Below are 57,671 nucleotides of genomic sequence, written 5' to 3' on the forward strand. Positions count from 1 at the left end.
GTCTTGGTGGCAGATTGAGTCCTGTCGAATACTTCTAACGCTTTAAGTCGTTGCGCATTCGTGTATCGAATATTAGTCATGCGGAAAATCTCTCCAAGATTTCGTCCGCATCCCCCATAGTGTCATCATCGGGATGGTCTCTACGCAACCGCCCGGAAATCTGCTCAGGAGAATTCTTTTCTTTCAGCATCTCCCACACACGGCTGCCTAATTCTGGGTTGGCCTCAACCTTGCGCTTTTTCGGGCGAAACCTAGACAACACAGACTTACGCTGCGCATGGGTGGGTAGATACACACCGAATTCGTCTCGATTGCGTTTGAGTTCCTTGCTAATCGTGCCAGGTGAGCGGCCTAGTCGCCGGGCTATCTCGCGGACACCATAATTCTGGCGAAGCAAATCAAAAATAAGCTCGCGTTCTTCTACACACAAGTAACGCAATGAAATACGCTGGTCGATCCTTTCTTGAGGAATAACCTGAACCGGCACAGCTACCCGACCGTCGACATGAGAAATAACCTGCATAAGCCTGTTATACAGTGCAACGTCGGGACCATCGGGAACAAACGGGACACGCGCGCCACGCAGCTTTATCACACCCTTATCAATATCCAAAGCATCACGCGGATTGATACCACACGCCAGGGCTGCATCTTTGCGTCCTAAAGCATTCGCGCGTAGTTGCAGGTATTCACACCGACGAGATGTAGCTGCTGCTCTACGCCCGTGTGAGTTTCGCTGCCATAAGCCCAGCTCGATACCAATGCGATAGACCACGCTTGGCCCGACAGATAGTATTCGCACGATTTCCATCGGGGCCAGGCCATCCAGCCACAACCGAGTGATTTCTTCTTCCGTACCTGGGCTTACCGGATTTTTACTCCTCATCGGCAGTTGAAGCTGATGTGCAAGCCGGTAAGCCACAGACAACGGCATGTCAACCACACCAGCAGCAGCACGAACCGAATCACCGGCCCGAACAAGAGCACAAAAGCGAGCAGTAACAGCAGAATCCGGATCCCACTTCGCTCCCACACAATCACCTAACCCATGTCAGGTGTTTCCACGACCCCTAGAATCCAAGCTAACTGCAACAACCTTGCGGTGTTAACGCGCGGCGTGCTCTGGTGGCAGAGGCTGCTTTTGCGCGTAGAGGAGCTGCTTTAGTGTGCAGGAATGGCGTCGCTAAACAACAAGGTCTCGATGCGGCCATGCACCAGTGTCGCCGGGCACGACTTATCTGGTCCTGCCGTGGAGACCAGGCGTGCAACGGCGTCTTCTTTATTCCTCCCGGCGGCCAAAAACCAAATCCGGTCGGCGTGAGCAACCGCCGACAGTCCCAGACTCAGGCGCTCAGCCGGTGGTTTCGGCGAGTCTGTCACCGCAATAACGTCTGCTTCGTTATCAAGGCCAGCATGGTTCGGAAACAGGGAATTGATGTGGCCGTCGTCGCCCAAGCCGAGCAGATGGATATCGAAGCCGGCAGGTGCGACCTTGTTGATTACCGCGGAGTACTCGTCAGCGCGTTCGTTCAGGTCTGTGCCGCCGCTTAGTCCATAGCCGTGGATGCGTTCTGCAGGGATGTCGAGCTTATCGAGCAGCGCGCCGCGCGCTTGCCCCTCGTTCGATTCCGCGTCGGCAAGCGAAAGATTGCGCTCGTCACCGAAGAATATTTCGATACGTTGCCAGTCCACATCGGCCGCGTCATCTGTGCTCGCAAGCGCTTCCAATACCGCGATACCTGAAGAACCGCCGGTGAACACGACGCGCGCAATGCCGTCGTCATGTGCGCCGCCCTCTCCACTTTGGATCTCACTGATGAGTGCAACGAACCGCTGCGCGACCTTGTCCGCTAAATCTCGCTTATCCGTTGCTGGGAAAATAGTGGTCATGAACGACATTCCTTTCGCATCTACTGCGGTAGTCGACTGCTATAGTTGTTCGCTTGCCCGCAAGGAGCGTGCATAAATTTCATCGGCATCAAGGTGGCGGAGCTCTTCTGACAATCGTTCGGCCCAGCTACGTACGTTCAAAGCCACCAGGCTCCGGGCAGCACCCGGAATTTCGACGCTGACAGTATGATTATCCGCACGTGCGATGCGCACCTGTTCGCCGTCGTCCATGAACAAGATCAGCTCCGCAACGGCAAACTGCTCTGCGAGCACAGAGATGTCGGCGCGAGCGTTTGTGTGCGCAGAATCATCAACCTGGCTGGAGACTTCCACGCCCAAAGCATCGGCAAGCCAGCCCGCAGCGATAGCATGTTCGGGGCCGCCGTCGCCGGTAATACTGACCTTGACGACGCGGTGGTCTGGGTAACGATCGAGTGCAGAGGCCACGATGCCACGCCACGCGGTGATCGCAGACCAGGCGGTATCGGAATCACCCGGGGCATAGTTGTGAGCAAGCGCGGATAATTCCGCGGCAGAGGTGATGCGGCGCTGGGCGATCTGCCCGATCGGGTCAGTAGCAGGCTGGTCAGGATGCACGTTCGGCCACCACGCCACGATCGGCGTATCTGGCAACAATAATGGCGTGACGATAGCCGAAGGGTGGTGGGCCATGGCCCCATTGAGCGTCATCACGACGATCTCGGAGGCTCCGGCTTCGCCACCAACGCGCAATTCTGCATCCAGGTACGTCTCGTCGGACGAGTCTGCGGTCAACAAAATCAAGACGCGAGCTGGGTGCTCGTGCGAGGCATCACGGCTGGCACGCAGAATAGCTTCCACGTCATCGCTGACGGAGGCCACGATGATCAGCGTCAGCACACGGCCTGTAGTGAGGGTGTAGTGCTCTTGCGCAAGATTGAGTTCGCGGGCGATATCGGTGGTTGTCGTATCCGTGAGGTAATGAATCATAGTTGTTAATTAGTCCTTGCTCGGTGGGTACACGGACGGTTCTGTGGAGACACGGATACCTTGCTTACGGCCGTCGCCAGGTGTGGCCACGGCGAGCCAACATCTCATCGCTGCTGGCCGGGCCCCAACTGCCTGCTGGGTAGTCATCAGGTTGATCCGCGTGTTGCCAATATTCGAGCATCGGATCCAGAATCGCCCAGCTTAGCTCGACTTCCTTATTTGTCGGGAACAAGCTGGATTCGTCCAACAAGGCATCCAGAATCAGGCGTTCGTAGGCCGCTGGGGATTCTTCGGTGAATGCTTCTGCGTAGGAAAAGTCCATGTTGACATCGCGAACTTCCATACCCGATCCTGGGACCTTGGAACCGAAGCGCATCAGCACGCCTTCGTCAGGCTGCACGCGAATGACGACGGTGTTTTGTCCTTGCTGGGCACCATAATTCGCAAACGGTTGATGCGGGGCATGCTTGAACACCAACGCGATTTCGGTGACCCTTCGTCCTAAGCGTTTGCCGGTGCGGAGGTAGAACGGCACGCCAGCCCACCGCCGCGAATTAATCTGCAGGGTGCACGCAGCATAGGTTTCAGTGGTCGATTCGGGATCGAATCCATCCTCTTCGCGTAGGCCACAGACCTTTTGTGAGCCTTGCCATCCGGCTGAATATTGCCCGCGAGCAGTGTTGTCTGCGATGGGAGTTGCAAGGGAAGTAGCCTGCAGGATCTTGATTTTCTCCGCGCGTAACGCCTGCGGGGTAAACGAGATGGGTTCTTCCATTGCTACGAGTGCTAACAGCTGTAGCAAATGGTTTTGCATGACATCACGTGCTGCGCCAATGCCGTCGTAATAGCCGGCGCGACCGCCGAGACCGATGTCTTCGGCCATCGTGATTTGCACGTGGTCAATGTGCTGGGCATTCCACAGCGGCTCAAAAATCGAATTAGCAAACCGCAGCGCAAAGATATTCTGCACAGTTTCTTTGCCGAGGTAATGATCGATGCGGTAGACCGAGTCTTCCGGAAATACCTGGTTGACGATCTCGTTGAGCTCGCGGGCGGATTGTTCATCGTGGCCAAATGGCTTTTCGATGATCACACGACGCCATGCACCCGGGCGTCCGCTGACCATGTTGGTGCGCTCCAACTGGTGGCATACTTCGGAGAAAAAACTCGGAGGAATCGATAGATAATACGCCCAGTTGCCGGCGGTGCCGCGTTGTTCATCAACTTCTGTTATGCGTTCTGCGAGCCGGTCGAATCCGGTATCGTCGAAGCCCCCGACGACGAATTCCATGCCCGAAGCAAGTTGGCGCCACACGTTTTCGCGAAATGGCGTGCGTGCCCCGTCCTGGACGGCTGCTTTTACGTAGTTCACGAAGTCGTCGTTAGTCCATTCACGACGGCCAAAACCAACGAGAATGAACGCTGATGACAGCAAGCCGCGGTTTGCTAGATCATAAATAGCAGGTAGCAGCTTTTTGTATGCCAAATCGCCGGTGACGCCAAAAATCACCATGCCCGAAGGCCCGGCGATCCTCGGCAGTCGGGAATCGTGCGGATTACGCAAAGGGTTATGCCAAGGAGTCGACGTCACAGGCGGAAGATCCTTTCTCTGCCCAGGAATCAGGGCATGGGTCGTGCTTAGTGTTTTGGCGCTAGTCGCGCTGCAACCGCTGCGAAACGGATTCCAGCAGATCTTCCCACGCGTTCACAAACTTCTCGATGCCCTCGAGCTCAAGTTTCGCGTAGACCTCTGCGAAATCAATTCCGATCGATTCCAACTGGCCGAAGACTGTTCCGGCGCTATCGCCTGCGCCAGTCAACGTGTCGCCCTTGATAGTACCGCTATCCACTACCGCGTTGAGTGTGGCTTCCGGCATAGTGTTGACGGTGTCTGGTCCGGCCAGCTCGGTGACGTACATGTCAGCAGGATAGGCTGGGTTTTTCACCCCAGTCGATGCCCACAGTGGCCGCTGTTTGTGCGCACCTGGGATCGCAAAATCACTGAACTCGTCGACGAAGAGCGCATAAGCACGGCGCGCGTTCGCGATGCCGGCGCGCCCGCGAAGCTCGAGTGCCTCGTCAGAGCCGATTTCTTCCAGCTGGTTATCGATCTCGGTATCGATGCGCGAGACGAAGAACGAAGCCACCGAGTGGATCTTGGACAAATCAAGTCCATTGTCCTGGGCTTGCTTAATGCCGTCCTTGTAGGCGCGGATGACTTCCCGGTAACGCTCGACGGAAAAGATTAAGGTCACGTTGACGGAAATGCCTTCTGCCAATGCGGCGGTGATCGCCGGGAGACCTTCCGGGGTCGCCGGAATCTTGATCATGGCATTGTCGCGGTCGACTTTCTTCCACAGCTCTCGAGCTTGGGCCAGAGTTTTCTCGGTGTCAGCCGAATAGCGTGGGTCAACTTCGATAGAGACTCGGCCGTCGGCGCCACCGGTGCGCTGGTAGACCGAAGACAAGACATCGCAGGCAGCTTGCACATCGGCGATGGCCAGTTCATAGACCGCGTCGTCGGCAGCTGCCTTCTTTTCTGCAAGCGCAGCGATGTCATCGTCGTAGGAGTGTCCCTTGCTCATCGCGGCTGAGAAGATCGACGGATTCGTCGTCACGCCAAGAACTGATTTGGTCTCGATCAATTCTGTGAGGTTGCCGGATTCGATGCGCTCGCGAGAAAGATCATCGAGCCAAGTTGCGGTACCGATTGCCGCAAGTTCTGCCAGGGGGCTATCAGCATCTGCAGTATCGACAGCTTGTGCCGGGGTCACTGCAGCGGTGTTGTGTGCGTTCGCTGCACTTGTACCTGCCGATTCTGCTTCGGCATTCCAACCGGGAACCTCGTTTGCCTTCGGTGCTTGGTCCAATGCCAATTTTGCTTCGGCGACGACGTTATCGACGCTAAAGCCAAACTTCTCGAATAGTTCTTCTGCCGGGGCAGATGCTCCATAGTGTTCGAGGGAGACCTGGCGGCCGTATGGGGCGGTGTATTTGTGCCACGGCATTGCCAAACCAGCCTCGATCGATACGCGAGCGGATACCTCGCGCGGCAATACGGCTTCGCGGTAAGCCTCGTCTTGCGCTTCAAACCATTCCAAACATGGTGCAGAGACCACGCGAGTGGGAATACCGTCTTCTTCCAAACGCTGTGCGGCAGCAACTGCAAGGTGTACTTCCGAACCCGTAGCGATGAGAATTAGTTGCGGCGAGGCAGAGGCTTCGACCAACACGTAGGCGCCCTTGGCGACGCCTGCAGCCGCCTTTTCGGCTGTGCCTTCCAAGACCGGAACATTTTGCCGGGTCAGTGCCAACCCTTTTGGTCCCTTGTCGTGGCGCATTGCAGCAACCCACGCCTGGATGGTCTCGTTCGCGTCGGCAGGACGAATGACCGAAAGATTAGGGATGGCGCGCAGGGCCGCTAGCGTTTCGACAGGCTGGTGGGTTGGGCCGTCTTCGCCCAGACCGATCGAATCGTGCGTCCAGACGTAATAAGTGTCGGTGCCCATCAATGCACCCAGGCGAACCGCGGGGTACATGTATTCCGAGAAAATCAGGAAGGTGCCGCCGTAGACACGGGTGTGCCCGTGCAAAGCGATTCCGTTCATGATCGCGGCCATGCCGTGCTCGCGAATACCAAAGTGCAGATTACGGCCATGAAGCGGATCGGCCTGCCACATATCCGTCGAAATTGACTGCGGGCCGAACGATGGTGCGCCCTTGATGACGGTGTTGTTCGAGCCTGCCAAATCGGCAGATCCACCCCACAGCTCCGGCAGTTGCGCTGCCAAAACCTGCAACGCTTCTGCTGAAGCCTTTCGTGTTGCAATGCCTTTTTCGTCTGGCTGCCACACTGGCATGTCTTCGCCGAAGTTCTCCGGCAGTTCGTAGGCCGCCATGCGATCGAATAGCTGCTTGCGCTCTGGATTTTTCTCTGCCCAAGCGGTAAACGACTTGTTCCATTCTTCCTGGGCTTTCGTGCCGCGTTCTACCAGTTCGCGGGTGTGCTCCAGCACCTTGTCGTCGACATGAAAGTGCTTGTCCGGGTCGAAACCGAGGAAGGTTTTCGTTGCACGAATTTCGTCTTCGCCCAGTGCAGCACCGTGCGAGGCTCCAGTGTTCATGGCATTGGGTGCTGGGTACGCGATGACAGTTTGCACGCGAATAAACGTCGGGCGTGAAGTGTCTTGCTTTGCCAGCTTCACGGCTTGTTCCAGGGCGCTGACATCTTCACCAGAGCCGACCTCAAGCACCTGCCAACCGTAGGCTTCGTAGCGCTTGGCGACGGATTCCGAGAACGCAATATCGGTGTCGTCTTCGATGGAGATGTTGTTGTCATCCCAGAAAACGATGAGATTGCCCAATTGCTGTGTGCCCGCCAGCGAGCAAGCCTCTGCGGTGACGCCTTCTTGCACGTCGCCGTCGGAACAAATTGTGTAGACGTAGTGATCGAACGGCGATTCACCAGCGGGTGCATCGGGATCGAAAAGGCCGCGTTCTTTGCGGGCAGCCATCGCCATACCGACCGATGAGGCGAGGCCTTGCCCCAATGGGCCCGTGGTGATCTCTACACCCGCGGTGTGCCCATATTCAGGGTGGCCGGGGGTTAAGGAATCCCAGGTCCGCAGCTTTTTCAGATCGTCCAATTCCAGACCGAAACCGCCGAGGAACAACTGAATATATTGGGTAAGGGAGGAGTGTCCGACGGATAATACGAAACGGTCGCGTCCTACCCACTGGGGGTCAGCAGGGTTGTGGTTGAGCACCCGCTGGTAGAGCGTGTACGCCAATGGTGCGAGAGACATAGCGGTGCCGGGGTGCCCAGAACCGCAGTTTTGCACGGCGTCGGCAGCAAGCAGGCGCACCGTGTCCACAGCGCGGGTATCAGTCTCGCTCCAGTCGCTGGGGTAACGACGAATGGTCTTCGCTTTGAGTTTGGGGGACAGTGACACAGCTAGTTCCTCGCATCAATCTGTTTGCAACGGTGATATCAATGGTGTGCCCCATAGTTTAAAGGTAGGCCCTAACTTTTGCGTACTTGCATGCGATTAGGAACCGCACTGGGGGCAGCGTGTAGGATATGGTGGTTCGAGACAGTGAGTTCTTATCCGCCGAAAGTTGGTGGGAACTTTCCGCCCTTTGTAAACGACTATCTCTTATGCCGCCGAAATCCCAGCCGAGGCCCACAGGCGGCATGTAACCAGAGAACGATATGGCACGTTGTTGGAGGATTTTTCCTTGGGGAAGATCAAGGCATATTTCGCATTAACCAAGCCGCGGATAATTGAACTGCTCTTGGTGGCTGCGCTTCCCGCTATGCTGCAGGCAGAGCGCGGTGCGGAGGCGATAGCTGGTAACTTTGGCTTGATCATCCTTACCCTTTTGGGCGGTTGGATGGGCGCTTCTGCTGCGCACACCTTCAATATGGTCGCCGACTATGAGCTTGACCAGAAAATGAAACGCACTCGCGGCCGACCGTTGGTTAACGATGCGGTCTCGAAACGCGAGGCCGCAGTCTTCGGCGCAGTATTACTGATAATTTCGGTGCTGTGGCTGGGCGTTCTGGCCAATTCCTGGCTTGCTGCGTTATTCGTGATTCTGACAAACGTGCACTACATCTTGGTTTATACCAAGTTCTTGAAGCGTCGGACCTCGCAAAATATTGTGTGGGGTGGGCTCGCTGGCTGTATGCCAGTCATGGTCGGCTGGGCTGTGATCACCGATAACGCGCCTGCCGACGAACCGTCGCAATGGTGGCAAGCTATCGCGCTGTTTTTGATCATCTTCTTCTGGACGCCACCGCACACCTGGGCGCTCGCGATGAAGTACAAAGACGACTACAAACGCGCAGGTATTCCGATGCTGCCAGTCGTCGCCAAAGAATCAGAAGTCACGCGGCAGATTTTGCTGTATTCAGTTGCGATGGTAATCACCTCGTTTGTGCTGATTCCGGCTGCTTCCTGGATTTATCTGGTGGGTGCTGTCAGCACCGCAGCCGTGTTCTTGTTCATGGCTAATCGCCTGCACCAGGGCGTGAAAAAAGGCGCCAAGGTACAACCCATGGCGCTGTTTATCTGGTCAAATAATTACCTAGCGATTCTTTTCTTGACCTTGTCCGTCGACGCACTCGTCGGTTGGACACCGTTTATAGGCTAGCGACAATCGCGGGCCACTAACGGCGCCCCCGGACACCGCTTCCACACCGGGCGCGCAAAAGACGGTGCAGCAGCGGTGTGGCCCGTTGCTGAAGTCTCCTGGGACTTATTGATGTTCGTCCTCCTGTACCCACAAAACGATGGAACCGGTGGTTTTGCGGTCTTGTAGATCCCGATGAGCTTGTGCGGCTTGTGCCAGTGGATACGAATTACTAATCCGGAATTGCAGATCGCCGTCAACCACAGCTTGCACAACGGCTTGAGCGCGCATCTGGAATTCTCCCTCACGGCTGGTCCAACCGGCGACAGATGGGCGGGTGAGAAAGATAGAGCCTTTTTGGTTGAGAATCTGCGGATCAATCGGATCAACCGGCCCGGAGGCTGCGCCAAACAAACACACGACGCCACGTTCACGCACCATGTCGAGCGATTGTTCGAAAGTATCTTTGCCCACGCCGTCATAGACGACATCGACACCGTGACCGTCGGTCAGCTCGCGCACTTGCTGTACCAAATCTGGCCCGTAGCGCAGCACATGGCTTGCGCCGGCGTCGTATGAAAGCTGCTCTTTTTCGTCACTAGAGACCACGGTGTAAACCTTGGCTCCGGCGGCGGCTGCCAGCTGTGTCGCGACTAAGCCCACGCCGCCTGCGCCTGCGGTAATCAGGCAAGTATCGTCGGCGGAAAGCTCGTAAACCCCGTGAGTTAAATAATGTGCGGTAATGCCTTGCAACAGCATGGATGCCGCGGTGGGCAGGTCAAAGTCGTTCGGCACAGCGACCAGCTTTTCCCGGTCGACACACACTTGCTCAGCATACGAACCAAAGGCGGTATTCCACGCCACCATCGTGCCCTCTGCAATCTTGCCCGCCGGATCCTGACGGACGCGACCAACGCCTTCAAAACCAGGGGTAAACGGAACCTCAGCGGAATAAATGCCCTCGCGGTAGTAGGTGTCGATGTAGTTGACCCCTGCGACGAGGACATCCACGAGAACCTGGTCAGCATTCGGCTTTGGCGCGGTGACCTCGGCTAGCTGCAGGACGTCCGGTCCACCGGTTTGCTTAATCTGTATTGCCTTCATAACTTACGAGGGTACAGGGCAAAACCACTCGATGAGTCTAGATTCCGCATTTCGGTGTTGGACTAGGTTGGACTAGGTTGGACTAGCCCGATTGAGCAGCCGGGGTGTGATCCGGTAAAGACTTGCCGAACATGACCGGTACACCTGGCAACCGCGGGCGCGCATATCCGCGGGCCCAGAGCGCTGCGGTGAAGGCGACGACGACAGAGCTCATCGCGATATGGAACGGCACCGTCCAGCGCGGTACGCCGAGGTAAAACTGGGCGACGCCAATTGCCCACTGCACGATAATGGCACCCACTAGCACCCAGGCGGTATATTTCGCCCGTCGCGGTGCCTTTTGCTTGTAGAGCTGCCACACCACCAACAGCGTCAACAGCAAGTAGGCATACATGCACACCGCGTGCACGATGGCGAGAACTTCTGTATCGAGCTCGAGACGTCCTTCCATTCCGGCGTCTGCATCGCCCGAGTGTGGGCCAGATCCGGTGACCATAGTGCCGGTGATCAGAACGATTGCCAAGGCTATGGCTGCTAATGCTGCGAAGCGGCGAGTGTTCGCCCCGAAGAATTGGCGCGGGGCTTGCTCATCGTCTTCCACTATCCGGGTGTACAACAGTGCGGCAATCCAGACCAGAATCATTGAGGGCAAGAAATGTATGGCCACTGACCACCACTGCAGCTCCAAGTGCACGGAAATCCCGCCGATCACTGCTTGGACGACGATGCCGAAAATCGATAATGCACCGTAGACGATGAGCTCGCGACGTCGGCCGGCCATGATTACCGCAACCAACACTGCGATCGCAGCTGCAACTACAACGAAGGTGAGCAAGCGATTACCGAATTCAATAAGTTGGTGGACCCACGGTTGTGCACCCGCGACGGGAACGAGGGAGCCTTCTTGACAATTCGGCCAAGTATCGCAGCCGAGCCCAGAACCTGTGACGCGGACGATGGAACCGGAAACCGTGATGCCCGCCTGCGCGAGAAGCAACAGCAGTGCCCAAAGCCGCTGCCAGCGTAAGCTGGGCGTCATTTGTTGGCGATGAATCTGCGGCGAATTCGCTTCTGTGGGCGAAGAATCTGCTTCTGCGAGGTTGTTAGTGGGGTGCTGGTTGACGGTACTCACAACGCTCATCCTACTCGGTAAGCAGCCGGGTAAATAGAACCGACTTAATCGAATCGGAATTTTTTGACCGCGAGCCCGGTGGCAACAACGCCCCATGCGCACGTGATAAGCAACTCGACGAGCGGAAAAGCACCAGCCAGGCTCTCGGTCAACGCAGACGCTACCGCTACAGATGGCACTATCGTCCAGATTCCGTTATCGCCGAGACCTTGTGAATAAAGCACCCACCCGACAATGCCCAGCAAGACTAGCCAGCAGAAATTACTCAAACCCAAGACCTTTTCGGCTGCTAAGGTTCCGCCGAGGAAGAGCCCGAAAGCGGTAAAGCAGCCAGCGGCGAGCAACAGGACTAATACGGCGACGAGAGCTGCCCCGAAATTAGCGCTGAACCCCAGGAGTGCAGCGACTATGGAGAGCACGACTGCCTGGAGAAAGGTCACGATGACGATGGCGCATATCTTTCCGACGATAATGGCGCGGCGGGGTACGCCGGATGCGCCTAAACGTTTCAGTGCGCCATAACGGCGGTCAAAAGCCACAGCGATGGCTTGACCAGTAAAACCCGAGCCCATGGCGGCAACTGTGAGGACCATCGGGAATATTTCGTCGATTCCGCGATCCTCGCCAAGCACGGGCACTAGGGATGCGCCGATTAGGATTGCCAACGGAACGACGATATTCAGTAGTAATTGCTCGCCGTGGCGCAGGATTAAGGCAGTTTCCATGCGCGTTTGAGCGAGCGCGATGCGCGCAAACGATGCGGGTTCGGGGCGAGGACTAAAAGTATTGACGGGAAAACTATGCACGGTGATCAACGTTATCGGTAACTGAGAGGAACACATCTTCCAGGTTGCGGGCAGTGATGTTTAGTTCACGCAACAAGGTATTACGTTCAGCGAGAATAGTAGTCAATCGGGCGATAAGCTCCGGGGTGGGTGGAGCGTGTAGCCGGTAGCGGTTGCTGCCGAGTGTGCTCAGGCTCCAATCGTCGGGTAGCGCGCCCGCGGAGAGCTCTTTATCTGTGACAAAAGTCAAACTCTCCCCGCCTGATTCTTCCAGCAGCGCCTGCGTAGTGCCCTCGAGTTGCAGCTGGCCACGGTCGATAATGTAGATGTAGTCAGAAAGTCGCTCGGCTTCGTCCAGCAAGTGCGTGGTTAGTACCACGGTGACGCGATCCCTGCGCAGTGCGGAAATGAGGTCCCAGGTCAAACGGCGTGCCTGTGCATCCATGCCGGCGGTGGGCTCATCGAGAAATACCAGCTCCGGGCGGGGTAGCAAGGCCAGGGCTAGTGAGAGACGTTGTTGCTGCCCACCCGATAATCGTCGATACGTCGTGGTGCGGTGCTCTTGTAGGCCGATCACCTCGAGTAGCCATTCTGGGTCGTGTGGGTTCTTGCAGTACTTCGCTGCTAAATTCAGCTGCTCGATTACCGAGGCTCCAGAATAACCACCGCCACCTTGTAACATCATGCCGATGTGTTGGCGGACTCTATCGGGTTCGACAGACGGATCCATGCCGAGCACGGATACTTTGCCTGCGCTGGGTTTGGTGAATCCTTCACACATTTCGATGGTGGTGGTTTTTCCCGCGCCGTTAGGCCCGAGTAATGAAACGATACGCCCTCGCGGAACAGTCAAGCTTAAGGATTTGACTGCGGTGTTGTCGCCGAAGTTCTTGCTGACAGAGTCGAGGACTAAGGCGGGAGAATTCTGCCCGGATTGCTCGTCTACGCCATCAAAAGTTGTATGCACGCCACTTATTGTAGGGCAGAGCCGCGATTTCGCCGCAGTAGGTAGTAGAACAGCGCGGCGCAACCGGAAAGCACCAGGCCAGTAACCAAAGCCTGCAGATAAATACTCGTGACGACGCCAGGCGGAAGCGCCATCCCGCGCGGAAGCGTTAAAAAGCTGACGATGACGCAATAGACGGTGACCAGTAAACGGAAGACCGCGCGATTGGCCCAGGCGGCGAGTGGAACAATTGCCCACAGCAAGTACCAGGGGTGCACGACAGGGAAGAAAATCACCAAGACCAACATCGCCATGCCGAGTCCGCCAACCGGGTGTATCGCACCGCGGAAAGTTGCAAACAGCATGCGCAGGAGAAAGATCCCGGAAACGAGCACACCAAGACTGCGGGTGAGCACCAGAATGGACTCAGTGTGATCGCCAAGTCCCAACAAGGCGCCAATGAAACCACTGCTGACGCCGAGAGCCGTGGTCAATGACAGCCAGCTACGGATGGTGGCAGCGCCGCCTTGTGCGCCGATCCAGCCGAGATCAATGCCCGTGACGACGGTGACGACGACGATGCTGGCAATCAATACCACGAGATAAAACCCAGCAGCAGTAACCACCGCAATCCAGTGGCGCATTCCTTTATCGGCCAACCATTTCGCCAACAGCATCCCGGCAAAACCGAGTGCAACAAAGCCTGTTACCTTGACCATTCCTGCGCAGGCAATCAAAAACCCACTCGCTACCAACAAGGCCCAGCGCTTGTAGCGGCTCGTGGACTCAATCCCACGAAAAGTCAGTTCCATACCGACTAATAAGAAGCCCAACAGGATCGCCTCGTTGTGGATTCCTCCCAACAGATGCAGCATCACCACCGGATTGAGTACGCCGAGCCATAGTGCGGTCTCCGGTGCCACTCGGCAACGCCGCGCCAGCTTTGCTAATGCCCAGGCCATAGCGGTGATACCCAGCAATGAGACAACACGGTGGGCGAGCACGCCAAAAATAATCCCATCGCCAGTGAGGTGGCTAATCACACCGGCAATGCCCAGACCAACTGGACCATAAGGCGATGGCGATTGGGCCCAGATGAAGGGCACAGAGCGGGCCAGTGGATCATCGGCGCCAAGCAGTTCCACCGGCCCGGCCTCGTAGGGGCTTAAGCCTTGGGCGACGATCGAGCCATTGGCGAGATAAGAATAGATGTCTTGGGTAAACAGCGGGGCAGTAAATACTAGTGGCAGTGACCACGCAGCTAAGGTCTTCTTCAAGTCTGTGGTGGTGACAGTTTTCTGCAGGTCTGCGCCAAAACTCAAGGTGACACCGACGGAGCGGGCCATGGCGACCCATGCTAGCGCGAGAAGCGCAATCCCCACCATCACCAGAGCCGAAGAAGTTTGTAGCATCCGCGCCATCACTGAACCCAACGGAAAATCGGAATATGGGTTGTTGACGACGGGCAAAGCCCCAGCACCCAGGCCGCCGAGTCCGATCAACAGTGTTGCCACGGTGCCAAGCCAGCGCAGGAACCGAAACCTCCGCTGTTGCGCATCGGTGGGGGAAACTTGCGGAGGCAGTGGTGCGGTGTCGTCGTGTAGCTGCGCAGAGCGTGAGCCGGCAGTGCCGATCCGCGGTAGTACCGCACGGATCGGTGGCCAAGGGTTCAACGTGCGCAAATTCACGAAAACATATTTTAGTCATAATTCACGCCAAGGGCGCGCACTCGGGTAAGCGCTATCGCGTGTGCAAAACGGATCCGCTAACAGACCCCGCCGTGTGTCAAAGCCGCGTTGTAGACAAGATTGAAAAGTGTGAGCTTATATTGCCAGTTGGGCCGCAAACTTAGATCCAATTTGAGCCAGTTGGACACCGCGCCAGATTTAAGGAACACTAGTGTTGTCGAATGATGACAAGCCGATAGAGCGTAAAGGAGGTGCAAGGTGGTGGCCCGGTCACACAAGGTTTCCGGAAACGGAAGTTGCTCTAACACAGCTTCCGCGCAGGATTCTTCTGTGAGCAACGGAATTTCTGCGAAAGAAACACGCACCACGGATGGCGATACGCGTCGCCAAGTAATGCACTTATTGCTCACGCTGGGGCCGGTGACGGCCAGCAGGCTCGGTGATCATCTCGGCTTATCAGCCGCAGGTGTGCGCAGGCACCTGGACATTTTGGTGGAAGATGGTCTCACCGAAACCGTGCAGCGGCGCCCGCTTGGGCAGTCGCGCGGGCGTCCGGCGAAGCATTTCCGCCTTACTGATCGGGGACGTGCCAATTTTGGACACTCTTACGATTCCTTGGCATCTGATGCCCTCGATGCCCTGCGAGAGGCAGGAGGATCGGATGCAGTTCGCGAGTTTGCACGCCAGCGTGTTCGCCGAATTCTCGATAGAATTACACCGGCGTCATCTCTTGACGACGTCGACGAAGACGCTGTTGAAAAAACTGCCGAGCAACTTGCGGAAGCACTTAATGAACATGGTTACGTGTCGACGGTTCGCCCGTCGGAATCAGGCATCCAGGTGTGTCAGCACCATTGCCCGATCGCCCACGTTGCAGCAGAACACCCCGAGTTGTGCGAAGCCGAGCATGAGGTCATTACTTCGCTTCTTAGCCACCACGTGCAGCCTTTGGCTACCATCGCGGAAGGCCACGGGATCTGCACAACAAATATTCCCTTGACGCAATCACCCACCATGATGAAAGGAGCTGGTCATGACTCAGGCACAACCTAAGCCAGAGACTCCGCAGATGACCGATGATGAGATTATCGATTCGATCGGGGCATACGAATACGGCTGGCACGACACCGACGTTGCAGGCGCATCCGCCGAACGTGGAATTAGTGAAGACGTCGTACGCGATATTTCGCGCCGCAAGAACGAGCCAGAGTGGATGCTCGAAGCTCGCCTGAAGGCTTACCGCATCTTCGATAAGAAGCCGATGCCTACGTGGGGCGCAGATCTCTCAGACATCGATTTCGACCAGATTAAGTACTACGTCTCGTCCACCGAAGGTCAGGCGGCTTCGTGGGAAGATCTCCCAGAAGACATTAAAGCCACCTACGACAAGCTTGGTATTCCAGAAGCCGAAAAGCAGCGCCTGGTTGCCGGTGTTGCCGCACAGTACGAATCCGAAGTTGTGTACCACCAGATTCGTGAAGACTTGCAGGAAAAGGGTGTCATCTTCGTCGACACCGACACTGGTCTGCGCGAATACGAAGACCTCTTCAAAGAATACTTCGGCTCCGTGATTCCAGCCGGTGACAACAAGTTCTCCGCGTTGAATACCTCTGTATGGTCCGGCGGCTCCTTTATCTACGTGCCGAAGGGCGTCCACGTCGATATTCCGCTGCAGGCATATTTCCGCATTAACACGGAAAACATGGGCCAATTCGAGCGCACTCTCATCATCGTCGACGAAGGCGCGTACGTGCACTACGTTGAGGGCTGCACCGCGCCGATCTATAAGTCGGATTCGCTGCACTCCGCCGTCGTGGAAATCGTCGTCAAGAAAAACGCTCGTTGCCGCTACACCACGATCCAGAACTGGTCGCAGAACGTTTACAACCTCGTGACCAAGCGCGCGAAGGCCGAAGAAGGCGCCACTATGGAATGGGTCGATGGCAACATCGGCTCGAAGGTCACCATGAAATACCCAGCCGTCTGGATGACTGGCGAAGGCGCCAAGGGCGAAGTTCTGTCCGTGGCTTTTGCCGGCGAGAATCAGTTCCAGGACACCGGCGCCAAGATGGTGCACATGGCTCCACGGACTTCCTCCAACGTGGTATCGAAGTCCGTCGCCCGCGCAGGTGGCCGTGCTTCCTACCGCGGACTCGTGCAGATCAACAAGAATGCGAAGCACTCCACGTCGAATATTGAGTGCGACGCCTTGCTGGTCGATTCCATCTCGCGTACCGATACTTATCCATATAACGACATCCGCAACGAGTACGTCACTCTCGGCCACGAGGCGACGGTCTCGCAGGTCTCCGAAGAGCAGCTGTTCTACCTGATGTCGCGCGGTATCGCTGAAGAAGAAGCGATGGCGATGATTGTGCGCGGCTTCGTTGAGCCGATTGCTAAAGAGCTGCCGATGGAATACGCACTCGAATTGAACCGCTTGATCGAACTACAAATGGAAGGATCCGTGGGCTAAATTGGTTAACTCCAACGAATTCAACACCACGAAAGCAGCCACGAAGGGCGACCAATTCACGTCGTTCAACGTCGATGATTTCACGGTGCCCAGTGGACGCGATGAGGTCTGGCGCTATATCTCTCTGCGCAGCCTTCGCGGCCTGCACGACGGTACTTTCGCCGAGGTCGTCGAACAGAACATCAGCGTAAGCGAACAAGATGGCGTCAAGAGCGAAAAAGTTGCTCCCGACGATTCCCGTCTGGGACGTGCGGGTGCACCGGCAGACCGTGTCGCAGCGCAAGCATGGACTTCGATGCCCGCTGGTCAGGTCATCACCATTGACGGCGATAAGCAGTACGACGATGCCGTGGTCATCACGATCACCGGTGCAGGCGACGATGTAACGTCTTTCGGTGCTACGTCGGTAGAGATCGGCAACCATGCTGAGGTCACCGTCGTATTGAACTACCAAGGCACAGGCACGCACGCAGACAACGTGGAATTTGTCATCGGTGACGGCGCCCACGTCAACGTGGTGGTTGATGCCGATTGGGACGATGACGCAGTGCACCTGTCACACCAGGTTGCATCGCTGGGACGTGACGCAACCCTGCGCCACAACGCAGCCATCTTTGGTGGCGAGATCGTTCGCATGGTGCCTCGCGTCGGTTTCCGTGCGCCAGGTGGCGATGCGGAATTGCTGGGCGTGTACTACGCATCCGAAGGTCAGTACTTCGAAAACCGTCTGTTGATGGATCACTCGCAGCCATCGTGCCGTTCCAACGTCATGTACAAGGGCGCGATTCAGGGAGCACCGGGCTCTTCCAAGCCAGACGCTCGCTCGTGCTGGGTTGGCGATATTCTGATTCGCTCAAACGCAGAAAACACTGACACCTACGAGGTCAACCGCAACCTGTTGCTGACCGACGGTGCCCGCGCAGATGCGATTCCGAACTTGGAAATCGAAACCGGCGAGATCGCTGGAGCTGGCCACGCCGCAACCGTCGGCCGGTTCGACGACGAGCAGGTTTACTACCTGATGTCGCGCGGTATCCCAGAAGGAGAGGCACGTCGTTTGATCATCCGTGGCTTCTTCTTGGAGATCATCAACCGCATTCCAGTGCAGAATTTGCGCGAAGACTTGGCAAAGCGAGTCGACGACGAACTCGCAAGCATCTCGGCATAACACGAAATCGAAATCGCTAGGGCAGCGGCTCCAGCCGCCCCTACACGCACGACCTATAACCACGGAAAGAGTGAGCTATGTCTACCTTGGAAATTAAGAATCTGCACGCTCAGGTGCTGCCGTCGGATGAGACCGCAGAGCCAAAGCCAATCCTGAAAGGCGTCAACCTGACCATCAAGTCGGGCGAGACTCACGCCATCATGGGACCAAACGGCTCCGGCAAGTCGACCTTGGCTTACGCCCTGTCGGGTCACCCTCGTTACGAAATCACCGACGGTGAAGTGCTTCTCGACGGCGAAAACATCCTGGAGATGGAAGTTGACGAGCGCGCGCAGGCCGGTCTGTTCCTCGCCATGCAGTACCCAACCGAAGTTCCTGGCGTTTCCTCCTCGAACTTTATGCGCTCGGCAGTATCCGCCGTTCGCGGCGAAGCACCAAAGCTGCGTGAATGGGTCAAGGAAGTCAACGAAGCCCGTGAGGCGCTGTCCATCGATAAGTCCTTCGGTGAGCGCTCGGTTAACGAAGGCTTCTCCGGTGGTGAGAAGAAGCGCCACGAAGTACTGCAGCTGGGACTGCTGAAACCAAAATTCGCCATCATGGACGAAACCGACTCCGGCCTTGACGTTGACGCGTTGCGTATCGTTTCCGACGGAATTAACCGTTATCAGGAAGAAACCAACGGCGGAATCATGATGATCACCCACTACAAGCGCATCTTGAACTACGTCAACCCTGACTTCGTTCACGTGTTTGCTAAGGGACGTATCGTCGAAACTGGCGGTGCTGAATTGGCCGACACCCTCGAGTCCAGCGGTTACGACCAGTTCATGTAAACGCGACCACTAATGGTCCAGCCGGTAGGGGCATGCATTCGAGGCATGACTGATCTTGCAACGTTTGCACAGATACGAAGAAACTAGGTTTAACTTTCGATGTCTACTTTGGATACCGATGCAATTCGGGCCCAATTTCCGATTCTGTCGCGCACGGTCCGCGGCGATAAGCCGCTGATCTATTTGGATTCAGGTGCGACGTCGCAGCGACCAGCGGCAGTGTGGGAAGCAGAAAAAGAATTCGTGTTGAATTCTTTCGCACCCGTGCACCGAGGTGCTTACCAATTGGCAGAGGAAGCCACCGACGCTTACGAAGATGCCCGCGAAGCGATCGCGCGCTTTGTCGGCGTCGCGGGTGAGGACATCGCATTCACCAAGAATGCCACCGAAGCACTGAACCTAGTTGCTTTCACCTTGGCCGACCCGCGCGCAGGGGATCTGCACGTGGGGGAGGGCGATACCGTCGTGGTCAGCGAGCTCGAACACCACGCGAACCTGGTCCCATGGCAGGAGCTGTGCGAAAAGACTGGAGCCACGCTGAAGTGGTACACGACGACCGACGACGGGCGCATCGACCTAGATTCCTTAGAGCTTGACGAAACGGTGAAGGTCGTCGCCGTGAGCCACCAGTCGAATGTCACTGGTGCCGTGGTCGACGTCGAAGAGGTTGTGCAACGCGCACGTGCCGTCGGCGCTGTGGTGGTTTTGGATGCTTGCCAATCGGTCCCACACATGCCGGTAGATTTCCGCGCCCTCGATGTTGATTTCGCGGCATTTTCCGGACATAAGATGTGCGGGCCATCCGGGGTTGGCGTGCTCTACGGCAAGCCGGAGTTGCTGGCAAAGCTGCCACCGTTTCTGACCGGTGGATCGATGATTGAAGTCGTCAAAATGGAATCCACCACCTTCGCGGAACCGCCACAGCGCTTCGAAGCCGGCACGCAAATGACCAGCCAGGTCGTCGGCCTGGGTGCGGCCGTGAAGTTCTTGGAAGAAATCGGAATGGACAACATTCACGCATACGAACAAGAACTGACGAAGTACTGCCTAGAAAAATTGTCCGCGATCGACGGCGTACAGATTGCTGGGCCACTGGATACCGAAAATCGTGGCGGAGCCGTATCTTTCGTCGTCGACGGGGTGCACCCGCACGATTTGGGGCAGGTCCTGGACGATCAAGGCGTGTGCGTGCGCGTCGGGCACCACTGCGCGTGGCCGGCGCACCGCAGTATCGGAATGCAATCAACTGCCCGGGCAAGCTTCTACCTGTATAACACAACCGAAGAAATCGATGCGCTTGCCGACGGCATCGTTCACGCCCAAGAATTTTTTGGAGTCTGATCTAGATGAATCTCGAATCGATGTATCAGGAAGTGATTCTAGATCACTATAAAAACCCACAACACAGCGGGCTTCGTGATCCCTATCAAGCCGAAGTTCACCACGTCAACCCCTCCTGTGGTGATGAATTGACGCTGCGCGTACAGCTCTCAGCTGACGGCCAGACCGTCGATGACATCTCTTACGACGCCGTGGGCTGTTCGATCTCGCAGGCCTCAACCTCCGTGATGGCCGAAGAACTCATCGGAATGTCACGGGACCACGCGATGGAAAAGCTTGCGGAATTTGAACGCATGATTACCTCCCGCGGTAAGGAAGAAGGCGACGAGGAACTCATCGGTGATGGTGTTGCGTTTTCGGGTGTCTCGAAGTACCCAGCCCGCGTAAAATGTGCACTACTCGGGTGGAAGGCGTTCCAATCCGCGACCGCGGATGCGCTAAATGAATTGGAGAAATAATGTCTGAGAATACTCAAACACAGAACTCTGACCAGCCGGTTGATCCGTACCAGAATGAGAACTCCTCATTCGACGGTGCGCGCGAAAAACCGGAACAAACCGAAGAGCAATTAAGCCTGGCTTATGATTGCGAAGAATTCTTGCGCGACGTCATCGACCCAGAGCTCGGTATCAACGTTGTTGATCTCGGCTTGCTCTACGACATCTGGATTGAAGAGGAAGGCGAGAAGACCCGCTGCGTTATCAACATGACGCTGACTTCGCCAGCCTGCCCGTTGACCGATGTGATCGCTGAACAGGCAGAACAAGCCGTCGTGGGTAACACGAAGTGCGATGAACTAGAACTCAACTGGGTATGGATGCCGCCATGGGGTCCACAGATGATCACGGATGAAGGCCGCGAACAGCTGCGCGCACTCGGCTTCGCCGTATAACAGCTGCAACGCCTAGCTGTCTGTTACAACAGTGCTGTAGTCGCTAGGCGTCTGTGATTAAACCTCGTCGGATTTTTCTGGCGAGGTTTTTATCGTTTCCGGCTGTGTGATTATCTTAGAAATACTCGCATCGTTTGGCCCTAAGGAGGCATGCCCGTATGAGCACAGCGGAACTCAATCAATCCGTGGTGTGGAATACCGCAGATAAATTCTTGCGTTCCATCGTTGAACCCGAGGATTATGGCGATTACATTTTGCCGCTGACGGTACTACGTCGCCTCGAGTGCATTCTCGCACCGACAAAGGAAGAGGTCCTCGACTTGGTATGGGGATTGCAAGAGGAGGGAATTAGCGATGAAATGATTGATTGGGAGGTACAGACCCGCTTCGGTCTGTCCTTCTACAACACCTCCCCCCTTGATCTCCCCAGCATTGCCAGCCTGGATGACCACGTTTACGACTCGCTTATGGAATATGTCGGCTCGTTTTCCTCCTCCGTGCGCGACATTTGGGATGCCTTCGACTTTGCGGTGAAGATGAAGACTCTTGATACTTCCTCTCGCCTATGGCCGGTGGTCAAGCACTTCGCCAGTATCGACATGAGCATGCATTCTTTGCCTGACGCGCAGATGGGTGACCTGTTCGAGCACGTAATGTATAAGGCGTTCAACACCAAGGGCAAGGCTGCCGGTGCGTTCTACACCCCGCGCGACGCAATTCGGCTCATGGTGGACATTCTTTTCGCCTCGGACGATGTGGGTCTGACCTCCGACGGCGCTTCCCGCACCGTCTACGACCCCACGGCAGGCACTGGTGGCATGTTGCTCGTCGCAGAGCGCGCGCTCAAAGAACTCAACCCCGACATTGAGGTAGTTCTCGCAGGCCAGGAACTAATGCCCACCGGATACGCCATCGGCAAGGCTGACCTGCTGATCCAGGGGGGGGAGCCGGATGCTATCCGCCACGGCGACACGCTTTTGCACGACCTGTACGAGGGCGAACAGTTCGAATACATCCTTTCTAACCCGCCGTTCGGGACGGATTGGGAGGTCCAGCAGCAATCCGTAAAGGAGCAGGCCAAGGTACCTGGTTCCCGCTTTAGCCACGGCCTGCCAAGTAAAGACGACGGGCAAATGCTGTTTCTCGCCCACGTTGCCTCCAAACTCATGCCCGCGGCCGACAACGGCGCAGGCGGCCGAGGTGCTGTGGTTTCCAACGGCTCGCCGCTGTTTACAGGTGGCCCTGGCTCTGGTCCTGACAAGATTCGGGCGTGGCTGCTGGAAAACGACCTGGTCGACGCCATTATTCAACTTCCGACCAATATGTTTTACGGCACCGGAATTTCGACCTATGTGTGGATTCTCGACACGAACAAGGAGGACCACCGCAAAGGCTTCGTGCAGTTAATCGACGCTTCCGAATGTTGGTCTGTCCCTGATAAGGGGCTGGGCGACAAGCGCCGCGAGATGCGGGAAGGTGACCGCAAGCGCGTGCTCCAAGAGTACGAAGCGTTCGAGAACACCGTGATGTCGAAAGTGCTTACACCAGATGACCTTGGTTTCAGGGACGTGAAGGTCACGAAGCAGGCTCGGCTTCGCGTCGAGGTCACCGCAGAAGCGGTTGAAGAAGTACTCGCCCACAAGTCAGCAGTCCCCGAGCACGCCGACGTGCTTGCAGACGTGGCAAGCGTGAAGTTCAACGACCTTCCGGAGGCAATGAAGGTCGCCGCGAAGAACCGTGGGGTGAAAATGCCTGCCGGTGTTATCGACGTGGCATTGAAAACTGTGGGTGTGCCGGATGAGTCTGCCGATCCTGCTGTGGACCGCAAGGGCAACCCGGTGCTTGACCCGGCGCTTTCGATGACCGAACGTATTCCGCTGACCGAAGACGTCGGCGAGCACATGGCGCGCGAGGTACGCGCGTTTGCGCCTGATGTGACCTGGGATGAGGGCGCGGCCAAGGTTGGCTACGAGATTCCGTTCAAGCGGGTGTTCTACACCCCGGCGCCGGTGCGTTCGCTCGAGGAAATTGACGCTGACGTGTCCGTTGTGATGGGACGTCTGGCGGAGAAGTTTGCGGAGGTGAGGGAGTGATGCCGTTCATTACCTGGTTGCGCTCGGTAAATCCCGATTGGAACCTTGTCCCGGCCAATGTTCTATTTGCGGAGCGTAGTGAGAAGTCGGGGGCGGAGGACGTTCACTTGACCCCATCCCAGAAACTAGGTGTCCTGCCCCAGGCAGAGTACGTAGAACGCACCGGAGCGCAAGTCGTCCGCAACCGGACCGGTGCTGAAAACATGAAGCACGTAGAGCCAGGCGACTTCATAAGCCACCTTCGTAGTTTTCAAGGCGGACTCGAATATTCTGCCCTCGCGGGTAAAGTCAGTAACGCTTACACCGTCATTACACCCCGCGTTGACTTGGTTGACGGATACTACCGTTACCTATTTAAATCCTCGCTATTTATAGAGGGTTTGGGGAATATTACTGACCAACTTCGCGACGGACAGACCATCAACTTTGCTCGATTTTCGCAATTTGGGCTACCCCTTCCACCCCTGGAAACCCAGCGCGCCATCGCGGACTACCTCGACCGCGAGACCGCCGAAATCGACGCCATGAGCGCCGACCTGGACGAGATGGAGGCGCTGCTGACGGAGCGGCGGGACGCTTTCGTTGGAAGTGCGGTGCGCTCCTTACGCGGTCTTTTTACCCGAGCATCCTTGCAGTCCATCGCTCAAATACACGCAGGAGATACGATTACCGCTGCCGAAATTAAAGACCAGGGCGCATACCCCGTGTATGGCGGTAATGGGGTTCGAGGTTACATCGATAGATTTAACGAATCGCAGGACCGAGTTCTTGTAGGCAGACAAGGTGCACTTTGCGGGAATGTCCACCTGGCCAGTGGGCCGTTCTTCGCGTCCGAGCACGCCCTTGTCGTAGAGCCAATTATCGAGGTTCACCCCGGGTGGCTCGCACAAGTGCTAAAGGACCAGAATCTGGGACAACTGTCTATGTCAGCGGCCCAGCCCGGTATTACCGCAACGGGGGTCGGTATGCAGAAGATTGACATGCCGCCCCTCGACGAGCAGCGCCGAATCGCCGACGAGATTGACCGCGAGACCGACGAGATTGACTCCATGCTCGCCGACATCACCGAACTGCGAGACTTGTTGGCCGAGCGTCGCGCCGCCATAATTGCCGCGGCTGTGACCGGTCAAATCGACATCCCCATACACGAGGAAGCAACCCATGCCTAGCACCCACATACTGCGCGAATCGAACCTCGAATCCGCCATATGCAACGCATTGGCCGAGCGCGGCTGGACCAACCGCGACGGCGTTGCAGATGACGGCTGGGATAGACGCCTCGCGCTGTATCCAGCTGACGTTCTGTCGTGGCTGTTCACCCAGTATCCCGACGAGTACGCCAAGGCGGTCCCCGTCGACGCTACAGATGCTAGTCGCGAGACTGCGGAACGGAAACTCCTCGAACACGTCGCAAACCGCCTCGAAACCAAGACTAAAAAGAACCCGCAGTCCGGGCGCACCCTTGGCGGTCTCCTCGGTACTCTGCGCGAGGGATTCAAGTATGCCCAAACCGGCGCTCGCTCGGCATCTTTCGGCCCGCTGGTGGCGTTCCCGCCCGCCAACCCGCTGCTAGAAAAGGCTAAGGAGCGCGCCGAGCACAACATCCTGCGCGTTATCCGCCAGGTCCACTTCGATCCAAAGACAAACGAGACGATCGACCTGGTGCTCACTGTCAACGGAATCCCCGTAGCGACAATGGAGGTCAAAACCGACAACACCCAGTCGGTCGCGCACGCACGCAAGCAGTACCGCGAAGACCGCGTACCCAGCCCCGCGCGTAGATTGCTGCTTCCAGGGCGCGCACTCGTCCACTTCGCTGTGTCCAACGAAGAGGTTTACATGACCACTGCGTTAAAAGGTGCGGACACGTATTTCTTGCCGTTCAACCGGGGATATGACGGTGGCGCCGGCAACCCGCCTATAGCGGGCAAGTCAGAAGCGTCCTACTTGTGGGAAGACGTACTAGAACGAGAAACGTTCTTGCGTATTTTGCGCGACTTCGCCGTGTGGGAGCCGGACGCGAAACGGAAGCGCGGCACACCGGGCGGCAAACTTATCTTCCCGCGCTACCACCAACTACGCGCCGTGGAGCGTGTGACCAGGGACGTGACCCGTCGCGGGCCGGGCGGGCGCTATCTGATCGAGCACTCGGCAGGCTCCGGCAAAACCAAGACAATCGCGTGGCTTGCCCACCGACTAATCCGCCACGTCGGTAAAAACGGGGATAAGACTTTCGATTCGGTCATCGTGGTCACCGACCGCACCGCGCTTGATACCAACGTGCGCCAGGATATGCAGATGTTGGATGCTTCCCTGGGGCTGGTGGTTTCCGTCGGCGAAAACGCCGGGTCGAAGTCACCGCAGTTGAAGCAGGCAATCGAGGAAGGCGACCACATCATTACCTGCACGCTGCAGACGTTTCCGCATGTGCTCAAATTGCTCGAAGATGAAGAGAATTTGCGCGGCAAACGCTGGTGCGTGATCGCCGATGAGGCTCACTCGTCGCAGACCGGTTCGAGCGCCTCTGCGCTGCGCGAACTGCTCACCGATGTCGAACTTGACGAGGGCGAGGAATACAACGCCGACGACCTGTTGGAGTTGCGCCAGGAGGCCATTGCGGTTGCCGCGAACATGACGTTCATTGCGCTAACAGCAACGCCAAAGGGCAAAACACTGCGCCTATTCGGCACTGAAACACCTGATGGGCACTACGTTGCCTTCGACACCTACCCGATGGGGCAGGCCATCCAAGAGGGCTTCATTCTCGACGTGCTCGGCAACTATTCGACCTACCAAATGTGGGCCGAGGTGCGCGACGAACTCGGTCGCACCGAGGAGGTCGACGAGTCCGCAGCCGTGACCGACATGGTGCGCTTCGTTCGTCTCCACCCGACCTCAATTGCACAAAAGGTTGAGGTCGTCGTTGAACACTACCGCCGTAACGTCGCCCACCATCTTGGTGGCGAAGCACGCGCAATGGTGGTCACCGCCTCGCGTAAGGCCGCGGTGCGCTGGTCGGAGGAAATGAACCGCTATATTGAGGAACGCGGGTATGATTTCCGCTCGCTTGTAGCGTTTTCGGACGCGGTGCGTGTCGACGAGGATGCGGAACCTGTCACCGAGGTCCAACTCAACGGGGTCTCCGACGTCGAGCGTGCGTTCAAAGACGATGAGATGAACTACCGCGTCATTATCGTGGCGAACAAGTTCCAGACCGGATTCAACGAGCCGCGACTGTGTGCGATGTACGTCGACAAGCAACTCTCCGGCGTGACCACCGTGCAAACACTTTCCCGGCTCAACCGCATTTACCCCGGTAAACCCACTCCGATGGTGGTGGATTTTGTCAACGATCCGGAATCGATTGTCCAAGACTTTAAACGCTATTACGCGGGTGCAGAGATCGCCACCGACATTGACCCGAATTCGCTGCACCGTCTCGGCGACGAGCTCGACAGTGCCGGATTCTACACTCCGGACGAGCTGGAGCGCGTCGCTGCCGCCTACATGGACGGTGCCGACTCAGAGGCACTGCGCGGTGCGGCCGGGGCCATAATCAAGCGGTGGAGGGCGAAGCGAAATTCCGGCAAGGAGGGACGTGACGTCGCACGCGACTTCAAGTCCAACGCGGAGAAGTACCGCCACGCCTACGAGTTCCTCTCCCAAATCGTCGCGTATGCCGACGCAGAAGTCTCTAAGCGAGCCATGCTCGCTGCGGTGTTAGAGCGCAACTTGCACCTGAAAGAAATTGATGACGAAGACGAGGACTTCATCACCGGAATCGCGCTCGCAGGTGTGGCGATTACCCAAAACGAGATGGAAGTTGACCGCTCGCTTACCGATGGGGGAGACGAGGCGCTCGACGTGCCGACGTTTGATGTCACTTTAGGTGGGGATTCCACTCCGTTGCGCACCGCGTTCGACGACGCCGTGGAGAAGGTCAACGACATTTTCTCGGTGGCTGGCGTGGACGTGAGCTCTGGGGAGACCGCCCAGTTGATTGTCACTGCCTGGGGCACGCTGTCGGAGCAGCCGGAGGCACGCAAACTGGGGCGTACTAATTCGAAGGAACAGCTGAAGCGATCCAAGAAATTCCAGGGCGAGGCTACGAAAGCCATTTTCTCCGGCATCGAGGAGCGCAAGCAACAAGATGCACTGCTGTCTAGCGATCGTGACGTGCTGCGTGAAGTTATCGGCGCGCTCGCAGGAATTATGTCTGCGGCAAAGGAGATGGGCGAGTTGGACGAATAGGCTGCGTAGCGCCTCATATCAATCGCATAGAAAAACTGTCGGACTGACAGGATTTGAACCTGCGACCCCCACACCCCCAGTGTGGTGCGCTACCAAACTGCGCTACAGCCCGCCGTTGCCAGTACAACCGATGTGATGGCAACAGTGACACTATAGCGTTAGCTCGTTATTGAGCACCAAAATTCGAGGTCAGCGCAGTTATAAAACACTACCGTCGGCTGCTAGACTTGCTGGTCGTGATTGTTAGCCAAGACCTTGAAGTCCGCGCCGGTGCCCGTACACTTTTGCACGCCCCTGGCCAGCACCTTCGCGTGCAGCCGGGCGATCGTATCGGTTTGATCGGACGTAATGGTGCCGGGAAAACCACCACGATGCGCATCCTGTCTGGCGAGACCGAGCCCTATGGCGGTGAGGTTCATATTTCCGGCGATATTGGTTACCTTCCGCAGGATTCGCGCGAGGGCAATATCGAGCAGACTGCGCGCGATCGTGTGCTGTCTGCCCGTGGCCTAGATGAGCTACGTCATTCTCTCGATAAGCAGCAGCAGATCATGGAAACGACGTTGGACGACGACAAGCGCGACAAGGCCATCGCCAAATTCTCGCGCTTGGAAGAGCGCTATCACAGCCTTGGCGGCTATGAGGCCGATTCGGAAGCTGCCACCATCTGTGACAACCTTGGGCTGGAACAACGTATTCTTGATCAACCGCTCAAGACCTTGTCGGGTGGCCAACGTCGTCGCGTCGAACTTGCGCAAATTCTGTTCGCCGCCACTAACGGAGCTGGCAAGTCGCAAACCACACTGCTTCTCGACGAGCCGACAAACCACCTGGATGCTGACTCGATTTCCTGGTTGCGGTCTTTCTTGGCAAAGCACGAAGGTGGTCTGGTGATGATCAGCCACGACGTGGAATTGCTCCGGGACGTATGTAACAAGATCTGGTTTCTCGATGCCGTTCGCGCCGAAGCAGATGTGTACAACATGGGATACGCGAAATATCTCGATGCCCGGGCCACCGACGAAGCCCGCCGTCGTCGGGAGCGTGCGAATGCAGAGAAGAAGGCGTCTGCACTGCAGAAACAGGCCGCAAAGTTGGGCGCGAAAGCCACCAAGGCTGCCGCAGCGAAGCAGATGCTGGCACGCGCGGAACGCATGATGGGCAATTTGGATGAGGTTCGCCAGGACGACAAAGTTGCCTCCATCAAATTCCCCGAGCCTGCGCCATGCGGCAAAACTCCGATGCACGCCACGGGCCTGACCAAAATGTACGGTTCACTGGAGGTTTTCGCCGGCGTCGATCTAGCGATCGATAAAGGCTCCCGGGTGGTCGTGCTGGGCTATAACGGTGCGGGTAAAACAACCTTGCTCAAATTACTTGCCGGTGAAGAACGCACCGATGGCGAAGGCGGAATTGTCACCGGTCACGGCTTACGCATCGGCTACTTCGCACAGGAACACGACACCATCGATCCAGACCGCAGCGTGTGGGAAAACACCATCTCCGCATGTCCAGACGCTCATCAACAGGAGCTGCGCAGCTTGTTGGGAGCGTTCATGTTCTCCGGGGATAAGCTCGAACAACCTGCGGGTACGCTATCCGGTGGTGAAAAAACCCGCCTGTCATTGGCGACCCTGGTTTCGTCGCGAGCGAATGTCTTACTTCTCGACGAGCCAACCAACAACTTAGACCCGATTTCGCGTGAGCAAGTCCTGGATGCCTTGGCGACGTACACGGGTGCGGTGGTGCTGGTAACCCACGATCCCGGCGCGGTCAAAGCTCTCGAGCCCGAGCGCGTGATCATCATGCCAGATGGCGATGAAGATATGTGGAGCGATGAGTACATGGAAATCGTCGAACTCGCCTAATTCTCGTCTCGTCGATCGTCATCCCGTCGATTGTCTTGATTAGGGAACCTGAGCGGAGCCGGCACAGTCCATTGAGGTAGGGCTAGAGAAAGGACTATCCAATGAGCCTTGATAAATACCGCAATCGCATCAAAAACTTGCTCGACCGTGCCGCAGCATGCGAAGGCACCCCCGAAGGCGATCTGTGCCGGACGAAAGCTTTCGAGTTGGCAGCCAAGTATGCACTGGACCCAGATGAAGTACAGCATGCAGGAGATACTGCGGCAACCTGGCAGACGGCATGGGAATGGAATCTAACCGGCAGTTATAAACCACAGCAACGAGAGCTGTTGACTTATATCTCGAATGCGTTGCACTGCCGAGTGTTGTACTCGCAGCAGGGGACAGGCAAGCACAACTCATATGGCCTCGTTTTCGGGGTGCCGCGTCACCTAGAACGAGTGAAGATGCTGTTTCCCATGTTGAATATCCACATGGCCGCGGGGGCCACGAAATATGCCGCACAACATGGCGGCCACGAAGCTGCGCATACCAAGCGGTTAAAAACCTCCTGGATGCTGGGGTTTTCGCGCAGCGTCTATGAATTGTTGGATCAAGCTGATCAAGACACCGCCGTGCAAGTGGGGCGGGGTGCTGCTTTAGCGTTGCTAGACGACGCATCTGCGGCGGAGCAACTGTTGCAGGATTATGTCCACGATGCTGGTCTTGCGCTGCGCAATGGGCGTCGACAAGCACGCGCAATTGATCGCGCGGCGATGCGCGCTGGCAGCGAAGAAGGCTACCGAGTAGACCTCGGGAATTCTCAGCTGCCGCAACGCCGACAACTGTCTGCGTAATCCCGGCTCCTTAGTCCAGCACACCGGTATTATTCAGACTGGTGATACCTGCAGCCGAGACAATACAGTTGCCTGCAAAAAGTCCGCCGCGCGTTTAGTGCCGCGTGTTTAGTTACGGAATCCGTGCACTGGCGCCGGGATAAACCCGCCGCGGTGGATGAATTCACGGTTGCCGACGGTGTTCACCGGGATCACCGGCGCATAGCCCAACAGGCCACCGAAGTCGATCTCATCGCCGACTTCTGCGCCTGGTACTGGGATGACGCGCACCGCGGTGGTCTTGTGGTTCATCATGCCGATCGCTGCTTCATCTGCGATCATGCCGGCGATGGTCTCGGCAGAGGTAGCTCCTGGCAGAGCGATCATATCGAAGCCAACCGAACAGATTGCCGTCATCGCTTCCAGCTTGTCCATGCTGATGCTGCCCGAACGCACAGCGTCAATCATGCCTTTGTCCTCGGAAACCGGGATGAAGGAACCAGACAGTCCGCCGACGCGTGAGCACGCCATCATGCCACCCTTTTTCACGGCGTCGTTGAGCAATGCCAACGCCGCGGTGGTTCCATGCGTTCCCACCTGATCGAGGCCCATGTGTTCCAGAATGTGTGCGACACTGTCGCCCAGCTCCGCGGTAGGTGCCAGTGACAAGTCCACGATGCCGAAAGGCACTCCTAGCCGTTGGGAGGCCATGTTGCCCACGAGTTGGCCAGCGCGGGTGATCTTGAATGCCGCTTTCTTAATCTCTTCGGCGACCTGATCCAGGCTGGCGCCTTCGAGGCTACCCAAGGCACGGTCGACGACACCGGGGCCAGAAACACCTACGGAAACCACGCAGTCGGGTTCTTCGACGCCGTGGAATGCACCGGCCATGAAAGGGTTGTCTCCGACGGCATTGGCGAACACCACGAGCTTTGCACAAGCAATCGCTGACTGCTCCTTGCTCAGCTCAGCGGCGGATTTGATGACTTCGCCCATCTTGCGTGCTGCATCCATGTTGATGCCAGCCCGAGACGAAGCAATGTTCACGGAACCACAGACCACATCGGATTGCGACAATGCCTCGGGAATCGAATCAATCAAGCGGCGATCTGCTTCGGTGGCGCCTTTTTCGACGAGTGCGGAATAACCACCGATGAAGTTCACGCCGACCTCATTGGCTGCTTTGTTCAAGGCATGTGCGAGCTCAACTGGGTCGCCATCGACGCCAGCTGCGATCAGGGAAATGGGCGTCACCGAGATGCGCTTGTTCACGATTGGGATTCCGAGCTCTGCCTCGATACCTTGGCACACCTCTACCAGACGCGCTGCTTGCGTAGTGATCCGGTCATACACGGCATCGCAGGTGGCAGACATCGTCGGGCGAGTGCATCCGAGCAAGGAAATACCCATGGTCACCGTACGAATATCGAGACGGTATTTCTCAATCATCTCGATCGTGTCAACGATCTGGGCATTCTTAAAAGAAAAAGGCATGGTGGAAGATTATTTCTGCGCTAGGTGATAAGTATTCGAAGTGACTAGATCTCGTTGATCGCGGTAAACAGCGATTCAGCCTGGATCCGAATGATCTGGTGGGTCTGCTTTTCGACGGCTTCCATGCGCTCCTGAATCTCTGGAATCGAAAGCTTTGCGTCATCGAATTCCACGCGCAAAATCATAGTGAAATAGCCCGACATCAATGTCTGGGAAACATCCACGATATTAACGTTCAAATCTGCGAGTGCTGTGCTCACCGCGGCGATAATTCCGGTGTTATCGGCGCCGGTGACGGTCATGATGGCATACATGCTTCTATCTTAACCTCATTGGTTGCACCGATTAACGCAGGGGCAAAGGGCACACAGTTGAGCTATTGCGGCAAGCAGCCACGGAGGGCCGAAAAAATTGCCTATTCGGCGTAGCATGGGCGGCATGGTTGATACACAGCACGTTGAATCGAAGAAACAAGTGCTCGTCATCGGTGGCTCTGGTCAGGTGGCAAGCATTGCTATTCCGCAATATTGCAATGATTTCGCGATTACCGCGATGCTGCGTCGGGAAGAAAAAGCCGAGGAAGCCCGCGAGCACGGCGCGACACCGCTGGTGCAGGACGTCACTGAGCTTTCCGCCGATGAGTGGGCAGAATTGATCGGTCAGTTCGACGTAGTCGTGTGGACCGCCGGAAATGGTGGCCGCGCGGGCGCTGAGGTCACCTATGCAGTTGACCGAGATGCCGCTCTGGAATGTATTGCGGGACTGGAGAAAGTTCAGGACGCCGTCGGCAAGCATAAGGCACCAAAGTTCATCATGGTCTCTTATATGGGCTCGCTAGAAAATGAGACCGATGACGACGGTGCGTGGTTGGCGTATGTTGAGTCGAAGAAAACCGTCGACAAGCGCTTGATCGCTTCGGATTTGCGGTTCGTGATTCTAGCGCCGACGCTGTTGACTCTCGAGCCTGCCACTGGCGTTAAGTTAACCGAAAACTCGACCAAATTTGCCGGTGAGCACACCTCGCGTGAACTCGTCGGCCAGGTGATTTTTGAGCTCGCCGGGCGCGAAAACTTACCTGATGAAGATTTCATCGCCTTCCACGACGGCAACGATGCGGTGAGCTCAATTTAAGGAGGCAAGCTAATGCGCTACTGCATTCGTCGCACAGTACCGTACAAAAATCGTGATTAGTTCGTTGCTCCAGGTCGTGTCAATCTCCGGCAGGCTGTTGACGATGTCGAGATAATCTTCGGGGGAGAAATAACCGTAGTCATAGAAGAAATCCATGCGGTTTTTCATGGCTACGGCATCCATTTCGGCGTGGAACTGGCTGGCCCACGTGGAATCACCGACGCGCAACAATTGCACTGGGCAGGTAGGGCCGTCGGCAAGCACGGTGACATCATCTGAATCTACGGGGAGGGATTCCACAGCTTCAGTATGGCCGGTCAAACTGGTGAATTCTTGTGGCAAATGGCGCGCCAAAGCATCTTGTGCGGCTTCTGGCGTGAGCCGTACTATCGTCTTGCCAGAGGTCTCCGCGTGGGTATGACCAACTGTGCCGCCGACATGATGGGCTAGCCAGGAAGCACCAAAGCAGATTAAAAAGACTGGTAGCTCAGCTTCGACAAGAGATGCAAGTTGCTGATGAATATGGTGCTGCCAGTCGCTCCACTCGTCGTTGGTGATGTTGAGCGAGCTGCCACCGACAATGACTCCGTCGAATTGTTTCAGATCCGGCAGCTGCACTTTTGTGGAATCAATTATCAGGTGAGTCGTTTGTTCCTGGGTTAGGCCAGCAGCTTCACAAATATCGCGATACTCGGCGGCTGCTACCGCCGGGGCAGTCTCTCCATAACGCAATGAGACCAATAGAAGATTAACCATAGTGGATACCGTTATACCTTACGGTCGGCTCCGCGGATTAATCAGTCGCAGAATCGTTGTTATCAGCAGTGGCATCGTTGCCATCTCGCCGGATTGCTTGCTCCGCGATATCAAGAACTGACTCGTCGGTCGCCATGCCCATGGCATTGCGCGTAATCAGGCCGTCCATGACCATTTCCAGGAAATACTGCAAGGTATCGATCGGCACGTCGACACGCATGCGGCCTTCTGCGGCATTTTTGGCTAAACGATCATGCACTGCTTGGTCTAGGACAGCTTGATGTTCTTGCCAGCGCGCCCGAAACGAGGCATCGGTGCGCAGCATCTTGGAAATTTCCAGCCGCGTAGCCAACCAATCATATTTTTCTGGATGACGCACGATATCTCGCATGACTTCCACGAGTCCTTCCCGCGCCACAACTTCTGCTTGTCGTGCGGCATCTTCCCGCGCCAAGGCGAGGAACAGGTTCTCTTTATCGGAGAAATGGTGGAAGATCGCACCGCGCGATTTCCCGGTCGCTTGTTCTAGACGACGAACGGTCGCGCCTTCGTAGCCGTATTCAGCGAAGCATTTCCGTGCCCCAACCAAGATTTCTTGGCGACGACGGTTGAGCTCATTTTCACTCATTACTGGCATAGCGGACGCGACCTTTCAGACCGGAAAATACGAAAACGGGGCTGCAGGACCCAGCTGCGAGCTCCACCCCGGAAGAGGTGGAGCATTATTCGCAGCGAGACGTTATGCAGCCCCGCAATAATTGATGATTAGGACTTAACCATCTGACGGAGTACGTACTGCAGGATGCCTCCGTGGCGGTAGTACTCGGCTTCACCAGGGGTATCGATGCGGACGTTGGCATCGAATTCGACGGTATCGCCGTCTTCCTTGTGAGCGGTGACCTTGACGGTCTTCGGGATCGAACCATCGTTGAACTCGGTCAGGCCTTCGATGTCGAAGGTCTCGTGACCGGTCAAACCGAGAGATTCGTGGGATTCGCCGTCTGGGAACTGCAGTGGTGCAACGCCCATACCGATCAGGTTCGAGCGGTGAATACGCTCGAAGGATTCGGTGATGACCGCACGAACACCCAGCAGCAGGGTACCCTTAGCTGCCCAGTCGCGGGAAGAACCAGTGCCGTATTCTTTACCACCCAGAACGACCAGCGGAGTCTGCTCTTCCTTGTAGTTCTGCGCTGCGTCGTAGATGAAGGACTGTGGCTTGTCTTCCTTGGTAAAGTCCAAGGTGTAGCCGCCGGATTCTTCTACGAGCTGGTTACGCATGCGGATGTTGGCAAACGTACCGCGGACCATGACCTCGTGGTTACCACGACGGGAACCAAGCGAGTTGAAGTCCTGGCGCTCCACGCCATTTTCTTCCAGGTACTGCGCGGCCGGGGTGCCCGGCTTGATGGCAGAAGCAGGGGAGATGTGGTCGGTGGTGACCGAGTCGCCCAGCTTCACCAAAACGCGTGCGCCCTTGATGTCCTGGACATCTTCCGGCTCGTTCGGCATGTCGTCGAAGTATGGAGCCTTGCGGATGTAGGTGGAACCGTCATCCCAAGCAAAGGTCTTACCCTTCGGGATGTCCAGGTTCTGCCACTGCTCATCGCCCTTGAAGACGTCGGCGTAGTCAGCCTCGTACATCTCACGGGAGATCGATGCCTGGATGGTTTCTTCGATCTCTTCTGCGGATGGCCAAATGTCCTTCAAGAAGACATCGTTGCCATCTTTGTCCTGGCCCAGTGGCTGCTCGTCGAAGTCGAAGTCCATGGTGCCCGCGATGGCGTAGGCGATGACCATCATCGGCGAAGCCAAGTAGTTCATCTTGACGTCCGGCGAAATGCGGCCTTCGAAGTTACGGTTACCGGACAGAACTGCGGTGGCAGCGAGATCTTCGGTGTTAATCGCATCGGAGATTTCTTCTGGCAGTGGGCCGGAGTTACCGATACAAGAGGTGCAACCGAAGCCGGAGAGGTAGAAGCCAAGAGCCTCGAGGTCCTTCCATAGGTCGGCACGCTTGTAGTAGCCGTCAACGACCTGGGAGCCAGGGGCACAAATCGTCTTGACCCATGGTTTGGAAGTCAGGCCGAGTTCGTTGGCCTTGCGGGCAATCAGGCCGGCACCGATCATGACCGATGGGTTAGAGGTGTTGGTACACGAGGTGATCGATGCAATCGCCACCATGCCGTGGTCCAACGTGTATTCACCACCGGCTGGCGACTGCACCAGCGTTGGGTGGGAAGGGCGTCCTTCGCTGCCTGCGGAAGCGTCTTCGCCTTCACCTTTACGGGAAACGTTGTGGCCTTCGGTGATATCGGCATCAGCGTAGCTCTGCAGGCCACCTTCAGCGACCATGCGACGAACTTCTGGCTTCTTGCCGTCGGCAAGAACTTCGTCGTCAGTGTAGTTAGGAAGGTCCTTGCGGAACTGTTCTTTGGCTTTGTCGAGCTCGATGCGGTCCTGTGGGCGCTTTGGACCAGCGATCGAAGGCTTGACGGTAGACAGGTCGAGTTCGATGTACTCGGAGTACTCGGCCTCTTCGTCGTCTTCTTCCAGCCACATGCCCTGGGCCTTGGCATAAGCTTCAACGCGGTCGATCTGCTCTTGTGGGCGACCGGTAAGCTCCAGGTATTTGGTGGTTTCTTCGTCGATTGGGAAGATCGCGGCGGTGGAACCGAATTCTGGCGACATGTTACCGATGGTTGCACGGTTTGCCAGAGGAATGGACTTAACACCATTGCCGTAGAACTCGACGATCTTCTGCACAACGCCGTGCTCACGCAGCATATCGGTGATGGTCAACACCACGTCGGTCGCGGTAACGCCGACTGGGATCTCGCCGGTCAGCTTGAAGCCGACGATCTTTGGAATCAGCATCGACACTGGCTGACCCAGCATGGCAGCCTCGGCCTCGATACCGCCGACGCCCCAGCCCAGAATTCCCAGGCCGTTTTCCATGGTGGTGTGAGAGTCGGTACCGATACAGGTGTCTGGGTATGCCAGGCCATCGTTGTCAAAGACGACGCGGCCAAGGTATTCGATGTTGACCTGGTGGACAATACCGGTTCCTGGAGGAACAACGCGGAAGTTCGAGAAGTTCTCAGCACCCCAGCGCAAGAACTGGTAGCGCTCTTCGTTGCGCTCATATTCGATGGCGACGTTTTTGGTCAGCGCGTCTGCGTCACCGAAAGCCTCGGTGATCACAGAGTGGTCGATAACCATTTCCGCTGGGTTCAAAGGGTTGACCTGATCAGGGTTACCGCCCAAGTTGGACACGGCCTCGCGCATGGTGGCCAAGTCAACAACACAAGGCACACCGGTGAAGTCCTGCATCAAAACGCGGGCAGGGGTGAACTGGATTTCCGTATCAGGCTCAGCCTTCGGATCCCAGTTTGCAATGGCTTTGATGTGATCTTCGTTGACGTTCTTGCCGTCTTCGGTACGAAGCAGGTTTTCTGCCAACACCTTGAGTGCATAAGGCAGCTTCTTCATTCCGTCTACTGCATCGAGCGCGAAGTAGTCATAAGACTTATCGCCGACCTCGAGCTTCTTCTTAGCGTTGAAGGAGTTCAAGCTTTCAGTCACGGGGAGCTCCATTTCCTTGTTTTGCAATATTGTAAGAACTAAAAAGTCCTAGAACACGGGGGTTCATTGTCCCAGTGTAGGTTGATGATCCCTCGTCTTGCCAAAAGTATAACAGTACAGCTGTTCTGTTTTAAGTTTATGGTGCCCGTCGCGGACAATAGTGTGGTAAAAGTTGCTCCGCTAGCGTATTGAGAACGAGAATGAACGCCCGGCTGGGAAGGTATTACCCCCGGATAGATTAAGCAGAAAGTAGCCGACATGATTCCCCACGGTGTAGATATTGCAGATCTCAGCGCTCAGCTGGAGGACGATCGGTTGGCTTTTGGCCCGCACGCGGAATTCGCTCGACAGCAAGAACCGCAACTGGAACAGGCGGTAGCCACAGTCAACAATATTGACGATGGACAAACAGTCGGCGTCGCGCTTGTCGACGTCTATGTCGACAAGGCCGCAGACTTGCGAGATTTGGCTCAAGAGTTGCAACGTGAGACGGAGCTGGACACTGTGATCGTGCGAACTCCACACGGTGGTTCGGCTGTGAGTGAACACTTTTCGCGCGCCAACCTGGAGGCCGCTGAGACCGCATTCAAGGATGCGCCTATCGACGTCGGGGTTGTGAACTACGTGAACGAACTTTCGCAGCCGCTCGTGTCGTGGCCGATTGTCGCCGCCTTGGCAGCCATTGTCATCCTTTCAACCTTGACCATCTCGTGGATTTTAGTAACCAAATCGTTACGCAATTGAGCTTAAATTGCGCGTGTCGTTACAAAATGTGACAAACAGCACAGTCGATTATTTTGGCAGACTTTCCGCAGGGCAGGGCAATGGTCACGCCTAAGTCCTTGACGTAACGAACGGGATGAATGTGAAAATATGTGTCGCTGTTGCGTTCTGTGGCCTATGGTTTGGATATTGGCTCACGAGCCTTAGCAGAAACATTGGACTGTGCGGTGGAAGCAAGCCGCATAAATTTCATAAACTTTGGGTTCTTGGCGGACCATCAGCACGGGCATGTGGGGAAGCACGCCAGGGGCGACGGTGGTTAACGGTCAAGGGCGCAAGGTTTATTGAGGATAATTGCGTCCACATGCCTGCTGAGTTCGTGTGTCGGTACCCACTGTCGTAGAACTCAACGTTCAGTCATGGCTATGGCCTTGACTGAACCTGTCAGGAGTGTGTCGTGCCTTCATTGTCTCATCGGCGTGCGTTTCGCGTACGCAGTTTTAGCGCAGCCGTTGCGTGTACAGCGTCTTTGTCGTTATTCGGATCATCCGCGATCGGGCAGGCAAGCCCGAAAGATTCGCTGCAGCCGGCGGTTGCTGAGCTTATTTCCACCATCACCGAATCCGAATCAGAGCTCAACAATTTGGATCTGAGAATCGGCGAGTTGCGTGAATCTGTCAACGAAGCACTGCTCATCTTGCAAGATGCGCGTTCCGAGGCTGCACAAGCAGAACGTGGCGTAAACTCCGCGAAAGAAGAGCTCGATGTTGCGCAGGCTGATATCGCTGACGCACAAGACGAACTCGATGAGCTCTCTCGTGCTAAATATCGGCGCGCTGCGGGTTCGGCGAGCCTCGCGGAGATCAGCAACGGCGATCGCCGCGACGATGAGCTGTACCGCAAAACATTTTTGCGCGCGCAGGCTGATGAAAAATTGGCCACCATCGACGAACTCGACCGTGTGCGCACAGAAAAAGCCAATAAAGAATCGCAGCTGCGCAAAACCCATGAACTTGCCGAGCAGCGTGCTGAACAAGCAAATGATGCGGAAACGCAAGCCCGTGAACTGTTAGAACGCACGACAGCACAAGTTACACAACTTCAGCAGCAGCGGGCAGAAGTTGCTGAAGAGCACAAAGAATCTCAGCAAGAACTTGCGGCAGCACGCGGAAACTCGACCAATCGATCCGCCGCGAGCGATACATCACCGACTGATCAGCAACCCGTTGATCGACAAACGGCTGGCGATAGTCCATCCGGTGGCAGACCAGCGGAAGACGGCTCATCGACTAGTGAAGATGAGCAAGTTGAACACACACAAACGAATAGAGCGGAAAAAGATTCCGGTAACCATCCGGCTGAGGCGGTATCTGACACTGCCGAGGCGCTTTCGCCCGAACTGACGGAATTGATTGAACAAGCAGCCAATGAAGTCGCGGAGCATTTGCCGGATCACACAGCATTGGATTCGGTCACACCGGATACCAGTACAACTGAACAGACCGTCCAAGATCCGCCGGGGCAAATCCCAGCGCTACAAAGAGTTGAGGAATCAACGCCGAGAACACAACTAAATACGGAGCCAGCAGAATCACTCACTGATACTGCAACTGGTACTGGCACCAGTACTGGTGCTGAAGCGGAAGGGGAAGCCGCTTCAGCCCAAAACCAGGTGGCATCCGAGCCAACAGACAGCTCGACTAACCAGCAAGGTGCAGCTAGTGAATCTGCTGGCGCAGGTAGCGAAGACAGCACCGACGAGTCTGAATCAACTGGTGACCAGCTTGTTAACGAACTCAGCGGAGTTTTGGACGAGCTGGACACCAACACCACGGTGACTGAAGATGCATCCGCCAATTTCGCCGAGGTTGGCTCCTCGCAACAGGCACAAGCAGTGCTGTCGCGGGCTCGCTCGCAGTTGGGAGTGGACTACGCCTGGGGCGGCGGAAACGCGCAGGGTCCAACAGCAGGCATACGTGATGGTGCAAATGCCGACAGCAATGGTGACTTTGGCAAGGTCGGTTTCGACTGTTCCGGATTGGTGCAATACGCATTCGCTGGTGCCGGCATCTCGCTTCCGCACTACAGCGGTGGTCAATACCGCCACGGCACGCACGTATCAACGTCGGACCTGCAGCCCGGAGACCTCATCTTTTATGGCCCAGGCGGATCTCAACACGTCGCCATCTATTCGGGCAATGGAATGATGATCGAAGCTCCGCATTCTGGTTCCCAGGTTCGCGAAGTTCCAGTACGGCATAGCGGTATGACCGAAAACGCTGTTCGTCTGCTGGGATAGCCTTTTCAGCCGTACGCAGCAGGTTCGTACTCTGCTGGCTAGCACCGCCGCGTGCAGTTCAGCGGGCTCGTCGAAAAGCAGCAAATAACCGTGAATGCCAGCAGTTATTGCTTGCTAGGCTAAAGACATGACTGATTTGCACCCCCTGACTGATTACGACGCACTCCTCGTCCTTTCCTTCGGCGGCCCCGAGGGAAACGACGAGGTTGTTCCATTTCTGGAGAACGTGACTCGTGGCCGCGGCATCCCACGCGAGCGCTTGGAAGAAGTCGGAGAACACTACTTTAACTTCGACGGCATAAGCCCCATCAACGGCCAAAACCGCACCCTCATTGCGAATATCGAACAGGTCCTCGCACGCCGCGAGATTGACCTTCCGGTATATTTTGGAAATCGCAACTGGCACCCATTCGGAGAAGACACCGCAGAGCAAATCGCGCGTGATGGTCACCGGAAGGTATTAGTCTTTGCAACGTCCGCCTGGGGCGGATATTCGGCGTGTCGTCAGTACGACGAAGACATCAAGCGCATCCGTGAGCATTTGGCGAACAAAGACTTACCAGAGATCCAATTCACGAAAATCCGTCAGTTTTTCTCACATCCAGCATTTATCGCGGATACCGCAGCGGCCATTAAAGAGGCCTTCGACAAAGTTCCCGCCGCGCGCCGCGAAAACACCCGCATGCTGTTTACCGCGCATTCTGTGCCGAACCGGCATGACGACGTCGGCGGTGCGGCAGGCGACAAGAACCTGTATTCGCGGCAGGTTGCCGAAGCCGCACGTTTAGCAGCAACCGCAGCCGGCATCGACGATTATGACCTGGTCTGGCAGTCACGCTCGGGCGACCCGCGTGTACCGTGGCTCGAACCCGATATCGTCGACCACACCGAATTCCTCGCAGATGACCGCGACATCAAGGCCGTGGTGGTATGTGCGATTGGCTTTATCACCGACCACATGGAAGTCATGTGGGACCTCGACACCGAGCTAGTCGAAGCCGCACAAGAAAAAGACGTCCACGTCGAACGCGCACGAACCTCGGGTCTGACCATGCAGTTTGCAGAAATGGTCGTCGACATTGCGGCAGAATCCGCAGCCGGGGAAATCGTCGAAAAGCTTGGCGAGGTCACCGTCCAGGGCAATACCGCCAATGGTCAGCCGTGCGCGGCTGGGTGCTGCGATATCTGGACGAAAAACTAGCTCAAGCTTTTCGGTTTCGCACCGATGCGCCAGGAAAATGCTGCAAAAACAACGCTCGCGCACTAGGCGCGGGCGTATTCGGTGCACGCCCGTTCCACGCCGGCTATCCGAGCGTGTCGCAGGTGCCGGAACAAACCAAACAGATGGTGATCCAGGCTGTGATCACCAAGTTTGTCCGTGATCAGCTCGGTGGTCGCAGCAACCATATCTGCGCGCGCGAATAGTTTTGCCACGCGCGGCGGGACGGAACCGGGAAGACCGGGAATATCATAAAAATCTGCCAACGTACCAACGGTCATCCGGGCATTCGGCACATCGTTGGGTATGTGCGCAGACTCTTCAATGAGTTTCGCCGCCGAGTTCGTGGCTTCGCTGAGGTAATAATCCGCATCACCCGCCATCAACCCAGTTGCGGGCGGCAAAGCTCCAGTTTCTCGGATCCAGGTCCATTCAGTGCGGCCATCGGAATAGTGCGGAAGCAGAACGTGGTGCAGCTCTGGGTTGGCATCGCGGACCACGACCGCACCTGCCGCGTCGAGTTCTGCATACAAGCGTGCCGCGGCACCGCCAGCCGGTAGCGCCGGCGGTTCGCCCGGGCCCGACAACACGAGATTGAGTACTGGTTCCGGCTGCTGCAAAATATCGGCGGTGGCTGCGCGCAATCCGGAAAGGAGCTCGATGATCGGTGTGCCTTCGATGGTATTCGTGCCACCGAGCTCCTGGAGCGCATCGAGGGTAGCATCGCTCGATTCATAGCCGTAGAGCCAAGCAGCAAGCCACACTGCAGTGTTTTGGACAGGAGAAAAGACTTCGGCGCGGATAGACATCGTCGGCCATAGTAATCGATACACTGAAAAACCATGAGTAGAGATCGGTATAGCGGCGATATTTTACGAGGACATGCGCGTCGACAGACACCAAATTTTCCGGATCTGCAAGCTGAGCCCGGCCTGGTATTAGAAGTTGTCGGCGAAGATTTTGTCGGTGCACTCATCGATATCGACAAGACTTTTTCTGGTTACTTAGCGCGACTGGAAGATCGCTATGGCAACCGACGAGTGTTTCCCATCATTACCGGCGGGTTTTTACACGAAGGCCAACGCGTGAACCTGTCCACAAAGATGCAGCAACCGCAGCCACAGACACCGACGCATTCAAATTCGGGCTCGCGACGGGTAGAAAATCTTAGCGCCAGCGTTGCTGCCCCTTCGCGTATTTGGGTAGAAGGTGTGCATGACGCAGCACTCGTCGAAAAGATCTGGGGGCATGACCTTCGCGTAGAAGGCGTCGTCGTGGAATATCTAGAAGGGCTCGATAACCTCGAAGAACGGCTCACAGAATTCCAGCCGACGGCACAACGCCGTATCGGAGTTCTTGCGGATCACTTGATCGCGGGCACGAAAGAAGCACGACTGACCGAAAACGTCGGTCCACACGTTTTAGTGACCGGCCATCCGTACGTCGATATTTGGGAAGCCGTAAAACCTGCACGTGTCGGTTTAGCGGAATGGCCCCACATCCCGCGCGGGCAGGATTGGAAAACCGGGGTGTGCGAAGCTGTGGGGTGGTCAAACCCGAAAGAAGCGTGGCACCGGATCTATAATTCGGTGCATACCTTCAGGGATGTTGATATCTCTTTGATCGGCGCTGTGGAGCGTCTCGTGGACTTTGTGACTAACCCCGAGCTGCAGAAATCCGATCTGCTGTAGTCAAGAGGTTGACTGCCAGACGCCAACCTGCGTTTTCTGCAGCCCAACCTGCGGCCTGGAGACGTTGCGATATCGCTTGTTTGGAAATACCGAGTTGTTCTGCCGCCTCATTTTGGGTTAAGCCGCTGCGTACCATCGCGGTGGCTTCACGGCCTTCATAAGTTCGCTTATTGAGCACTTGTCCCAGCAAGGCAAAGCAGGCTGCGATATCTTCGGCCGCAGTTGGTGAGTTCGTTACTTCGGCCCACACGCTTCCAGCACGCGCATTACGCGGAAGCGTGCCTTGTGCCGCGGATAATGCTGAATCTTTGCCAGTGGCGACCCCGATTCCAACGGCCCATTCCCCGTCGGCAAGCAACGCCATGGTGATGTCACACACCGTTGATGGTTCATCCATCGTCGAGGCGATATCTTCCACGCCGACGACGTTGAATCCACCGACACCGTCCAGCGTTGACAAGGCTGCAGCCGAGCGTTGCACAAGATCAGCGCGCCGGGGTGCACTGCCACGGTAGCGGGCATGGACGGCAAACATATGGCCTCCTCAACGGTTACAAGCTGGTGCAGACGAGTCGATCTGGCATGAAATAAATCTAGATTCCAGTTTATACCCTGCTTAACCGCGGCCTCGCGCAGGCTAGTCTATGGTTCAGACTTGATTACCGTGCGCGTTTGCACCGGCATTCGGGCGTCAAGGATTAATCCACCAATCCCCACAACCGCGATTGCCGCCAGCAGCACGATGACAAGCGGATTCGTGCCTGCAATCAAGGTGTCACCGAAGAGCACCCCGACGACGGTACCCGGAGCCGAACCCAGCAGCGTGGCGAGGACGAACGGGAAAAACGGGATCGAAGTCAGCGCCGCGGTGTAATTGACTAGAGAAAACGGCACGCCGGCGATGAGGCGTAGCGATGCCACCGCGAGCCAGCCGCGCTTGCGCAACCGGTAGTTAATTCCAGACACCGCGGGGTGCTTGAGCCGGGGTGCCATCCAATCACCGAGCAACCAGCGGACTAACAGCAGAGAAATAGCGGCAGAGGCCGTCAGAGCAGTGAGCGCGATGAGTAGTCCGATCCACGGGCCATACAAAATCCCCGAGGCGACCGTCCATACCGTGCGCGGCAGGGGAAATTGGGTAAAAAATACATAACCCAGCCAGAACAGCACCATAAAACCACTGCCCGCAGAGTCAGCTGCTTCGCGTAACGACGTCAGGGTCGGAAAGTCGATAACGATAAACAGTATGAGCAAGGCAATCGCAATGCCTGCGACGGTGAGAATACGGGCGAGCGACCAGCGACGGATTGATGCCCATGCATCACGGCGGATGGTGCCACAAAAATGCAAGAAACTTTTCAGCCATGGTCCGCGTCGTGTGTTGCGCGCAGAATTATCCGATCGCTGGTGCTGTTGTGATTGGGTTCGATCTGAATCCATAGCTCCTCAGTCTAGTTGGTGGCTGTCTTAGCCAGAGTCATGCGTGCGTGCCTCTGGTAAAAGTCCCTGCCAAGTGTCGCCGTTGTTGCGTCGAGTAATGAACTGTCAGGAATCTTAATGTGTCCTACGTCATGTGTGCGAAAACAACCAGAAAAATATTGTTTAGACTTGCCTTATTGATTAACATAAGCCTGCCCTTGTTGGTCCCACGTAAGAATCTAATTTTAAGGAAGATGATGGCTCTTAAGAGGAAAAAGATTTTGACAGTGCTTGCAGCGGGTGTTGTATCCACCGCTGTTCTTGTCGCTTGTAGCACGGAGGAAACCTCGCAGGCAGATGGAAATTCGTCGCCAGGCGAAGGAAAAGACGGCGATAATGGCGCTGCCATCACGCTGACCGATATTGCTGGCAGGGAAGTCACGCTGGAAGAAGAACCAGAACGCATCATTCTCGGTGAAGGCCGCACGCTGTTTGCCACCGGAATTCTGAATACCGAAGACCCGCTGGATAAGGTCGTTGGCATCGGCACGGACCTGAAGAAAAACGTTCCTGATTACTATGAGCGTTTGGAAACGCAGCTTCCAGAAGTCAATGAGATTCCAGAAATCGGTGGTCTGTCCAAAGGCGATGTAACGGTAGAAAACCTGTTGAGCCTTACGCCCGATTTGGTGGTCTTGTCCATGGATGCCTACGAAGCTTCTGAGAAAGCCGGGCTGACCACAAAAATGGATGAGGCTGGCATGGAATATATCGTGACGGATTTCCGCTCGAAGCCTCTGGAAAACACGACGAAGTCAATGGAGCTTTTGGGGCAAATTTTTGGCCAAGAAGCACGTGCTGAAGAGTTCAACAAAGAGTGGCAAGAAACCGTTGATCTCGTTCAAGAACGTGCAGCCGAAGTTGCTGAAAAGCCAAAGACCTTCGTGTGGCGAGCAGCCGGTGTCCTGGATTGTTGTGGATCGTGGAATGACTCAAACATCTCTCAGCTAGTGAACACTGCCGGTGGTGACAACGTAGGCGATCACGTGATCGAAGGGGAATCTGGTGCACTGACGCCAGAAAAGGTGTTGGAATCCGATCCAGACATGATCATCGCCACGGGTGGCGACTGGTCTGAGATGAAAGACGACGCAGGAAACCCAGTCGGCTATGCAGCAGTGGGTTACGGCATCGATGAATCTTCGGCCAAAGCCAGCATCGAAAAGCTGCCAGAGATCCAACCAGGATTCGAAGATCTACGCGCGGTCAAGGACCACCAATTGCACGCCCTGTGGCACCAGTTCTATAACTCGCCATTCAACCACCTGGCCCTATTGCAGATCGCGCAGTGGATCAACCCAGAAGCCTACGAAGACATTGACGTAGTGCAGAAGTGGATGGATTCGCAAGAGAAGTATTCGCCAATTTCTGGCGACGGAACTCTGTTTATCACTAATTAATGATGGCAAACACGGCAAAGCAAACTTCAGCACCAGAAAAGAGACGAAAAGCTGCGGTGCAACCGGTGGTTACGTCTGGCACGGCGGATGCTGCTGTATTAGATCTCAAGCGCCAGCACAAAAAACTCACATGGCAGCGGATCGGCATAGTCGCTGGTCTTTGTGCAATCGCTGCGGCTGCTTTTGTTACCAGCAATTTTGTGGGAGCAATTGATATCAGCCCAGGTCAGGTGATTACAGGCATTCTTAACCCGTCCAGCTTGGACGACCAAACCCACACGGTGCTCTGGCGACTACGGTTACCGATGGCTGTCATGGCACTGTTGATCGGGGTAAGTCTTTCACTCGCGGGCGCAGAAATGCAGACTATCCTCAACAACCCACTCGCGGAGCCGTTTACGCTAGGTATTTCAGCTGCGGCCGCATTCGGCGGTGCGAGTGCGATTGTATTGCGGTGGCAGATAGTCAATCAGCCGCAATTAAATCTCGCATTAGTAGCATGGTTATCTTCAGTCATCGCCACTGGAGTGATCGTTATTGCTGCCATCCTGCGTGGTGTTCGGGCAGAAACTATGGTGTTGCTCGGCATTGGATTGGTCTTTTTCTTCCAAGCAATGTTGGCGCTCATTCAGTATCGTTCGTCGGCGGAGGCGCTACAGCAAATCGTATTCTGGTCGCTCGGCTCGTTAACGCGTGCTAGCTGGACCGGAAACGCGGTGTTAGCAGGAGTTTTGGCCGTAGCTATTCCAATCTTGTGGGCCTTGTCATGGCAATTGACTGCCTTGCGATTAGGTGATGCACGTGCGGCGGCTATGGGCGTGAACACTTCAGCGTTGCGCGTAATCGTGCTGGTTGTGGTTTCGCTGGTGGCAGCAACGACAGTCGCTTTTGCAGGCATCATTGGTTTCATTGGTTTGGTTGGCCCGCACATCGCCCGAATGCTCGTTGGTGAAGACCAACGCTATTTTGTACCTGCCTCCATGGCGGCTGGGGCCGCCGTGATGTGCACTGCGCATGCTCTGAGCTTGATCGTAAAACCGGGGCTGGCGATCCCGATTGGTATCGTGACCTCGTTGCTTGGCGTTCCATTCTTTATTGCAATTGTCATGGCTAGAAGGAGGGCACTGTGGAGCTAAACACTTCGAAGCCTGGCATTATGGACGTGGAATTGACCATCACAGGATTGCGCGCGGGATACGGCTCACACCAAATTCTTCATGATGTCAATGTTGAGCGGTTGACGGGAGGACAGATCGTTGGCCTCCTGGGCCCCAATGCATCCGGTAAGACTACACTCATCAAATCGCTTGCCGACGTACACCGTGGCTACGAAGGAGACATCAGATTTCGAGTCGACGGTGCTGCGCCACATCGAAAGAAGAAGCGCCAGCTGACCGGCTACGTGCCACAGGATCTGCCAAGCACCGCGGCATTGCGCGCATTCGAGGCCGTGCTCATCGCTGCACGACGCGAATCCTGCGAGGACCCGGTGCTGCGTACAGGTGAGATCATCCATGAGCTAAATCTCGACCACATTGCATCGCGTTATCTCAACGAGTTGTCCGGTGGACAGCGCCAGCTCGTTGCTCTCGCGCAAATGTTGGTGGGCCGACCAGGGCTCATGCTCTTGGATGAACCAACATCTGCCCTGGACCTCCATCACCAATTGTTCGTGCTCTCAAAAGTGCGTGAGAAGGCACGACAAGAGGGTAGTCTTGGCCTAATAGCCATCCACGACATCAACTTGGCTGCACGAATGTGTGACACGTTGGTGGTGCTGAAAGATGGCCAGATTCGGGCGCAGGGGGCTCCGAAAGACGTGCTGCGAACCGAATTAGTTGAATCTGTGTACCACGTCGAAGCAGATATTTTGCTGCATGATGAGGTCCCTTTGGTAGCGCCGCTGCAAGCTTTGCGAGATTAAGCCATTCTGCTATTGCGTGCGCTAAAGACCATGGTTGTTAGCCACTCTGCTGGCTACAGCCATACCAAAACGGGGTTAAACGCGGGCTAAACGCCAGCCAAACCAAAACGACGACATCACGCACCGGTCAGGCGCGAAAGGCAAAAAGTCTCGGGACACCGTTGAAACGATGTCCCGAGACTTCACAATTGTGCCCGGAGCGGGACTTGAACCCGCACGTCCGTTAATAGGACACTGACACCTCAAGCCAGCGCGTCTGCCATTCCGCCACCCGGGCAGGGTGCACGCAAGCATACGAGCGTAGTAAGTAGGAACAACTTGGTGAGAAGTTATCTACAAAGTTTTTCTACTTGCTTTGCTCTTAAGCTCGGCAACGCTGACTTACTTTAGTATGTCATATGTAGTTAAAACAAATTTGCAGGTTAAGGGCGAAAATGTGATGGCACAGGGAGAAACGATTGGCAAAACTAGGCATGCCATGAGCACTGTCAACGAATGCGGTCAGCCTGCAAAGCACCGGCGATTTCGGCAAGATTCAGGTACAAATGGTGTCATGACCGATTATGCAAATGACTCCCGTTTTCCTGGACCAGATCCATACGCACCGCTGAAGGACCTGCCGTCTTTCACACTGACTTCCACAGACTTAGTTGATGGCGATGAAATCCCGGAGAAATTCCAGGCTCCAGAGAGCAACTCGCCACAATTAGCGTGGTCAAATTTGCCGGAAGGCACTAAATCGCTAGCCGTGACATGCTTCGACCCGGACGCGCCGACTGCTTCCGGCTTTTGGCACTGGGCCGCGTTTAACATCCCTGCAGATATCACTGAACTGCCAACCAACGCGGGTGAGGCAGAAGACCTCGGCATCAAAGGCGTAAAATCCTTGGTCAACGACTCCGGTGAACGTACCCATTTTGGTGCGCAACCACCAGAGGGTCACGGCCCGCACCGCTACCTATACGCCGTGCATGCTGTAGACACCGAAGAAATGGAGATTCCAGAGGACGCGAGCCCGACAGTTTTGGGCTTTAACCTGCACTTCCACGCAATTGGGCGTGCCATCCTGTGGGGTTGGGCCGAAAACAAGTAAGTAGGGAAGTATGCTGTTCATTCATGGCAGCGAAAAACTCTTCTTCCAACAACGGTCACTCCACTGGGCGTGAAGTGACGGTGCCACTGGCTCTACGGGCCGGTGGCTCTTTTATTGCGCTTGCAGTTGCGCTGGCAATTTTTAGCGTGGTCGCATGGTTTTCTGATGGCTGGGCGGTACCATTCGCCATCACCCCAGCATTTTTGGCCATCTGTATTGCAGCAGTGCTTTTCGGCGCATTCGCCACCGTGAACCGCGCCCAGAAAGCGAGCGTGAGTCAAGTTGTTGCCCTAGCCGTGGCAGTCGCGCTCATCATTGCCAGTCAGTTCTTGCCATCGACGGCACTAGGCTACATGGGGCAACATTGGCTACTGCTGTATGCCGTGCTCGCGGTGTTGTGCGCATTGGTATTGCGCCGCTCCGTGATGCCGAAAGCCTAAATACAGAAGTGCTTTTCAGCTCTTTTTCGACTCCATGGTCTAGGCCTCACGCCATTCCAAGCCAGATCCCACAGCCGCGGAAATATTCTCTAAGCCGTGGGCATCTAACTGTTGCAGAATTCCGCGGTGAATATCTTTAATCCAACCTGGACCCCCATAGATCAGCCCCGTATATCCCTGCAACAGGGAAGCTCCGGCTGTAATACGTTCCCAGGCTTGCTGTGGGGTTGTGATCCCACCAACCGAGACCAGAACCAACTGATCTCCAATGCGTTCGTGCAAACGGTGCAACACTTCTAACGAACGTTGCGCTACTGGTGGGCCAGAGATTCCGCCTGCACCCGCTGCTTCGACTTGGGCAGCGGGAGTTTTCAGCCCCTGACGTGAAATCGTCGTATTCGTGGCAACAATTCCCGCAAGACCTAATTCGACGGCCAAATCCGCACAGGCATCAACGTCGGCGTTGGACAGGTCCGGAGCAATTTTTAACAACACTGGGCTAGTGCAAACTTCCTGCACTGCCTGCAGGATTGGGCGCAAAGATTCCACTGCCTGCAGGTCGCGCAATCCAGGTGTATTCGGCGACGACACGTTCACGACCAAGTAATCAGCCGCCGATCCCAGCACAGATGCCGAACGGCGGTAATCATCGACGGCCTGTTCCACCGGAGTCTTTTTGGTTTTACCGATGTTAATCCCGATGATTCCACGCTTAGCAGGATCACCACTCGTGAGATGCCCACGCAGGTTGCGGGCCGCGACGGCTGCACCGTCGTTATTGAACCCCATGCGATTCAGAATGGCATGGTCTTCGCGCAAGCGGAACAAGCGCGGTTGTGGGTTACCAGGTTGTGCTGCCGCCGTGACGGTACCCAGTTCAGCAAATCCAAAGCCAATAGCCGACCATGCTTTGGCTGCGCGGGCATTTTTGTCGAAGCCTGCGGCTAACCCCAGCGGACGTGGAAACCGCACGCCGAAAACCTCTTGGGAAAGTCGGGGATCATCGGTGCACAAAGTTTTTGACAGCAAGCCGCGCAACAGCGCTGAGGAATTGACGAATGCCATGACGTTATTGGCGCCATGGTGAATGCGCTCTGGATCGACCTGGAACATTACGCGCAGTGCCGTGCCATACACCGCTCGATAGAGCTTCTTGCGTGCTCCGGCTAGAGCTCGTTCGATAGTGCGGTTTTCCCGTGATTGTGCAGACTGTGAAGCCATTACTGTGCTTTCTCCTCAGATAATTCTGGATCAGCAATAACCTGGATACCGGCCCCGGAAGCTGATCCCAGTACGATTGTGCCCTCGTCGTTAATCACCATCGATTGTGCATCAGCGATCGTGTGTAACTGGCTGGCTTGCTGGGGGATACCGCTCGAGATCTTGAATCCAGTCAACCGGTTGCCTTCGGTGGAAGCGACCCAGGCTAGTTCCCGCTCGCTATCCCAGCCCACGGCCCACGGTCCTGCTGGAACAGGGGTAGTTTGGTGCAATCGAATCACGTCGAGGGCGGTGTAGACAGCCATCTGATCACCCCGAGTATCGGCTGCTAGCACTAATCCCTCATCACCGGCGGAGATCGCACCGACACCCAGGCCGACCCGCAAAGTGCCGCCACCGCGTTCGTTACGCCAATCCAAATTCTGAATTGTCGTGTCTTCTCTCCAGGTGCGCACCAATTGTTCGCCGTGCGATTCTGATTCCACGTGCACTAATTCGTCAGTAGGCGCTGCTGCGGCAAATTTGCTGTGTACTGCGCCGTCAGGTGCCACGATGGCGATGTCCGCGGTCTCATTCGAGGCGAGAACTAGATCGCCATTGTTCATGCGAGTCGCTGCGGTAACCGAGAAGTCTACCTCCGGGGTGATTTCTTCAGCCGTGGTTTCACCAGCTGCAAATACCTGCACGGTGGAATCGCAAGCGAGGACAAAATGATCCGCGGTGGCAGTTAGGTCGCCACATGCGGGAGCAATATCAATGACTGTTCCACCGTCGGCAAGCTCGTCGACGGTGCCAAACCACAGTGCATCGTCGTTGCGCACCGCAAGAGTATCACCAGCTATTGCCATGTCCGAGACGCGGGAAAATTCCGGACGGGAGACCGTCATGCCAGCGAGCTTGGCTTCATCAACTGCCGGAGAACTGACGACTGGGCTGGCATTCCCCATGGCCGGGGCATCACCACCGGGAAGCACGGGATTATCTGCACAAGCGACGAGCGCGCTGGCACTCACTAAAGCACACGCAGCGAACACGTAGGGACGAAATTGCACCGACCGAAACCGCATATTCACAACAGCTGAGTTTATCAGCAGCAGCAGAAAACTCCGGAAGCTGGATCCAGCAAACAGCGACGCCGATAGAGCAGGGAGTTCAACAGCATTCGGGCAAAGGTATAGTCTGGTAGCCGTGATTACGAGCGATGTAGCGTTAGATACCGCTAGCCACGCGGCGAGCACTACGGCAACGGCCGCCGAAATTGATATGACGTGGGTGCAGGTCGTCGTCTTATCCGTGCTGCAGGGCTTAACCGAATTCCTTCCGGTATCGTCGTCCGGCCACTTGCGGATCTTCTCGGAGTTTTTCTGGGGCGCCGATGCAGGTGCATCTTTTACTGCCGTCATCCAACTGGGTACCGAAATCGCAGTCGTGATTTTCTTCTGGCGGGAAATTGTTCAAATAGTGCGTGGCTGGTGCCGCGGCATCGTCGATCGGGAAGCACGCGGCGCTGATTGGAAAATGGGCTGGATGATCATCGTCGGCTCGATCCCCATCGGAGTCATCGGTTTTCTGGCGAAAGATTTTATTCGCGAATCATTACGGAATCTGTGGATCACAGCGGCCGTTCTCATTTTGTTCTCGTTCGTGTTCATTGCCGCCGAGCGCTGGGGAAAAAAAACTCGTACCAGTGAAGAGCTGAATTTTCGAGATGCAATCGTGATGGGCTTGGCGCAATGTCTCGCATTGATTCCCGGCGTATCACGCTCGGGCGGCACGATTTCTGCCGGTTTGTTTCTGAACCTCGACCGGGAAGTTGCCACGCGCTTCAGTTTCTTGCTGGCGATTCCTGCAGTCATGGCATCTGGCTTGTTTTCGCTTCCCGACGCATTCGGCCCATCCGCTGGGCAGGCTGCCAGCGGAATGCAGCTCGCCATCGGCACGCTGATCGCCGGTCTCGTCGGTTATGCTGCAATCGCCTGGCTGTTGAAGTTCGTCGCCAATCACTCATTTGCGTGGTTCGCGGCATATCGAATCCCGCTGGGCCTGCTGGTCATGCTGCTATTGGGCTTGGGAATACTACAACCTGTCTAAACGGCGTTAGAGTAGGGAATTATGAAATCTTGGTCTGCTCCTACTGTTCCCACCATTCCCTCCCGTCATGGCGCCGCCGAGCCGTTGCATCTCTATGACACTGCCGACGCCAAGGTACGTGAGGTTACCTTCCAGAACCCAGAGGGCCCGGTCGGCATGTACGTCTGCGGGATCACCCCCTATGATTCGACGCACCTGGGACACGCAGCGACCTATCTCACCTTTGACCTTGTGTATCGGGCCTTGCTGGACAACGGACGAGACGTCCATTTTGTACAAAACGTCACCGACGTTGACGACCCATTGTTCGAACGCGCCAACCGCGATAACCAGGATTGGCGCGAGTTAGGCAAAGAGCAAACGGATTTATTCCGTTCAGATATGCAGCAATTAGGTATCATCCCGCCGCACGATTTCATGTCGGTCTCGGAAACCGTTGACGAGATTATAGACATCGTCGGCACGTTGTTAGAGCAGGGCAAGGCCTATGTCATCGACGGAGAATATCCGGATATCTATGCTCCTATTACTGCGACAGAGCAGTTCGGCTACGAATCGAACTTCAGCCGCACGGAGATGATGGAAGTCTTTGCCGAACGTGGTGGCGACCCAGAACGAGCAGGCAAAAAAGATGCGCTCGATGCCTTGATCTGGAAGGCAGAACGCCCTGGCGAACCTTCCTGGGAAGCACCGTTCGGTCGTGGTCGCCCTGGCTGGCACATCGAATGCGCCGCGATTGCCGCTAATCGCTTGGGCGCCCGATTTGATATTCAAGGCGGCGGTTCTGATCTAGTCTTCCCGCATCACGAGTTTTCTGCCGCACACGTTGAATCTGCCTTCGGCATCGATCGCATGGCAGGCCATTATGTGCATGCTGGCATGATCGGGCTAGAGGGCACGAAAATGTCGAAATCACTGGGTAATCTAGTCTTTATTCATAAACTCACTGCCGCCGGGCATGAGGCTTCGGCAATCCGGATTGGGGTGTACTCGCAGCATTACCGGAGCGATCGAGACTGGTCGGACGAGCTGCTGGCTGACAGCGAAAAACGCTTGGCGACGTGGCGTAATGCCCTCGAAAAACCCGGCGATCTTGCAGGCGCGCAGCAGTTGGTGCACACGATGCGGCAGCGGATCGCCGATGATCTGGATTCTCCTGGAGCTTTGGCAGCAGTCGATGACTGGGCGGCACAAGCACGGGGCGCGGATGATCCACAAGCAGCTGAACTCATTCGCCTGGCGTTGAATTCACTACTGGGAATTTCTGCTTAAACTGCACGAGCGCCACCGTAGACGCTTTTTCTGCAAACAATCGCGAAGTTTTGCCCTAGAATGGCCGTCGTGAAGAATTTTGACGAGTTGCACGCAGAATTAGCCCGCAAAGCTCAACAACGGCCAGAAGGATCCGGAACCGTCGAAGCCCTGGATGCTGGTGTGCATCATATCGGCAAAAAAGTCATCGAAGAAGCCGGTGAAGTCTGGATCGCCGCGGAATATCAGTCTGATGAAGAACTGTCCGAGGAAATCTCGCAGTTGCTGTATTGGACGCAAGTCATGATGGTTGCGCGTGGTCTGAATCCGGACGATATTTACCGCTACCTCTAGCGTCGGCGGTTTCTAACGTGCCGCGCTAGTCGCACCTGCCGATATTCTGCCCTGAATTGCAAAGGTATTTCCCATGATCAAAATCGCTATTCCCAACAAAGGTTCGCTTTCCGACGCTGCACAATCGATTCTGAAAGAAGCCGGCTATAAAACCCGCGGCTATTCCAAGGCTTTGGCGGTTGCAGATACCGAGCACGATATCGAGTTTTTCTTTCTTCGCCCGAAAGATATCGCAATCTATGTTGCCAATGGTCAGTTAGATCTGGGTATCACCGGACGCGATTTAGCTGCGGATTCGCGTGCGGCCGTTGATGAGGTTTTGCCGCTCGGTTTCGGTGATTCCCGTTTTTATTTCGCCGCCCCAGAAAGCGAAAATTGGCAGGTCGAACAGCTTGCGGGTAAGAGGATCGCGACCTCGTATCCAAACCTAGTGCGCGATTACCTAACGCAGCGCGATATTTCCGCTGAGGTGATCCGACTCGATGGCGCCGTAGAAATTTCTATCAAGTTGGGCGTGGCTGATGCTATCGCCGATGTCGTCTCCACGGGAAATACCTTGCGTCAACAGGGGTTAAAAGCCTTTGGTGAGCCCATCATTGAGTCTGAGGCCGTGGTGGTTTCTCGCCGCGGCACCGAGATTACTAGCGAGCAAAAGATCTTGCTCTCGCGTATCCAGGGGATTTTGCATGCACAAAATTACGTCATGATCGATTACAATATCGCCCGGGAGAATTTGGACGCAGCTGCGAAGTTCACCCCGGGGCTTACCGGCCCTACTGTCTCGCCGCTGGCACGGGATAACTGGGTTGCGGTGCGCGCACTCGTTCCGCGCAAGCAGGCAAACAACTTGATGGATGAGATTTCTGCAGTGGGTGCTGAGGCAATTTTGGCGACGGATCTTCGTATCGCACGCATGTAACCGTCGCCAGGTACTCTGGGGCGGTAACGGACGTCAAAGAAGCGTTCTACGAGCTCACTACCACCGAGCTCGATCAACCAACCTCGAGCGCACACCCGCGCAAAGGAGTGAGTTTTTAGATGGCGAAGAAATCCGACGACAACACCGTTAACCAGGATTCCGCGAACACCGCAAAGTCCAACGAGCAAGAAACCACCGCCTCGCAGGCTTCGAAGTCGAAGGAACCTTCCGGCGGTACTGCTACCAAGTCGAACAAAAAAACGCGTGTCGAACGAGACTTGCTCGGCGAGCTAGAAGTTCCCAACGACGTTTATTATGGCGTGCACACCATGCGCGCGATCGACAATTTCCAGATCTCGTGGGTAACGATCAACAACGTTCCGGAGTTCATCCGTGGCATGGTGATGGTGAAAAAGGCCGCTGCGATGGCCAACCGTCGTTTGCACACCCTGCCAAAGAAGAAGGCCGAAGCCATCATCTGGGCATGTGACCAGATTTTGGAAGAAGGTCGCTGCATGGATCAGTTCCCACTGGATGTTTTCCAGGGTGGTGCCGGTACCTCGCTGAACATGAACACCAACGAGGTTGTCACCAACCTCGCCCTGGAATACCTGGGCGAAGAAAAGGGATCCTACGACGTCATCAACCCGAACGATGATGTGAATATGTCGCAGTCGACCAATGACGCATACCCAACGGGTTTCCGCTTGGGGCTTTATGCTGTCATGGATCGCCTGATTGATCAGATCGGAAAGCTCGAGCAAGCATTTACGAAGAAAGCCCACGAGTTTTCCGACATCCTGAAGATGGGGCGTACCCAGCTGCAAGATGCTGTGCCAATGACGCTTGGCGACGAATTCCGCGCGTTCGGGGCAAATCTTGCTGAAGAGCAATCGGTCTTGCGCGAGGCCCAGGAGCGCCTGCTCGAGATCAACTTGGGCGCAACCGCTATCGGTACCGGCGTCAACACCCCAGCTGGTTACCGCCACCAGGTCACTGCCGCTTTGTCCGAGGTTTCCGGATTGGAGCTGAAGACCGCGCGCGACCTGATCGAAGCAACCTCTGATACCGGTGCTTATGTGTTGGCTCACTCAGCGGTCAAGCGCGCTGCATCCAAGCTGGGCAAGATCTGTAATGACTTGCGTCTGCTGTCGTCCGGCCCACGTACCGGTCTGAACGAAATCAACCTGCCAGAACGCCAGGCTGGTTCGTCCATCATGCCAGCGAAGGTCAACCCGGTTATTCCGGAGGTCGTAAACCAGACGGTCTTCAAGGTCTTCGGCAATGACCTGACTGTCTCTATGGCATCTGAGGCAGGCCAGTTGCAGCTGAACGTGATGGAACCTGCAATGGGTGAAGCGCTGTTCCAGTCGGTGCGAATCTTGGGTAATGCAGTCGATGCTTTGCGCGAAAAGTGTGTGGTCGGTATCACCGCCAACGCCGATGTCTGCCGCGAATACGTGGAAAACTCCATCGGTATCGTGACCTACCTCAACCCGTTGATTGGACATCACCAGGGTGACATCATCGGTAAAGAAGCAGCGAAAACCGGTAAGTCCGTCCGTGAATTGGTCCTGGAAAAGGGCTTGCTGGATGAAGAAACGGTCGATCGCGTGCTGTCGAAAGAAAACCTTATGCACCCAGAATTCCGCGGAAAGCTCTACCTCAACGACTAAACATCGTCACTTAAGTCGGCTCGCCCGCTGTTCTACTGGTTGTTTTCGCAGCTCATAAGCTAGCGAATATAATGCCCATCACTTTGGTGAGAATCTCATTAAAGTGGTGGGCATGAGTTCTATTCCCGCAGATGTTGAAATTGCGAATAATCACGTACTGGAGCCGATCTCGCAGATAGCGAAAAAGGCGGAAATCCCAGATGAAGCCCTCGTACCCTACGGCGAAAAGAAGGCCAAGATTGATACGAGCAAGCTGGACTGGAGCCGGGAAAAGGGCAAGCTTGTCCTAGTCACCGGTGTCTCTCCCACACCAGCGGGAGAAGGTAAATCGACCACCCTCATTGGACTGACTGACGCGTTGGCGCAAGCTGGCAAAAACGCAATGGTCGCCATCCGCGAACCATCCCTGGGGCCGGTTATGGGCATTAAAGGTGGTGCTGCCGGCGGTGGCTATTCACAGATCGTTCCGATGGACGAAATCAATCTGCACTTTAACGGCGATTTCCACGCCATCACTTCTGCAAACAATACGCTCGCTG

Annotated in this window: 48 protein-coding genes, 2 tRNA genes and 2 pseudogenes (1 of these 52 running past the window's edge); 29 read left to right on the forward strand and 23 right to left on the reverse strand. The window is 56.0% G+C overall.

The annotated features are described in order from the left end of the window. Positions 1–115: 115 nt before the first annotated feature. The 6 genes and pseudogenes from U1140_RS04145 to tkt form a co-directional block, all read right to left on the reverse strand. Positions 116–1,033, reverse strand: a pseudogene (locus U1140_RS04145) (transposase); the annotation flags it as partial. A gap of 128 nt (positions 1,034–1,161) precedes the next feature. Then, complete coding sequence (gene pgl / locus U1140_RS04150; RefSeq protein ID WP_369846281.1) at positions 1,162–1,890, reverse strand: 6-phosphogluconolactonase; 729 nt, start codon at positions 1,888–1,890, stop codon at positions 1,162–1,164. Between the two features lie 39 nt (positions 1,891–1,929). Beyond that, on the reverse strand, positions 1,930–2,859 hold the full coding sequence (locus U1140_RS04155) for a glucose-6-phosphate dehydrogenase assembly protein OpcA (RefSeq protein ID WP_369846282.1): 930 nt from the start codon (positions 2,857–2,859) through the stop codon (positions 1,930–1,932). A gap of 64 nt (positions 2,860–2,923) precedes the next feature. Continuing rightward, the gene (gene zwf, locus U1140_RS04160; protein WP_369846283.1) at positions 2,924–4,450 is read right to left on the reverse strand and encodes a glucose-6-phosphate dehydrogenase; all 1,527 of its coding nucleotides are present in this window, start codon (positions 4,448–4,450) and stop codon (positions 2,924–2,926) included. Between the two features lie 61 nt (positions 4,451–4,511). After that, complete coding sequence (gene tal, locus U1140_RS04165) at positions 4,512–5,633, reverse strand: transaldolase (protein ID WP_369846381.1); 1,122 nt, start codon at positions 5,631–5,633, stop codon at positions 4,512–4,514. 84 nt (positions 5,634–5,717) lie between these two features. Continuing rightward, positions 5,718–7,811: pseudogene (gene tkt, locus U1140_RS04170) on the reverse strand (transketolase); the annotation flags it as partial. Between the two features lie 268 nt (positions 7,812–8,079). Here tkt and U1140_RS04175 point away from each other — a divergent pair. Then, positions 8,080–9,015: a heme o synthase gene (locus tag U1140_RS04175; protein WP_369846284.1), complete on the forward strand. Its 936-nt coding sequence runs from the start codon at positions 8,080–8,082 to the stop codon at positions 9,013–9,015. A 105-nt stretch (positions 9,016–9,120) separates the two neighbouring features. On the opposite strand, the gene U1140_RS04180 is transcribed toward U1140_RS04175, so the two are convergent. The 5 genes from U1140_RS04180 to mptB form a co-directional block, all read right to left on the reverse strand. Continuing rightward, positions 9,121–10,098 (reverse strand): quinone oxidoreductase family protein, encoded by a 978-nt coding sequence (locus U1140_RS04180; protein ID WP_369846285.1) that lies wholly within the window; start codon positions 10,096–10,098, stop codon positions 9,121–9,123. An 82-nt stretch (positions 10,099–10,180) separates the two neighbouring features. Beyond that, positions 10,181–11,137: a COX15/CtaA family protein gene (locus tag U1140_RS04185; protein WP_369846382.1), complete on the reverse strand. Its 957-nt coding sequence runs from the start codon at positions 11,135–11,137 to the stop codon at positions 10,181–10,183. A 137-nt stretch (positions 11,138–11,274) separates the two neighbouring features. Further along, complete coding sequence (locus U1140_RS04190; RefSeq protein WP_369846286.1) at positions 11,275–12,036, reverse strand: ABC transporter permease; 762 nt, start codon at positions 12,034–12,036, stop codon at positions 11,275–11,277. Then, entirely contained in the window at positions 12,029–12,982 is a 954-nt protein-coding gene (locus U1140_RS04195; RefSeq protein WP_369846287.1) for an ABC transporter ATP-binding protein, read from the reverse strand. Before U1140_RS04195 ends, U1140_RS04190 begins: the two co-directional genes overlap by 8 nt. Positions 12,983–12,987: 5 nt before the next feature. Then, positions 12,988–14,649: a polyprenol phosphomannose-dependent alpha 1,6 mannosyltransferase MptB gene (mptB, locus tag U1140_RS04200; protein ID WP_369846288.1), complete on the reverse strand. Its 1,662-nt coding sequence runs from the start codon at positions 14,647–14,649 to the stop codon at positions 12,988–12,990. Between the two features lie 393 nt (positions 14,650–15,042). Here mptB and U1140_RS04205 point away from each other — a divergent pair, with 393 nt between their 5' ends. The 10 genes from U1140_RS04205 (at position 15,043) to U1140_RS04250 (ending at position 27,703) form a co-directional block, all read left to right on the forward strand. Further along, positions 15,043–15,702, forward strand: a complete 660-nt coding sequence (locus U1140_RS04205) for a helix-turn-helix transcriptional regulator (RefSeq protein WP_369846383.1) — start codon at positions 15,043–15,045, stop codon at positions 15,700–15,702. Next, a complete protein-coding gene (gene sufB / locus U1140_RS04210) occupies positions 15,683–17,125 on the forward strand; it encodes a Fe-S cluster assembly protein SufB (protein ID WP_306515591.1) in 1,443 nt (480 codons plus the stop codon). Before U1140_RS04205 ends, sufB begins: the two co-directional genes overlap by 20 nt. 1 nt (position 17,126) lies before the next feature. Next, positions 17,127–18,293, forward strand: a complete 1,167-nt coding sequence (gene sufD / locus U1140_RS04215; protein WP_306515590.1) for a Fe-S cluster assembly protein SufD — start codon at positions 17,127–17,129, stop codon at positions 18,291–18,293. A gap of 77 nt (positions 18,294–18,370) precedes the next feature. Next, positions 18,371–19,126 carry a Fe-S cluster assembly ATPase SufC gene (sufC, locus tag U1140_RS04220; protein WP_306515589.1) on the forward strand — a complete coding sequence of 252 codons (756 nt, stop codon included), beginning with the start codon at positions 18,371–18,373 and terminating at the stop codon, positions 19,124–19,126. 99 nt (positions 19,127–19,225) lie between these two features. Further along, positions 19,226–20,467: a cysteine desulfurase gene (locus U1140_RS04225; RefSeq protein WP_369846289.1), complete on the forward strand. Its 1,242-nt coding sequence runs from the start codon at positions 19,226–19,228 to the stop codon at positions 20,465–20,467. A 5-nt stretch (positions 20,468–20,472) separates the two neighbouring features. Next, a complete protein-coding gene (gene sufU, locus U1140_RS04230) occupies positions 20,473–20,925 on the forward strand; it encodes a Fe-S cluster assembly sulfur transfer protein SufU (protein ID WP_369846290.1) in 453 nt (150 codons plus the stop codon). Further along, positions 20,925–21,359 carry a metal-sulfur cluster assembly factor gene (locus U1140_RS04235; protein WP_306515586.1) on the forward strand — a complete coding sequence of 145 codons (435 nt, stop codon included), beginning with the start codon at positions 20,925–20,927 and terminating at the stop codon, positions 21,357–21,359. Before sufU ends, U1140_RS04235 begins: the two co-directional genes overlap by 1 nt. A gap of 158 nt (positions 21,360–21,517) precedes the next feature. Beyond that, positions 21,518–23,452, forward strand: coding sequence for a type I restriction-modification system subunit M (locus tag U1140_RS04240; protein WP_369846291.1), 1,935 nt, complete (start codon positions 21,518–21,520; stop codon positions 23,450–23,452). Then, complete coding sequence (locus U1140_RS04245; protein WP_369846292.1) at positions 23,452–24,621, forward strand: restriction endonuclease subunit S; 1,170 nt, start codon at positions 23,452–23,454, stop codon at positions 24,619–24,621. Before U1140_RS04240 ends, U1140_RS04245 begins: the two co-directional genes overlap by 1 nt. Beyond that, positions 24,614–27,703 (forward strand): type I restriction endonuclease subunit R, encoded by a 3,090-nt coding sequence (locus tag U1140_RS04250; RefSeq protein ID WP_369846293.1) that lies wholly within the window; start codon positions 24,614–24,616, stop codon positions 27,701–27,703. The genes U1140_RS04245 and U1140_RS04250 overlap by 8 nt, the downstream gene beginning before the upstream one ends. 38 nt (positions 27,704–27,741) lie before the next feature. On the opposite strand, the gene U1140_RS04255 is transcribed toward U1140_RS04250, so the two are convergent. Further along, a tRNA-Pro gene (locus U1140_RS04255) sits at positions 27,742–27,815 on the reverse strand. Between the two features lie 124 nt (positions 27,816–27,939). On the opposite strand from U1140_RS04255, the gene U1140_RS04260 reads away from it, so the two are divergent. Together U1140_RS04260 and U1140_RS04265 are read left to right on the forward strand one after the other, a co-directional pair. Continuing rightward, on the forward strand, positions 27,940–29,571 hold the full coding sequence (locus tag U1140_RS04260) for an ABC-F family ATP-binding cassette domain-containing protein (RefSeq protein WP_369846294.1): 1,632 nt from the start codon (positions 27,940–27,942) through the stop codon (positions 29,569–29,571). 101 nt (positions 29,572–29,672) lie between these two features. Next, positions 29,673–30,407 carry a DUF7168 domain-containing protein gene (locus U1140_RS04265; protein WP_369846295.1) on the forward strand — a complete coding sequence of 245 codons (735 nt, stop codon included), beginning with the start codon at positions 29,673–29,675 and terminating at the stop codon, positions 30,405–30,407. Between the two features lie 108 nt (positions 30,408–30,515). Here U1140_RS04265 and U1140_RS04270 read toward each other — a convergent pair whose 3' ends face one another. Next, a complete protein-coding gene (locus U1140_RS04270; protein ID WP_306516165.1) occupies positions 30,516–31,880 on the reverse strand; it encodes a PFL family protein in 1,365 nt (454 codons plus the stop codon). A gap of 44 nt (positions 31,881–31,924) precedes the next feature. After that, positions 31,925–32,194 carry an ACT domain-containing protein gene (locus U1140_RS04275; protein ID WP_369846296.1) on the reverse strand — a complete coding sequence of 90 codons (270 nt, stop codon included), beginning with the start codon at positions 32,192–32,194 and terminating at the stop codon, positions 31,925–31,927. Positions 32,195–32,318: 124 nt separating this feature from the next. Between U1140_RS04275 and U1140_RS04280 the strand changes: the two genes are divergently transcribed. Continuing rightward, positions 32,319–33,011: an SDR family oxidoreductase gene (locus U1140_RS04280; protein WP_369846297.1), complete on the forward strand. Its 693-nt coding sequence runs from the start codon at positions 32,319–32,321 to the stop codon at positions 33,009–33,011. A gap of 9 nt (positions 33,012–33,020) precedes the next feature. Here the strand turns inward: U1140_RS04280 and U1140_RS04285 are convergent, their stop codons facing one another. The 3 genes from U1140_RS04285 to can all read right to left on the reverse strand — a co-directional run bounded on the left by U1140_RS04285 (position 33,021) and on the right by can (position 37,352). Beyond that, entirely contained in the window at positions 33,021–33,767 is a 747-nt protein-coding gene (locus U1140_RS04285) for a glutamine amidotransferase-related protein (RefSeq protein ID WP_369846298.1), read from the reverse strand. A 37-nt stretch (positions 33,768–33,804) separates the two neighbouring features. Beyond that, the gene (locus U1140_RS04290; RefSeq protein WP_369846299.1) at positions 33,805–34,404 is read right to left on the reverse strand and encodes a TetR/AcrR family transcriptional regulator; all 600 of its coding nucleotides are present in this window, start codon (positions 34,402–34,404) and stop codon (positions 33,805–33,807) included. Between the two features lie 128 nt (positions 34,405–34,532). Further along, positions 34,533–37,352 (reverse strand): aconitate hydratase, encoded by a 2,820-nt coding sequence (gene can / locus U1140_RS04295; RefSeq protein ID WP_369846300.1) that lies wholly within the window; start codon positions 37,350–37,352, stop codon positions 34,533–34,535. Positions 37,353–37,610: 258 nt separating this feature from the next. Between can and U1140_RS04300 the strand changes: the two genes are divergently transcribed. From U1140_RS04300 to U1140_RS04310, 3 genes are all read left to right on the forward strand, one after another. After that, positions 37,611–38,096: an Rv1476 family membrane protein gene (locus tag U1140_RS04300; RefSeq protein WP_369846301.1), complete on the forward strand. Its 486-nt coding sequence runs from the start codon at positions 37,611–37,613 to the stop codon at positions 38,094–38,096. Between the two features lie 436 nt (positions 38,097–38,532). Further along, positions 38,533–40,374 (forward strand): DIP1281 family NlpC/P60 protein, encoded by a 1,842-nt coding sequence (locus U1140_RS04305; RefSeq protein ID WP_369846302.1) that lies wholly within the window; start codon positions 38,533–38,535, stop codon positions 40,372–40,374. Between the two features lie 127 nt (positions 40,375–40,501). Beyond that, positions 40,502–41,575 carry a ferrochelatase gene (locus U1140_RS04310; RefSeq protein ID WP_369846303.1) on the forward strand — a complete coding sequence of 358 codons (1,074 nt, stop codon included), beginning with the start codon at positions 40,502–40,504 and terminating at the stop codon, positions 41,573–41,575. Between the two features lie 62 nt (positions 41,576–41,637). Here U1140_RS04310 and U1140_RS04315 read toward each other — a convergent pair whose 3' ends face one another. Further along, positions 41,638–42,402 (reverse strand): hypothetical protein, encoded by a 765-nt coding sequence (locus U1140_RS04315; protein WP_369846304.1) that lies wholly within the window; start codon positions 42,400–42,402, stop codon positions 41,638–41,640. Positions 42,403–42,435: 33 nt separating this feature from the next. On the opposite strand from U1140_RS04315, the gene U1140_RS04320 reads away from it, so the two are divergent. Next, entirely contained in the window at positions 42,436–43,284 is an 849-nt protein-coding gene (locus U1140_RS04320) for a DUF3097 domain-containing protein (RefSeq protein WP_369846305.1), read from the forward strand. Here U1140_RS04320 and U1140_RS04325 read toward each other — a convergent pair. Continuing rightward, positions 43,250–43,819, reverse strand: coding sequence for a MarR family transcriptional regulator (locus U1140_RS04325; RefSeq protein WP_369846306.1), 570 nt, complete (start codon positions 43,817–43,819; stop codon positions 43,250–43,252). The two genes, U1140_RS04320 and U1140_RS04325, sit on opposite strands and share 35 nt — an antisense overlap. Before the next feature lie 107 nt (positions 43,820–43,926). Continuing rightward, positions 43,927–44,646 carry a TVP38/TMEM64 family protein gene (locus U1140_RS04330; protein ID WP_369846384.1) on the reverse strand — a complete coding sequence of 240 codons (720 nt, stop codon included), beginning with the start codon at positions 44,644–44,646 and terminating at the stop codon, positions 43,927–43,929. 314 nt (positions 44,647–44,960) lie between these two features. On the opposite strand from U1140_RS04330, the gene U1140_RS04335 reads away from it, so the two are divergent. The 3 genes from U1140_RS04335 to U1140_RS04345 are packed head-to-tail and all read left to right on the forward strand — an operon-like array spanning position 44,961 to position 48,087. Then, the gene (locus U1140_RS04335) at positions 44,961–46,163 is read left to right on the forward strand and encodes an ABC transporter substrate-binding protein (RefSeq protein ID WP_369846307.1); all 1,203 of its coding nucleotides are present in this window, start codon (positions 44,961–44,963) and stop codon (positions 46,161–46,163) included. After that, positions 46,163–47,299, forward strand: a complete 1,137-nt coding sequence (locus tag U1140_RS04340; protein ID WP_369846308.1) for a FecCD family ABC transporter permease — start codon at positions 46,163–46,165, stop codon at positions 47,297–47,299. The genes U1140_RS04335 and U1140_RS04340 overlap by 1 nt, the downstream gene beginning before the upstream one ends. A 20-nt stretch (positions 47,300–47,319) precedes the next feature. Then, complete coding sequence (locus U1140_RS04345) at positions 47,320–48,087, forward strand: ABC transporter ATP-binding protein (protein WP_369846385.1); 768 nt, start codon at positions 47,320–47,322, stop codon at positions 48,085–48,087. Between the two features lie 191 nt (positions 48,088–48,278). On the opposite strand, the gene U1140_RS04350 is transcribed toward U1140_RS04345, so the two are convergent. Beyond that, positions 48,279–48,364: transfer RNA gene (locus U1140_RS04350), tRNA-Leu, on the reverse strand. Between the two features lie 276 nt (positions 48,365–48,640). On the opposite strand from U1140_RS04350, the gene U1140_RS04355 reads away from it, so the two are divergent. Both U1140_RS04355 and U1140_RS04360 read left to right on the forward strand, forming a co-directional pair. Further along, positions 48,641–49,180: a YbhB/YbcL family Raf kinase inhibitor-like protein gene (locus U1140_RS04355; protein WP_369846309.1), complete on the forward strand. Its 540-nt coding sequence runs from the start codon at positions 48,641–48,643 to the stop codon at positions 49,178–49,180. 23 nt (positions 49,181–49,203) lie between these two features. Further along, positions 49,204–49,620 (forward strand): hypothetical protein, encoded by a 417-nt coding sequence (locus U1140_RS04360; protein WP_369846311.1) that lies wholly within the window; start codon positions 49,204–49,206, stop codon positions 49,618–49,620. A gap of 39 nt (positions 49,621–49,659) precedes the next feature. Here U1140_RS04360 and U1140_RS04365 read toward each other — a convergent pair whose 3' ends face one another. After that, positions 49,660–50,841, reverse strand: a complete 1,182-nt coding sequence (locus tag U1140_RS04365; RefSeq protein WP_369846312.1) for a quinone-dependent dihydroorotate dehydrogenase — start codon at positions 50,839–50,841, stop codon at positions 49,660–49,662. After that, positions 50,841–51,914 (reverse strand): hypothetical protein, encoded by a 1,074-nt coding sequence (locus tag U1140_RS04370; RefSeq protein ID WP_369846314.1) that lies wholly within the window; start codon positions 51,912–51,914, stop codon positions 50,841–50,843. Before U1140_RS04370 ends, U1140_RS04365 begins: the two co-directional genes overlap by 1 nt. A gap of 190 nt (positions 51,915–52,104) precedes the next feature. Here U1140_RS04370 and U1140_RS04375 point away from each other — a divergent pair, with 190 nt between their 5' ends. The 6 genes from U1140_RS04375 to U1140_RS04400 form a co-directional block, all read left to right on the forward strand. Then, complete coding sequence (locus tag U1140_RS04375) at positions 52,105–52,932, forward strand: undecaprenyl-diphosphate phosphatase (RefSeq protein ID WP_369846386.1); 828 nt, start codon at positions 52,105–52,107, stop codon at positions 52,930–52,932. A gap of 21 nt (positions 52,933–52,953) precedes the next feature. Then, positions 52,954–54,204 (forward strand): cysteine--1-D-myo-inosityl 2-amino-2-deoxy-alpha-D-glucopyranoside ligase, encoded by a 1,251-nt coding sequence (gene mshC, locus U1140_RS04380; protein WP_369846315.1) that lies wholly within the window; start codon positions 52,954–52,956, stop codon positions 54,202–54,204. A gap of 60 nt (positions 54,205–54,264) precedes the next feature. Next, the gene (locus tag U1140_RS04385) at positions 54,265–54,537 is read left to right on the forward strand and encodes a phosphoribosyl-ATP diphosphatase (protein ID WP_369846316.1); all 273 of its coding nucleotides are present in this window, start codon (positions 54,265–54,267) and stop codon (positions 54,535–54,537) included. A gap of 73 nt (positions 54,538–54,610) precedes the next feature. Further along, positions 54,611–55,456 (forward strand): ATP phosphoribosyltransferase, encoded by an 846-nt coding sequence (hisG, locus tag U1140_RS04390; RefSeq protein ID WP_369846317.1) that lies wholly within the window; start codon positions 54,611–54,613, stop codon positions 55,454–55,456. A gap of 119 nt (positions 55,457–55,575) precedes the next feature. After that, complete coding sequence (gene aspA / locus U1140_RS04395; protein ID WP_369846318.1) at positions 55,576–57,132, forward strand: aspartate ammonia-lyase; 1,557 nt, start codon at positions 55,576–55,578, stop codon at positions 57,130–57,132. A 112-nt stretch (positions 57,133–57,244) separates the two neighbouring features. Beyond that, a protein-coding gene (locus tag U1140_RS04400) for a formate--tetrahydrofolate ligase (RefSeq protein WP_369846319.1) crosses the window boundary here: on the forward strand, positions 57,245–57,671 show its 5' portion. It continues 1,238 nt past the right edge of the window; 427 of the gene's 1,665 nt are visible here — the first part of the coding sequence; the start codon lies at positions 57,245–57,247; its stop codon lies off the right edge, out of view.

Origin of the sequence: Corynebacterium drakensteinense, assembly GCF_041224285.1 — a bacterium.
GTDB lineage: Bacteria > Actinomycetota > Actinomycetes > Mycobacteriales > Mycobacteriaceae > Corynebacterium.

Coding starts and splice junctions, on each gene's coding strand:
- U1140_RS04315 (WP_369846304.1), bottom strand. CDS start 42,402: ATGTCTATCCGCGCCGAAGTCTTTTCTCCTGTCCAAAACACTGCAGTG.
- U1140_RS04290 (WP_369846299.1), bottom strand. CDS start 34,404: ATGCCAGTAATGAGTGAAAATGAGCTCAACCGTCGTCGCCAAGAAATC.
- U1140_RS04320 (WP_369846305.1), top strand. CDS start 42,436: ATGAGTAGAGATCGGTATAGCGGCGATATTTTACGAGGACATGCGCGT.
- sufC (WP_306515589.1), top strand. CDS start 18,371: ATGTCTACCTTGGAAATTAAGAATCTGCACGCTCAGGTGCTGCCGTCG.
- U1140_RS04240 (WP_369846291.1), top strand. CDS start 21,518: ATGAGCACAGCGGAACTCAATCAATCCGTGGTGTGGAATACCGCAGAT.
- sufU (WP_369846290.1), top strand. CDS start 20,473: ATGAATCTCGAATCGATGTATCAGGAAGTGATTCTAGATCACTATAAA.
- U1140_RS04340 (WP_369846308.1), top strand. CDS start 46,163: ATGATGGCAAACACGGCAAAGCAAACTTCAGCACCAGAAAAGAGACGA.
- U1140_RS04285 (WP_369846298.1), bottom strand. CDS start 33,767: ATGGTTAATCTTCTATTGGTCTCATTGCGTTATGGAGAGACTGCCCCG.
- U1140_RS04385 (WP_369846316.1), top strand. CDS start 54,265: ATGGCCGTCGTGAAGAATTTTGACGAGTTGCACGCAGAATTAGCCCGC.
- U1140_RS04235 (WP_306515586.1), top strand. CDS start 20,925: ATGTCTGAGAATACTCAAACACAGAACTCTGACCAGCCGGTTGATCCG.
- hisG (WP_369846317.1), top strand. CDS start 54,611: ATGATCAAAATCGCTATTCCCAACAAAGGTTCGCTTTCCGACGCTGCA.
- U1140_RS04205 (WP_369846383.1), top strand. CDS start 15,043: ATGCACTTATTGCTCACGCTGGGGCCGGTGACGGCCAGCAGGCTCGGT.
- U1140_RS04250 (WP_369846293.1), top strand. CDS start 24,614: ATGCCTAGCACCCACATACTGCGCGAATCGAACCTCGAATCCGCCATA.
- U1140_RS04280 (WP_369846297.1), top strand. CDS start 32,319: ATGGTTGATACACAGCACGTTGAATCGAAGAAACAAGTGCTCGTCATC.
- U1140_RS04270 (WP_306516165.1), bottom strand. CDS start 31,880: ATGCCTTTTTCTTTTAAGAATGCCCAGATCGTTGACACGATCGAGATG.
- U1140_RS04265 (WP_369846295.1), top strand. CDS start 29,673: ATGAGCCTTGATAAATACCGCAATCGCATCAAAAACTTGCTCGACCGT.
- U1140_RS04225 (WP_369846289.1), top strand. CDS start 19,226: ATGTCTACTTTGGATACCGATGCAATTCGGGCCCAATTTCCGATTCTG.
- U1140_RS04300 (WP_369846301.1), top strand. CDS start 37,611: ATGATTCCCCACGGTGTAGATATTGCAGATCTCAGCGCTCAGCTGGAG.
- pgl (WP_369846281.1), bottom strand. CDS start 1,890: ATGACCACTATTTTCCCAGCAACGGATAAGCGAGATTTAGCGGACAAG.
- aspA (WP_369846318.1), top strand. CDS start 55,576: ATGGCGAAGAAATCCGACGACAACACCGTTAACCAGGATTCCGCGAAC.
- U1140_RS04365 (WP_369846312.1), bottom strand. CDS start 50,841: ATGGCTTCACAGTCTGCACAATCACGGGAAAACCGCACTATCGAACGA.
- U1140_RS04335 (WP_369846307.1), top strand. CDS start 44,961: ATGGCTCTTAAGAGGAAAAAGATTTTGACAGTGCTTGCAGCGGGTGTT.
- sufB (WP_306515591.1), top strand. CDS start 15,683: ATGACTCAGGCACAACCTAAGCCAGAGACTCCGCAGATGACCGATGAT.
- U1140_RS04375 (WP_369846386.1), top strand. CDS start 52,105: ATGACGTGGGTGCAGGTCGTCGTCTTATCCGTGCTGCAGGGCTTAACC.
- mshC (WP_369846315.1), top strand. CDS start 52,954: ATGAAATCTTGGTCTGCTCCTACTGTTCCCACCATTCCCTCCCGTCAT.
- U1140_RS04155 (WP_369846282.1), bottom strand. CDS start 2,859: ATGATTCATTACCTCACGGATACGACAACCACCGATATCGCCCGCGAA.
- U1140_RS04345 (WP_369846385.1), top strand. CDS start 47,320: ATGGACGTGGAATTGACCATCACAGGATTGCGCGCGGGATACGGCTCA.
- U1140_RS04275 (WP_369846296.1), bottom strand. CDS start 32,194: ATGTATGCCATCATGACCGTCACCGGCGCCGATAACACCGGAATTATC.
- U1140_RS04360 (WP_369846311.1), top strand. CDS start 49,204: ATGGCAGCGAAAAACTCTTCTTCCAACAACGGTCACTCCACTGGGCGT.
- U1140_RS04245 (WP_369846292.1), top strand. CDS start 23,452: ATGCCGTTCATTACCTGGTTGCGCTCGGTAAATCCCGATTGGAACCTT.
- U1140_RS04355 (WP_369846309.1), top strand. CDS start 48,641: ATGACCGATTATGCAAATGACTCCCGTTTTCCTGGACCAGATCCATAC.
- U1140_RS04180 (WP_369846285.1), bottom strand. CDS start 10,098: ATGAAGGCAATACAGATTAAGCAAACCGGTGGACCGGACGTCCTGCAG.
- U1140_RS04185 (WP_369846382.1), bottom strand. CDS start 11,137: ATGACGCCCAGCTTACGCTGGCAGCGGCTTTGGGCACTGCTGTTGCTT.
- U1140_RS04325 (WP_369846306.1), bottom strand. CDS start 43,819: ATGTTTGCCGTCCATGCCCGCTACCGTGGCAGTGCACCCCGGCGCGCT.
- U1140_RS04310 (WP_369846303.1), top strand. CDS start 40,502: ATGACTGATTTGCACCCCCTGACTGATTACGACGCACTCCTCGTCCTT.